The organism is Bradyrhizobium sp. 17, assembly GCF_023073515.1.
GTDB classification, from domain to species: domain Bacteria; phylum Pseudomonadota; class Alphaproteobacteria; order Rhizobiales; family Xanthobacteraceae; genus Bradyrhizobium; species Bradyrhizobium canariense_D.
The window spans coordinates 629571-685524 of sequence record NZ_JADPJQ010000124.1 but is presented as its reverse complement, the minus strand read 5'-3'; the positions used below and the strand labels follow the sequence as shown (position 1 = coordinate 685524).

Below are 55954 nucleotides of genomic sequence, written 5' to 3'. Positions count from 1 at the left end.
CCCTTTTGGATTCGATCTTGTCGCCCATCGCCGCGATCGCGCCCGGGTTGGGGCCGATGAAGACGATGCCCGCCGCCTCCAGCGCGCGCGGAAACGCCTCGCGCTCGGACAGGAAGCCGTAACCGGGATGCACGGCCTCGGCGCCGGTCTTGCGGCAGGCCTCCACGATCTTCTCGATCACCAGATAACTCTCGGCCGCAGCCGGCGGGCCGATCAGCACGGCCTCGTCGGCCATCTCGACATGGAGAGCGTCGCGGTCGGCCTCGGAGTAGACCGCGACCGTCTGAACTCCCATGCGGCGAGCGGTCTTGATGACCCGGCAGGCGATTTCGCCGCGATTGGCGATCAGAATGCGTTTGAACATGCTTTTCTTGAGTCTCGACCTTGGGCGGGACCCTTCCCTGGCCGTTGGAGCCTATGGGAGGGGCCGTGTGGCTCCCGTGGTACATCAAAATAGGCTGGAGGCAACGGTCAAAATCCGGCCCCTCTGGCGTACCAGCGCAAGACCGAAGCAAGACCGAAACGGGCCTGACAGGCCCCGGACGGCCTACGGCTTCCCGGCCTTGCCCACGTTCCGGACCAAGCCGTGAATGAAGCCGAGCTTGTCGACAACGACCGGCGAGAGGATGAACGGATAGAGATCGCGCATGCCCATGGCGCGGTTGACGCTGTTCATGGCGAAGGTGAAGGGCAGCCATGCGTTGACGATGGCCTCGACGTCCCTCGCTTCGTACGGGTTGAAGCGGATGCGCGCCGTCAACTCCCCGTCGCGGTCCACCTTGGGCCGCACCTCCATGCCGAACTCGCTAGCCATCTCCAGAGTGTCGACGATGTGAAGATAGTGCGCCCAGGTCTCGGCGAAATCTTCCCAGGGATGCGTGGTCGCGTAGGCAGAAACGTAGTTCTGCTGCCAGTCCGGCGGGGCGCCTTCGGCATAGTGGCGCTGCAAGGCCTGACCGTAATCGGCGGAATCGTCGCCGAACACAGCGCGGCATTCGTCCAGCATGCCGCCGTCGCGCACCAGCACGTCCCAGAAATAGTGCCCGACCTCGTGGCGGAAATGCCCGAGCAGCGTCCGGTAGGGCTCGCCCATCTCCAGCCTGCGCCGCTCGCGCTCGATGTCGTCGGCCTCGGTCAGCGCGATCGTGATCAGGCCGTTGTCGTGGCCGGTCAGGACCTTCTGCCCGCTCTGCGGATCGTCGGCGAGGAAATTGAAGATCAGGCCATGTTCGGGATTGTCCTGCCGGGTCTGGAGCGGCAGCTTCCAGCGGATCAGGGAATAGAACAGCCGGTGCTTCGCCATCTCCAGCTCGCGCCAGCCGGCGAGTTGCGCCTGATCCGACAGATCCGGCACGACGCCGTTATGCCGGCAGGCGCGGCAATAGCCGGTGGTATCACCTGCATCCGTCAGCCAGTTGCAGGAATCATATTCGGCATTACGGCACGGCATGCGTCCGCTGCCCTTGTCGGCGAGCGTGGCCCAGACCTCTCCGTCGGGCTCGATCGCCGACATCGTCTCCTTCTCCGGCAGGAACGCGACCCGATGGCCGCAGCGTTCACAGGTGCGGTTCTCGAAATAGAGGACGTTGCCGCAGGCCTGGCAGACAAAAAGCTTCAAGATTTAGCCTCTTCGGAAAGGGAGCTTTTGGGAATGACAGTTGTGGCGCCTCGCGGATACGCGCGCGGCGGGCTCATCGTTCCAATGTTCGGAACAAATAGCCAGACCTTGGCGTTCGCTCATGCCCACCATACTGCATCCGGCGACGCCTTTCTTTCCATATTCCCTCTGAGCAATGGCCATCGCGCTACGTCTGTGTGAATATCGGTCCGCCACGTGCGCTCTCGCATCACAACGGCCAACGCCTTGAACGATCCTTTGCCCGAGACCATCGCCGCCGAAAAGCTGCGCCAGCACCTGGAAGATGTTGCGCGCGAGCGCGACAACGCCTATCGCGCGCTCCAGGAGCGCGAAGCCGAACTTGCGCGCATCCAGCGCATCGGCAAGGTCGGCGGTCTCGAAGTCGATTTCCGCGAAGGCTTCAAGAACCGCCGTTCGCCGGAATATCTGATGCTTCACGGCCTGCCGCCGGAAGCTGCCGACGAGTCGCACGAGGACTGGATCAATCGCATTCATCCCGGCGACCGGGACGCTACGGTGAAGCACTTCATCGAAGCGCTGTCCGGCACCAGTGAGGACTATACCGCAGAATACCGCATCATCCGCCCCAGCGACGGCGAGACCCGCTGGATCCGCGTCGTCGCCAAGATCGAGCGGGACGGTGGCGGCCGCGCCCTTCGCCTCGTCGGCGCCCATATCGACGTCACCGACCAGATGCTGGTGCGTGAGACCCTGCGCGAGAGCGAAGAGCGCTTCCGGCTGATCGCCGACAGCGCCCCGGTGCCGATCTGGGTCACCAAACTCGACCGCACACGGTCCTTCGCCAACCAGGCCTATGTCGATTTCGTCGGCCTGCCCTACGACCAGGCCATTGCCTTCGACTGGCGCAAGGTGCTGCATCCGGACGACCTGCCCCACGTGCTACAGCAATCCGTTCAGGGCGAAGCATCACTCAAACCGTTCGTGCTGGAAGCCCGCTACAAGAACGCCGCCGGCGAATGGCGCTGGCTGCGTTCGGAATCGCAGCCGCGCTGGGACCCGACCGGCAGGCATATCGGCTTCATCGGCGTTGCCCATGACATCACGGTGGCCAAACAGGCCGAGATCGAGCTCCGGCAGCTCAACGAGACGCTGGAAGAACGCATCGTCCAGCGCACCGCCGAACTCGAATCCAACGAGGCGCGGCTGCGCGCCATCCTGGAGACCAGCAACCAGTATCAGGGCCTCGTCAATCTCAGTGGCGAGCTGCTTTACGCCAACACGACCGTGCTCGACGCCATCAAGGCGAGCCCTGCGGATGTGATCGGAAAGCCGTTGTGGCAGACGCCCTGGTTCAGCACGACGGAGGGCATGGGCGCACGAGTGCGCGAGGCCTTCGACACCGTGCTCAAGGGCGAAGCCGTGCGGATGGAGATGCGCCTGCGCCTTCCCATCGGGGAGCGCGATTTCGAGTTCGGCATGCGCCCGGTGCTCGACCGCCACGGCAACATCACCGGCGCGGTGCCTGAGGCTGTGGACATCACCGAGCGTCGCCGCGGCGAGGAAGCGTTGCGGCAATCGCAGAAGATGGAGGCGATCGGCCAGCTCACTGGCGGCGTCGCGCACGACTTCAACAATCTGCTCACCATCATCCGCTCGGCCACCGATTTCCTGCGCCGCCGCGAGCTGCCGGAGGAGCGCCGTCGCCGCTATGTCGATGCTATCTCGGACACCGTCGAGCGTGCCTCCAAGCTGACCGCCCAGCTGCTGGCGTTTGCGCGCCGGCAGCCGCTGAAACCGCAGATCTTCAACGTCGGCAGCCAGGTTGAAGGCGTGGCGCAACTGGTCCGGCCGCTGGTCGGCGGCCGCATCGAAATCGCGGTGGAGGTTCACGATGGCGACTGCTTCACGGTCGCCGATATCGCGCAATTCGAGACCGCGCTAATCAACCTCGCCATCAACGCCCGCGACGCCATGGACGGCGAAGGCCGTCTCACCATAGCGGTCCGGAAAGTTCAGGGAATCCCCGACCTCCGCACGCAACCGGCGCGCGGCGGCGACTATGTCGCGATCTCCGTTGCCGACACCGGCAGCGGCATCGCGCCCGAAAACATCGAAGCCATCTTCGAGCCGTTCTTCACCACCAAGGAGGTCGGCAAGGGCACCGGCCTCGGCCTGAGCCAGGCCTTCGGCTTCGCAAAGCAGTCCGAGGGCGACATTGCCGTGACGAGCACGCATGGTGAAGGCGCGACCTTCACCATCTATCTGCCGCGGGCGCACAGCCCCGCGACAGATCAGGAAGCCGCGGCGCTGACCTATGAGGCCGCGGCCACCGGGCGCGGCTATCGCGTGCTCGTGGTGGAAGACGACGACGAGGTCGGCCGGTTCTCCACCGAGCTGCTGGAAGACCTCGGCTATGTCGTCCGCCGCGCCGCCAACGCCAATGCGGCGCTCGCCATTCTCGGCGAGAACGAGTTCGCCGTCGATCTCGTTTTCTCCGACGTCATCATGCCCGGCATGAACGGCGTCGAGCTCGCCGGCATCATCCGCGAACGCTATCCGGGCCTGCCCGTCGTGCTCACCTCTGGTTACAGCAACGTTCTCGCCGAGAACGCCGATCGCGGTTTCGAGCTGATCCAGAAGCCGTATTCGGTCGAAGCGCTGTCGCGCATCTTGCGCAAGGCAATCACGGCAAAGCCGTCGATGGCGCGATGAGTGTTATGGTCGCACGAAGCTGCCACAAACTCCGTAGTTGCGAGCGCAGCGAAACAATCCAAAATCTTTCCGCGGAAACAGTCTGGATTGCTTCGTCGCTGCGCTCCTCGCAATGACGGCGCTATCGTGCCGCTCCAACCCAACGGGCTTTTGAACAACATTGTGGACTGAAACTCGGGCCGAGACGCGGCAATCGCAGATAGCCGTCCGCGCTCGCGGGGGGAAGACATCGACATCGGCTTCCGCTATCGCTGCCGAATGAACCGACACATCTCAAGGATCGAACGTGCCGTCTAACGCCATCTGGGCCTGGAGCATCATCGTCGTCGCGACCGCAGGCGTCATCATCCGGCCCTTTCGCCTGCCGGAGGCGATCTGGGCCATCATCGGCGCCAGTGCGCTCGTGCTGTTCGGTCTGCTGCCCTGGCGGGATGCGCTCACCGGCATCGAGAAAGGCGTGGATGTCTATCTTTTCCTGATCGGCATGATGCTGATCGCCGAGCTGGCGCGGCTCGAAGGCCTGTTCGACTATCTCGCAGCGCTCGCCGTGGAACATGCCGGCGGCTCGCCGCAGCGGCTGTTCCTGCTGATCTACATTGTCGGCACGCTCGTCACCGTCCTGCTCTCGAACGACGCCACCGCGATCGTGCTGACCCCCGCCGTCTATGCCGCGACGCGTGCGGCCGGCGCCAAGCCGCTGCCTTATCTCTTCGTCTGCGCCTTCATCGCCAATGCCGCGAGCTTCGTGCTGCCGATCTCCAACCCCGCCAATCTCGTCGTGTTCGGCGCCCACATGCCTGCGCTCACCGAATGGCTGCGGCTGTTCGCCCTGCCCTCGGCGGCCTCGATCCTGCTGACTTATGTCGTGCTGCGCCTGACCCAGCACCGCGCCCTGAAGGAAGAGACGATCGCGCGCAGAGTGCCGCATCCCAAGCTCGGCCGCGGCGGCAAGCTGACGGCCATCGGCATCGTGGCGATCGGCGTCGTGCTGGTCACGGCCTCCGCGTTGGACAAGCAATTGGGCCTGCCGACCTTCGTTTGCGGCGTGGTGACAGCCGCAATCGTGCTGCTGCTCAACCGGCAATCGCCGCTCCCCGTGCTGCGCGGCGTCTCCTGGAGCGTGCTGCCGCTGGTCGGCGGATTGTTCGTGATGGTGGAAGCGCTGATCAAGACCGGCGTGATCGGGCAGCTCAGCGCGCTGCTGCATGAAGCTGTCGGACAATCCGTGACGAAGGCGGCCTGGAGCGTCGGCATCGCCACCGCGGTCGCCGACAACATCGCCAATAATCTTCCCGTCGGTCTCGTTGCCGGCTCGGTCGCCGCCAGCGATCACTTGCCCGCGCCGGTCGTGAGCGCCATCCTGATCGGCGTCGATCTCGGTCCCAATCTGTCGGTGACCGGTTCGCTCGCCACCATCCTGTGGCTGGTGGCGCTGCGGCGGGAGAAGATCGAAGTCGGCGCCTGGCCGTTCCTCAAGCTCGGACTGCTCGTGACGCCGCCGGCCCTGATCGCGGCCTTGGCGGCCGCGATCAGGTAACTTGCGAGATCAGTCGTTCTCGTAGCCGTAGACTTCCGGCAGGATGAAGATTGCGGCAAGCAATCCGATCAGCGGGAAGATCGCGACGAACAGCGTGGCATTCGCCTGCCCAATCGCCGCGAACAACGACGGGAACAGGAAGATCGCGAGGAACGACGGCAGCTTCACGAACATGTAGGCGAAGCCGCTCGCGGTGCCGCGATATTTCGGCTTGGCGACCATGGTCGGGATCGTCATGCAGTTGGAGGCATCCCAATAATGGCCCCACAGCATCGCGGCAGCCGCGAACGGCAGCAGGATCTTGTTGTCGGTGTAGAGCGCGAAGGCCGCGACCAGCAGCGAGACCAGCACGATCGAGAAGCCCGTGATCGAGATGCCGCGGTGGCCGATTTTCGGGGTCAGCAGCGGACCGACCCAGCCCGACACGGCAGCGAAGGAGAACAGCGCCATCGTCACCAGATTGATGCCGAGCACGCTCGACACGCCGACCATCACGAAGAGCACCGGCAGGTAGAACGCGAAGGTCGAGAACTCGCTGGCCTGCGCGAAGCAGGCGATCCAGCCGTAGATCGTGGCGCGCCAGCGGATCGGATCCTTCTTGAGGTCGGCGAGGAAGTCGCGGGTGGACACCTTGGGCACCTCCACGTCATGGTCCGGCAGCATGGCGAGGTCGTCGTTGAACATCTCGCGCGCGACCTGCTTGGCCTCGCGGTAGCGTCCCTTCTGCACCAGCCAGACCGCCGTCTCCGGCACGTCGTGCCGCATGATCAGGATGATCAGCGCCGGCAGCGCGCCGAGGCCGAGCGTCACCCGCCATAGCGTTTCGTGGTTGATGTCGAGCAGCAGGAAGATCACGATGACGCCGATCGTCAGGACCTCACCGACCGCGAACATGAATTGCCAGCGGTTGCCCATGACTTCGCGCTCACCCTTGGCCATGGATTCCATGATGTAGGTGTAGCCGGTCGAGATGTCCGAACCGAGCGGAACGCCGAGCAAGAAGCGGATCACGACGAGCCAGAACACATTGGGCACGAAGGCCTGCGCCAGCGCCAGCACGATGAACAGCACCATCGTCACCAGGAACATGACGCGGCGGCCGATCTTGTCGGAGAGCCAGCCGCCGAGCAGCGCACCGATCAGGGCGCCGCCTTGCGTACCGGCCGCGGCCAGGCCCAGCATCAGCGGATCGGGATTGAACTGCTCCTTGATGAAGATCAGCACGAAGGCGATCGAATAAAGATCCCAGGCTTCGACCAGGATCGAGGCCATCATCAGCCAGCCGACCTTGTTGCCCTTGGGACTGTAGTTCGTGATGAGGTAGCGGACCGCGGCTTCGCTCGCGGTCGGTTGTGGCATCGCCATCGTCGACATCTTTGGTCCTCTCTTCAAAACTTTCTTACGTGCCAAGCAGCGGCTCGATGCTGCAATCGAGCAGGCGCGGGTCGATCCCGACCTCCATGCCGGTGAACATCTCGCCCATGTAGTCGATCAGTGCATCGCTCGCCTTCACCGCGTCCTCGACGCGGCGGCCGGCGACCGCGGCGAGAATGGCGAGGTGACGATCGATCGTGCCTGACAGTTCGGCCTGTCCCGGCATGAACCGGTGGTGGATGTAGCCGATGCGCCGGTACAGCGTGTGTAACGGCCGTAGCGTGTGCACCAGAAACGGCTCGCCTGCCGCCTCCAGCACCAGCGCGTCGATGCGGCGGTCAATACTGTTGAACTCGTCGAGGGTCAGAGTGGCGCGGCGCTCGCGCAAAAGGCGCTCGATATGCAGCGCCTGATTGCGGTGCGAGAGGCTGGCGCGATCGGCCGCAAGCCGGATCACGAAGCGCTCCATGTCGCGGCGCAAGGCCAGCAGCATGCGCTCGCGTGCCAGATCGATCGGCGCAATGCGCAGACCGTGGCGCGGTCGGATGATGATCAACGTATCGGCGGAGAGACGATTGACGGCGTGATGAACCGGCGTACGGCCGAAGCCGGTGATGTGCTGCAATTCCAGCATCGTCATGAACTGGCCTGGCTTGAGCTCGCAATGGACGAGCAGCTCTTCGATCCTCTGGTAGGCGAGCTCGAAGAAGTTGAGACGGTTGCGTCGGAAGGGCTTGCCCTCGCCGTCGTCGTTCCTCACCACCTCGAGCGCGCGCTTGCGCGTTGCCATGCCGTCTCTCCCTCAGCCCGCGCCGTCGTTGCTGGATGGCGCCTTGTTGGTGATATCCCTAAAACATGTTGTGATATATTACAAGCGAGCGTAAGACTTCGCATGCGCCCGCACCATGTTGCGGTGCGGAATGACAACAAGACGGCGCTGCGCGCGCCTGCGACGGGAGGAGTATTGCCGTGAAGATCACGTCGATAGAGACGCTGCGCACCGAAGAATTCTCCAACGTCATCTGGGTGCGCGTCCACACCGACACGGGCATGATCGGCCTCGGTGAAACCTTTTATGGCGCCGGCGCAGTCGAGGCGCAGATCCACGACACCTTTGCCGGCCGCCTGCTCGGCCGCAATCCGCTGCACATCGAGGCGATCCATCGCGACATGCTGAACCTGCCGATGGCGCAGTCGTCCACCGGCGTCGAATATCGCGCGGCTTCGGCAATCGACATTGCGCTGTGGGACCTGTTCGGCAAAGTCTGCAATCAGCCGGTCCACCAGATGCTCGGCGGCCTCTGCCGCGACAAGCAGCGCATCTACAACACCTGCGCCGGCACCCAATATGTCCGCTCCACCAATATCAGCCCGGTCGCGAACTGGAATCTTGGCGCTGCCAAAAGTCCCTACGAAGACCTCGACGGCTTCATGCACCGCGCCGACGCGCTTGCCGAAAACCTGCTGGAGAGCGGCATCTCCGCGATGAAGATCTGGCCGTTCGATCCGGCGGCGCAGGAGAACAAGGGTCTCTACATCTCCGCCGCGCAGATGAAGCAGGCGATCGAGCCGTTCGAGAAGATCCGAAAGACGGTCGGCGACAAGATGGAGATCATGGTCGAGCTTCACTCGCTGTGGAACCTGCCAACCGCAAAACAGATCGCGCGCGCGCTCGAGCCCTACAAGCCGACCTGGTACGAAGACCCGATCCGTATGAACTCGCCGCAGGCGCTGGCCGAATATGCCCGCTGCACCGACGTCTGGGTCTGCGCCAGCGAGACGCTGGGCTCGCGCTTCCCCTACAAGGACATGCTCGACCGCGACGCTATGCATGTGGTGATGGCGGATCTGTGCTGGACCGGCGGCCTCACCGAGGGCCGCAAGATCGCGGCGATGGCCGAGACCTATCACCGGCCCTTCGCACCGCACGACTGCATCGGCCCGATCGGCTTCATCGCTGCCATCCACATGTCGTTCAGCCAGCCCAACACATTGATCCAGGAATCCGTGCGCGCCTTCTACAAGGGCTGGTACAATGAGCTCGTGACCACCATGCCCACGATCAAGGATGGTTTTGTCTATCCAATGGAAGGCCCCGGCCTCGGCGTCGACCTTCTGCCTGCCGTCTTCGACCGCTCCGATCTGACCGTGCGCCGTTCCAACGTCTGAGGATTCTTGAGATGAGCACCGCCCTCTTCGATCTTTCCGGCCGCACCGCGCTCGTGACCGGCTCCTCCCGCGGCCTCGGCCGCGCCATTGCCGAGGGCATGGCCAAGGCCGGCGCCAAGCTGATCATCAACGGCGTCGATCCCAAGCGTGTCGAGCAGGCCGTCGCCGAGTTTCGCGCCGCCGGCCACCAGGCCGAAGGCGCCGCTTTCAACGTCACCGACGAGCCTGCGATCGTCGCCGCCTTCAACGACTTCGACAAGAGGGGCATCGCGGTCGACATCCTCGTCAACAATGCCGGCATCCAGCACCGCAAGCCGCTGGTGGAGTTCACCACCGACGAGTGGCGCAAGGTGATCGAGACCAACCTCACCAGCGCCTTCGTGATCGGCCGCGAGGCGGCCAAGCGCATGATCCCGCGCAAGTACGGCAAAATCATCAATATCGGCTCGCTCGGCAGCGAGCTCGCGCGTCCCACGATTGCGCCCTACACCGCTGCCAAGGGCGGCATCAAGAACCTGACCCGCTCGATGGCGGTGGAATGGGCCCAGCACGGCATCCAGGCCAACGCGATCGGCCCCGGCTACATGCTGACCGACATGAACGAGGCGCTGGTCAACAACACCGACTTCAACAACTGGCTGATGGGCCGCGTTCCCTCCAAGCGCTGGGGCCGACCGGACGAGCTGGTGGGCGCTGCGATCTTCCTGGCCTCGGATGCCTCGACCTATGTCAACGGCCAGATCATCTATGTCGATGGCGGCATGATCGCTGCGATGTGAGCCGCGAAACGCTGAGGGAGCTAACCATGCGCGCCGTCGTCATTCACGCACCGAAAGATCTGCGGATCGATAGCTACCCCGATGCAGCGCCCGGTCCGGGCGAAGTCCGCGTCAAGATCGCGAACGGCGGCATCTGCGGCTCCGATCTGCACTACTATCATCACGGCGGCTTCGGTGTCGTGCGCATCCAGCAACCGATGGCGCTGGGGCACGAGATCGCCGGCGTGGTCGCAGCCATCGGTGACGGCGTCACGAACGTGAAGCCGGGCACTCGGGTCGCGGTCAATCCGAGCAAGCCGTGCGGCCGGTGCCTGCATTGCCAGGAAGGCATGCGCAACCAGTGCCTCGACATGCGCTTCCTCGGCAGCGCGATGCGCTTTCCCCATGTGCAGGGCGGCTTTCGCGAATTCATCACGGTCGATGCGGCGCAGGCCGTTCCGATCGCCGACGAGCTATCGCTGGCGGAAGCCGCGGTCGCCGAGCCGCTCGCGGTGTGCCTGCATGCCGGCAAGCAGGCCGGGCCCCTGCTCGGCAAGCGCGTGCTGATCACCGGCTGCGGCCCGATCGGCGCGCTGATGATTTTGGTCTCGCGCTTCGGCGGCGCGGCCGAGATCGTGGTCACCGATGTCGCGGAGGCGCCGCTTGCGGTCGCCAAAAAGCTCGGCGCCACTTACGCCATCAATGTCGCGGCCGGCGCGACGGCGCTCGATCCGTGGCGCACCGGCAAGGGTGTGTTCGACACGCTGTTCGAAGCCTCGGGCAACCAGGCCGCACTCCGCACCGCGCTCGACGTGCTCAGGCCCAGGGCCACGTTGGTGCAGCTCGGCCTGGGCGGCGAAATGACGCTGCCGATCAACTCCATCGTCGCCAAGGAATTGCAGCTCCGCGGCACCTTCCGCTTCGATCCCGAATTCGAGCTGGCGGTGCGGCTGATGGGCGAAGGCCTGATCGACGTCAAGCCGCTGATCACGGCGACCATGCCGTTCGAGAACGCGGTCGCAGCGTTCGAGCTCGCCAGCGACCGCTCGCAGTCGATGAAGGTGCAATTGACGTTCTGATCGATGAGCGCTGCTATTGGTTCTCGATCAGCCGGTCGCTGACCAGCCGCACGGCGCCCCGTTTCCAGGAATAGTCCGCGCCCAGGCGCAGGCCGCTGTCGCCGCGTGCCAGCACCGCGCCGGTCCTGGCATCGCGCACCTGGAAGCCGAGCGTGTATTCGGTGCGGCTGACCCGCCGCACCACCCCGATCAGAGACTGATCCGCACCGAGCCCTTGCGCCATCGCCGCTTCGCAGCCGCCGCAGTCGCGTAAAGCGCGTGCCTTTACCGCCTCCTCGTTCGCGCTGCCGACATCGACGAGGCGGTAGCGGCCGGATTGGCCAAGGGCATCGCGCACACTGCCGGTCACTTCGGCCAGATAGGATGCATCTGCGGCCGCGAGACCGGCGGCCGGCGCCGCGGTGTTGTCCTCGAGCTCGAATTCGAACACCGCCAGCGCGATCGGCGCGGGTGCGCCGAGCGCGGCCATGATCTCGCGGGACACGAAGATCTCGGCACGCTCCCATGATTCATCATTGTCGCCGCGGAAGGTGTAGAGCTTGTCCATCACGACCTTCCTGGCGCCAACGTCGATCACGGCGACCTTGGCCCATTGCACCAGTGTGCTCGTCTTCTGGATGCCGCCGATCACCTTGAACGCCGCGCCGTCCTGGGCCGAGGGCACCAGCCGGTAGCGCCGGTCTCCGCCGATATCTTGCCGGAGCGCAGCCATGAAGGCCGCCAGCCGTCGCTCGTGGGCGGCGGTCTGGTTGGCAGGCTCCGCTGACGTATCGGTATAACTGAAATCGTCCATGGCGACGCCGACGGCAGTCTCGGCACCAAGCGCATAAGCCGGCGGAAGGACGACAAGGAGACAGACTGAGAGGATCAACCGGCGCAGGTGCATAAATGTGCCTCGTATGACGGAGCGGCGCACAATCTGGACGGCGTAATCAGGGCTCGCAGCAGCGCCGGTCCCGGCGATGACCGGGAAAATTTCACGACGGTGGACCGCACTCACGCCTGACGGCTTTGCGCTAGGTGCGTTCTGCCGTTTAATGCGGGCGCGACAACCCGTTCGCACCAGGTGCCCGCCGATGTGGAACCGCCCGAGGTTCGATCTCAAAGTCCGTCTGACGTTGCGCGTGGCCGCGATATCGGCCGCCTGCTTCGCCGTTATCTCCGCCTATTTCCTGATTACGGCCGACCGCGCGGCGCATGCGCGCCTCGACGACATCGCCGCCATCGTCGCCAAGACGCTGGAGCTACAGCAGGGCAAGATCCAGTGGGTCGCCAGCCCGCGCTCGGACTTTCCCAACCTCGACCCCGTTTCGGCCTATGTGATGACGCCCGGCCTGTGCCTGGCATTCCGCGGCACGAGCGGCGACATCCTCCAGCGCTTCTGCAGCGGCGCGCCCGCCCCGGCAAACCCACCGCCGCAAGCCTTCACGGCCTTCTATCGCAGCCTGTTCGACCCCGGCCGCGAAGCGGCACGGCCTGTGATCGTGCGCGGAGCGAAGCTTGGCGACGCCGTGGTCTCGGTCGAGCCGGCCGTGCAGACGGCGGAGGCCTGGCACGAGGCCGGCCGCCTGATGCTGGCGCTGGCGATCGCGCTGCCGCTGCTCTGCGCCCTGGTCTACGCCGCGCTGGCACGCGCGCTGCGCCCCACCCGCATGATCCGCACCGGCCTGGAGCGGATTGCCGCCAACGACCTCACCACGCGGCTGCCGCCGTTCGACCTTGCCGAGCTCTCCGCGATCCGCGACGGCTTCAACCATCTCGCCGAAAGCCTCGAGACCGCACTTGCCGAACGCAGCGAGCTGACGCGGAAGCTGATCGCGCTCCAGGACGAGGAGCGCCGCCATCTCGCGCGCGAGCTGCATGACGAGTTCGGCCAGTCGCTCGCCGCCATCCGGGCGCTCGCCTCCTCCGCCCGCCAGACCGCCGCGCAGGACTGCCCTTCCTTGCTTGGCGAATGCGACGGCATCGCGCGGACCGCAACCGGCATGATGGAGACGTTGCGCGGCACACTGTTCCGGCTGCGGCCGCCGGATGTCGAGGAGCTCGGGCTCGTCGCCAGCCTCGAAGGCCTGGTCGCGGGCTGGAACGGGCGCAGCCGCGGCGAGACGCGCTTCTCGATCCGGTTCGACGGCGCATTCGAGACCCTGCCGGCCACGATCAGCGCCAGCCTCTACCGGATCGTGCAGGAGGCGCTCACCAATGCCGCCAAGCATGCCGTCGCCACGCGGGTCAGCCTGGAATTGACGATGGGGGCGAGCGAGATCGCGCTTGCGATCGACGATGACGGACGCGCGACCGATCCCGTCGCGAAATCCGGAATGGGCCTGCTCGGCATGCGCGAGCGCGTCGCGGCCTTGCGCGGCCAATTGAGCTTCGAGGCCAAGCCGAACGGCGGCTCCGCACTGCGCGTCGTCATTCCGCTCGCAGCCGCCGATCGGCCGCCGCTGGAGCACGCCGCATGAGCGCGGCCGGCGCGACCATTCTGCTGGTCGACGACCATTCCGTCGTCCGCGAGGGCTATCGCTCCGTGCTCCAGAAGCAGCCGGGACTTCGCGTCATCGCCGAAGCCGCCGACGGCGCCGAGGCCTATCGTCTCTACAAATCGGAGGCGCCCGACCTCGTCATCATGGATCTGAGCATGCCCGGCATCGGCGGCATCGAGGCGGTCAGGCGCATCAGGCAGTGGGACAAGGGCGCGAGGATCCTCGTCTTCACCATGCACGAGAATGCCGGCTTTGCCGTGCAGGCGATCCGCGCCGGCGCCAGGGGCTACGTCACGAAGACCAGTCCGCCGGAGACGCTGGTGCGCGCCGTGATGGACGTGCTTGCCGGCAAGATTGCGATCAGCCCCGACATCGACCATGAGCTCGCGCTGAGCCGGCTGGCCGGGGAAAGCTCTGCCGCCGACGTCCTCACGCCGCGCGAGTTCGAGGTGCTGCGGCTACTGCTCGCCGAGAATACGACAGAGGAGATCGCCGAGACGCTCCATGTCAGCCCGAAGACGGTGGCGAACCTGCATTCCCTGATCAAGGACAAGCTCGGCGTCGGATCCGACATCGAGCTGGTCCGGCTGGCGCTGCGCCAGGGCATCTTGACGGAGGTCGATCTCGGCGAGGCCTGATTGCTCAAGCCAGATAGCGCGTGAGATAGCCTTCCATCGCGTAGAGCGCACAAAGCGCAAGGCTCGACCACACGGCGGCGGTGAAATACAGGAACATCCAGGTCAGCTCGCCCTTCCAGTGCGCGATGTCGTGGGTCACGACCCAGCGCGTCGAGACGTCATGCAGGCCTTCGAGGAAGCCGAGCAACCGGTTGCCCTCTTCATACCCTGCCCGCCAGCGGCTGAGATACATCGGCACGTCGACGGTGACGAGGAAGGCCAGGAAGCAGGCGATGCCGACGATGCCGGCAATCAGCGCCCAGCGCACCGGCCCCTGGAATTCCGGCCTCAGCCGGCACAGCGCGATGCCCGCGAGGAAGAATGTCACCGCCCACAGCGAGTTCTCGATCGCGTTGAAAAGGAAGTTTGTCGTCACCACCGCATACCAGGAGAAGCACTCCGCGATGATGATGATGGGCACGATCACCCACGCGATGTTCACAACCGTCTCGGCGCCCGTCATGGTCCCGAGTTGATGCAGGATGACCGCCCATTGCGCCGCGAAGCACAGTTCGGCCACGGTCGCGACCGTGCGGCCGACGAAGACGCTGGAGAGCCAGGTGTCGAACAGACAGATGCGCTGCACGTCGGCGCGCGGCAGGAACGAGCGGAAGGCGCAGCCGAAGACATAGCCGGCGCAGAGCAGGAACATCAGTCCGATGTCGGAGCCGCCACTGATGCTGCCGGCGGACGTGGGATAGAACGCGCGGTACAGCATGAACCAGGCGAGAATGTTGGCAGCACTGACCAGCGTCAGGGACCCCCACCACCACGCGAGGGGATTTGTCCGCGCCTGCCACTGCAACATGAATCGCTCCGCTGTAATCGATATGACATTCAGTCGTAATAATCCTGTCACAACAACCCACGGAATCACGACGAGAATCTGTGTGCGGCGGAGCTCGTCGCGCACATTTTATCCGCACGGGCAACGCCGCCGCGTGTCCGGATAGTGGACACAAAATACAATTTTATGAATCTATTGGACAACCGCCCCGACCGGGTTCATTAATCCTGGATGGCCAAAACCGCGTCCAAACCGATCCGCGCCTCCTCGTCCGCTGCCGCCGTGCTGGCGGACAGCATCGACGACGCCGCGTTCGCGACGACGCTGGCAAAGGGTCTCGTGGTGCTCGAAGCGTTCAAGGCGGGAGCGACGCAGCTCGGCAACATGGAGCTGTCGACGCTGACCGGGATTCCGCGTCCAACGGTGGCGCGGCTGACGCATACGCTCGCCGAGCTCGGCTACCTCCGCTACGATTCCGAACGCGCCAAATATCGCGTCGGCGCGCGCGCCCTTCGCATGGCGCATCCGCTGCTCGCCGACATGCAGTTCCGCCAGGTCGCGCGGCCCATGATGCAGGAGCTCGCGCAAAGCGTGCGCGGCACGGTCTCGATCGGCCTGCTCGATGCGACCTCCATGATCTATGTCGAGACCGCGCGCTCCGGCGACGTCGGCCCGCACGTCCCCGACATCGGCATGCCCATTTCCGTGGTGATGACGGCGATGGGCCGTGCCGCGGCGGCGACCTTGCCGCAGGCCGATGCCGCGCTGCTCGAAGAGCGCATTGCAAGCGAGGACACCGAGCTGTGGTCGGCCTTCCGCGAGACATACCGCGCCGGCCTCGCACAATGCATCAGCCGTGGCTTCTGCACCTGCTTCGGCGAGTACATCGCCTCGATCCATGCCGTCGCCGCGCCGCTGTTTCATGCGCGTGAGGCGAAGCAGGCCTTTTCGATCAATTGCGGCATCCCCGCATTCCGGCTCCAGCCCGGCCAGCTGGAGGGCGAGATCGGCCCGCGCATTGCCGCTCTTGCCGACAGCATCCGCACCATGATTGGGGCGGCACCGACGACCGAAACACAAAAGCAGAACAAGAAGAGCGCCAGGCGATGAACAAGACAATCGGCGCTCCGCCATCGGGAGGCCACCATGACCATCACACGGCGAACATTTTTGGGCACCCTCGCTCTTTCGATATCCGGACTTCCATTCGCCGCACGCGCTGAGGACGCCTGGCCGTCGCGTATGGTGCGGCTGATCTCGCCTTACGGGCCCGGCGGCTCCAACGACATCTCGCTGCGGCTGCTGGCCGAAGAGTTCGGCCGCAACCTGCACCAGCAGTTCATCGTAGAGAACAAGCCGGGCGCCGGCACCCGCATCGCCAACGACACGGTCGCGCATGCGCCGGGCGACGGCTATACCCTCCTCTATGTCGCGGCGCCCTACGCGACCGCCGAAGCGCTGTTCGGCAAGCTGACCTATGAGCGCAAGGATCTGCAGCCCGTCGCGATGGCTGTGATCGCGCCGCTGTTCCTGATCATCAGCGCGGATGCGCCGTTCAAGACGCTTCCCGAATTGATCGCCTACGGCAAATCGAAGCCGGATGGCCTGACCTTCGCCTCGCCCGGCGCCGGCTCGCAGCCGCATCTTGCCGGCGAACTCCTGTTCAGGGATGCCGGCGTCAAGGGTCTCAACATTCCCTTCCGTGGCGATGCCGCGTCCTACACCGAACTGCTCGCCGGCCGCGTCGATGCCACGCTGACGGCGCTGCCGACCGCACTGCCCTACATCCAGAGCGGAAAGTTCATCGTGCTCGGCGTCGCCTCGGCCGAACGCAGCGCGCTCTATCCGCAAGCGCCGACCCTGCGCGAGCAGGGTTTTCCCAACGTGGCCGCGGCCGGCTGGTACGGTTTCATGGCGCCTTCGACGACGCCGCGGGCCATCGTCGACAAGCTGCAGGCCGAAGTCTTGCGCGCGCTGGCCGAGCCGGTGGTCATGGACAAGCTGACCGCCCAGGGCCTCGAAGTGCGCGCCGGCACCGCGGCCGAGTTCGGTCAGTTCATCGACAACGAAACAAAAAAGTGGACCGGGCTGATCCGCGAGGCCGGTCTCAAGGGCGAGTGACGGTCACGAACAGGGAATGGAAATGAAAAACGTACTTCTCAACCGTGTCCCGGCAGTCGCGATCGTTCTCGCGCTATCGATCCCGGCGGCACAGGCCCAGAAGAAATACGATCCCGGCGCATCCGACACCGAGATCAAGGTCGGCCAGACCGTCCCGCTCAGCGGGCCGGCCTCGGCCTATGCCGTCATCGGCAAGACCCAGGCCGCCTACATGAAGATGATCAACGACCAGGGCGGCGTCAACGGCCGCAAGGTCAATCTGATCCAGTATGACGATGCCTATTCGCCTCCGAAGACGGTTGAGCAGACCCGCAAGCTTGTCGAAAGCGACGAGGTGCTGCTGACCTTCCAGATCATTGGCACGGCGCCCAATGTCGCCGTGCAAAAATATCTCAACGCCAAGAAGGTCCCGCAGCTCTTCGCGGCAACGGGCGCGGCGCGTTTCACCGATCCGAAGAACTTCCCCTGGACCATGGGCTTCAATCCGTCCTACCTCGTCGAGGGCCGGATCTACGCGCAATATCTTCTGAAGAACCATCCGAACGCCAGGATCGGCGTGCTCTATCAGAACGACGATCTCGGCAAGGATTACCTCGCCGGCTTCAAGGCAGGTCTCGGTGACAAAGCGAAGATGATCGTCGCCGAGACGTCCTACGAGATCACCGAGCCGACCATCGACTCGCAGATCCTGCGGTTGAAGGATGCCGGTGCCGACGTGCTGTTCAGCGCCACCACGCCGAAACAGGCCGCGCAGGCGATCAAGAAGGTGGCCGAGATCGGCTGGAAGCCGCTGCACATCATCGACATCAACGCCTCCTCGGTCAGCGCGGTGCTGAAACCTGCCGGACTCGACAACGCCAAGGGCGTCGTCAGCGTCGGTTATGTCAAGGATTCAGCCGATCCCGAATGGAAGGACGATCCCGGCATGAAGCGATATCTCGCCTTCATGGCCAAGTACTACCCGGAGGGCGACAAGGATTCGAACCTGAACGTCTACGGCTATATCACCGCGCAGCTGCTGGTGCAGGTGCTGAAGCAATGCGGCGACGATCTCACGCGCGAGAACGTGATGCGCCAGGCCGCCAGCCTGAACAACATCGCACTCGACCTGACGCTGCCGGGCATCTCGGTGACGACGACGCCGACGGACTACCGCGTCAACAAGCAGTTCCAGATGGTGCAGTTCGACGGCCAGCGCTGGCAGAAACTCGGCGACATCGTCACGGACGACGCGAAGGAATGAAGCGCCCCTCATCCCGAGGGGCGCGCGCCTTGAAGAATGAAGGCTTCACCAATGGTCCTCGTGCTTCGAGGCGGCCGCTCCGCGGCCTCCTCCGCATGAGAGAGGAAGTGGCTGCTCGCCCTACCTCTTCATCCCACTCACATAGGCCGCGAGCTTGTCGAGTGTCTGGTAGCCGTATTCGACGGCACCGAAGTTGATCATGCCGTCGCGCTGCGCCGCGCTCGACGCCAGCTGCCGCATCATCAGAACCGTCTTGCCGTTGCTCTGCTCGGCGAAGGTGACGGTGAAACGGAACATTCCGGGATCCTCGTCCTGGTCGGTACCGTGATCCATCTCCATCAGCGACGGCCGTTCGATGCGGCGAAAGCGCATGCGGTTCGGGTAGACCGTGCCGTCCGGGCCGATCATGTTGAAGCGCCAGACGCCGCCGACCCGCACGTCGATCTCGAAGGTCTCGAGCTTGAAGCCCTTCGGGCCGAACCATTGCGGCAGATGCTTCGGGTCGGACCACGCTTCGAACACCAGATCGCGCGGCGCGTCGATCACGCGCGACATCACGATCTCACGGTCGAGCGACCATTGCGACAGAGCGGGATTGGCAGAATTCGTCATCGTCAGGAACCTTTCCGTCTGGTTGTCTTGTCGGTTGTCTTGTCGATCGGCTTGTTACTTGTCTTGGTCGCCCGTTTGGCAGCCGCCCGCTCTTTCTTCAGCTTCATTACATAGGTTTCGAAGCGATCGAGCCGCGCCTCCCAGATCGCACGCTGGTGCTGGAACCAGTCCTCCGCAGTGAGGAGCGCGTCAGGACTGAGGCGGCAGGTGCGCACGCGGCCGGATTTCGCCGACAGGACGAGACCGCTCGTCTCCAGCACATGGATGTGCTTCATGAAGCTCGGCAGCGCCATCGCGAAGGGATCGGCGAGTTCGCCGACCGACGCCTCGCCGGCGCAGAGCCGCATCACGATCGCCCGCCGGGTGGGATCGGCAAGGGCCGCGAAAACCTGATCGAGCCGGGATAGTTGGTTAGCCATGGGGCTAACTATAGGGCTGCCATGATCTCGCGTCAACAATTGTTAGCCAATTAGCTAAGTTAAATTCGCCGACTGGTAGCCTGGATGAAGGGAAGCGAATCGGGGCCGCTAGCTCGGCTGCGGCACTTTCCGGATTGCGCTTCGCTCCATCCGGGCTACCGACCACTCGCGCGGAACCCACCACGCGCAATCGTGAATAGGGAGGATCGGCCCTTCCCACTACAAGAGACTGGGGGCGCATCGAATCTTGCGCCAGAGCCGTGTCGTCTGTTGTCACCTCATCGTATCTCACCCGACGGGCGCTCGCCCGGGCCGCGCTCGTTCCCCTTGCGCTTGCATGGCCGCGCGGGGCCGCCGCGGATTCCGACATGATCGCGCAGATGCGCGACATTGTTGCGAACGAACTGACGCCGACCGCGACGCCGGACCAGCCGGGCGGTCTCGCCGCTGCACTTTATGCCGGCAGCCATGTCGAGTTCTTCAATTACGGCTTTGCCGACAGCGCCACGCGAAGGCCGGTCACGCCGGACACGCTGTTCAACCTCGGTTCCCTGCGCAAGCCGTTTGAGGCGACGCTGGTTGCGCTCGGCGCCCTCCGCGGCGAACTGCGGCTCGACGATCGTCTGGCGAAATATCTGCCGGAGCTCACCGGCGACTATGTTCGCCGCATCACTGTCGGCGAACTCGTCACGCACACCTCAGGCATGCTGCTGCCGACCGATCATCCGCCGTGGCCGAGCGACACGTTTTCCCGCGCGCAGCTCATCGACATGTTCAACAGCTGGAGACCGCAAGGCGGCGAAGCGCCCGGCAAGCAGCGCGTCTACAGCCACGCCGGCTACGTGCTGCTTCAACTCGTGCTCGAGCGCTGTTACGGCGCTCCGATCGCAACCCTGTTTGAACAACACATCCTCAAGCCGATCGGCATGAATGCGACCTCCGTGCCCGAACGCGGCGAGGACAGCCGTGCCGTCATGGACGACGCCTGGATGCAGTTCGCGGTCCAGGGCTACTCGGATCAGGGCATGGCAATCGGCCCCATCGGCAACCAGCAGAGTTATTTTGATTTCCCCGGCACCGGCCAGATGTTTTCTTCGCCGCGGGATCTCGCCGCATTCGTTGCGGCCTGCGTCGATGGGCGGTCGACCGAGCCTCACTTGCGCGAGGCCCTGCGGATGACGCAGCACGAGATTTTCCGCGTCGACGACAAGTTCGGACAGGGAATGGCCTGGGAGACGGTGCGTCTTCCAGGCGTCACTGTCGTCGACAAGCCGGGTGGGCTCAACAACGCCTCCGGCTATATCGGCCTGGTGCCGGCGCAGCGGATCGGGATCGTCCTGCTCGCCAATCGGGGCGAATATCCGCACGAGATCGCGCGCTACAGGATCCTGCCAGCATTGGCGCATCTGGTGGCATCGCACTGAATCCGCCTAGCGAAAAACAGAAAGCCCCGGCTAAGCCGGGGCTTTCCACGCCAGGTCGGAACGGGAATGCTCAGTACCTGGCAACGACGGGTCCGCCGAACTTATAGTTCACGCCGACGCGCACGATGTTCGATTTGAGATCGACCGAGTGGGTGAAGACGTTGGTCGGAAACGCGCCGCCAAGCAGATTGGTGCTGGTCACGGTGCTGCGTCCGAGGTCGACGTAGAGATATTCCGCCTTGAGCGACCAGCCGCCGCCGAAGGCATATTCGGTGCCGACACCTGCGGTCCAGCCGAGGCGTGTGTCGCGGAACGCGGCCGACTCCGTCGCCGCAGCGAACGTGTCCACGAAGTTGAAATTGCCCTTCACCTCGGCGATCGCCGCACCGCCGGTGGCGTAGAGCAGCCAGGTCGGAGCCGCGAGGAAGCCGATGCGGCCGCGGATGGTGGCGAGCCAGTCGGCCGAGACCTGCGAGGACACGGTGAAGCCGGTCGGGGCGCAGCAGGGATAGAGCGCCGAGCCGGATGCACTGCCCTTCAAGCCGAAATAGTTGATATCGCCTTCCAGGCCGAGCACGGCGTTGTTGAGTTGCCAGTTATAGCCGGCGGTAAGACCGCCGGTGACGCTGGAGCTGTTGACACGCTGGGCGCCGACTGCAGCAATCGCGGTAACACTGGTGTCCGCGAAATAGCCGGCAGGATCGAACGCGGTCGAGGTGGCCGGATCGGCGCTGCCCCATTGCCCGCCGACATTGCCGCCGACGTAAAAGCCGGTCCAGCTGTAGGCCGTCGCCATCATCGGCGCCTTGGTGTAGTGCGCCGCGAGGTCGGCCGCCTGCACGGATGCGGAGCTCAAAACAACCGCGGCAACCGCCAGCAAAAACTTCTTCATTCCAGTCTCCTTGCCCCGCGCGATTGATCTCGCGTTTCGAATGCGCGGGCGGAAGTTGTCCGGCGCAGATTGGGCATAGGCTGCCGGTCCCTCGCCGTCTTGGGCTGCGGCGAAGTTCATAGGGACTGTGACGTAGCGTGAGCCGTGCGGCACGCGAACGCGTGACGGGTGTGACTGGAGGGCCACGCGTCATCCCTCCTCCGTGACGCGCGACGCACACCACTGTCGCATCGCGACAACCCGCGCGCGATCCGACGCTCCGCGTCTCAGACCGAACGCGTCAGTCCGCCGTCGACGCGGATGTTCTGTCCCGTGATATAGGCCGCGCCGTCGGACGCCAGGAACGAGATCGTCGCGGCGATCTCCTCGACCTTGCCGTAGCGCCGCATCGGCACGCTGTCGCGGCGTGCATCCAGCTGCGGCAGGCTGTCGATCCAGCCCGGCAGCACATTGTTCATCCGGATGTTGTCGGCGGCATGGGTGTCGGTGAAGATCTTCGTGAAGGCGGCGAGGCCAGCGCGGAACACCGCAGAGGTCGGAAACATCGCGCTCGGCTCGAACGCCCAGGCGGTCGAGATGTTGATGATGGCGCCGCCCTTCTGCGTCTGCATGATCGGCATCACCAGCCGGGTCGGACGGATCACGTTGAGCAGATAGGTGTCGAGGCCGGTGTGCCACTGCTCGTCGGTGATCTCGGTGATCGCCGCCCGGGGCCCATGGCCCGCGCTGTTGACGAGCACGTCGATGCGTCCCCATCGGGCAAGCGCCCCGTCCACAAGCCGCTTCAGATCGTCGTTCGACTTGTTGGAACCGGTGATCCCTAACCCACCGAGCTCGGCTGCCAGCGCCTCGCCCTTGCCGGAAGAAGACAGGATGGCGATGCGAAAGCCGTCGGCTGCGAGCCGGCGCGCAGCCCCTGCCCCCATGCCGCTGCCGCCGGCGGTCACGAGTGCGACCTTCTCTGCTGCCATCTCTGCTGCCATGAGCGATCATCCTTTGTGATATCGTGGAGGCGAGCCGTGGGCCCGGCCTATCATGAGGCCTTCTACCGCCGGACCGGCCGGAAGGTCCACCGTCGAAGGCGACTTGAAAGATGAGCGATTTGGAGATCCGCAATTTGCGCCCCGAGGAGATCGCCATCGCCGTCGACTGGGCCGCGGCCGAGGGCTGGAATCCGGGCCTCTCCGACGCCGCCTGTTTCGCGATCCCGGACGCGAAGGGCTTCTTCGTCGGCGAGATCGACGGCGAGCCGGTCGCGACCGTCTCCTGCGTCAACTACGACGATCGCTTCGCGTTTCTCGGCTTCTACATCGTGCGATCGGGTTTTCGCGACAGAGGCCACGGCCTGCGCATGTGGAACGCGGCGATCGCGCATGCGGGCGCTCGCGTGATCGGCCTCGACGGCGTCGTGGCACAGCAGGACAATTACAGAAAGTCCGGCTTCCAGCTTGCTCACGCCAATATCCGCTATGGCGGCTTCGTCGCCGCGCCATCGAGGCCGCCCGCCGATGTCGTTGCGCTCGACACGATCCCGCTCGCGCTCGTTGAAGCCGACGATGCAACGGTGTTCCCGGCTCCGCGCAGCGCTTTCCTGCGTGCCTGGATCGGTACCTCAGGACATGTCGGTCGCGCGCTGCTGCGCGACGGCAAGCTCGCCGCATGGGGCGTGATCCGGCCGTGCCGGACCGGCCGCAAGATCGGCCCGCTCGTCGCCGACGACCGCACGGCGGCGGACGCGATCGTGCAGGCCTTGCTGGCGAGCGCAAACGGCGGCGAAATCGTCCTCGACGTTCCCGCCGTCAATCGCGAGGCGATTGCACTCGCGGAATCGCTCGGGCTGAAGCCGGTGTTTGAGACGGCGCGGATGTACACGGGGCCGATCGCGCCGCTGCGGATCGACCGCGTATTCGGCGTGACCAGTTTTGAGCTGGGCTAGCTGAGCCGAACGCGCTGCTCAGTAGCAGCGCATGATGTTGACGGTGTGCTCGCCGCCGCCGCGGCCGGGCACAGTCACCTGCTCCGTCGGACAGCTCGGCACGTAGGGCCGGTCGGACGGCACCACGTTCGGCGGGAAGCGATGCGTCCAATCCCAGGGAACGTCGTACGTATAGGTGTAGCGCACGTCGTTGGAGACGGGTTGTGGGGTCTCGGCGAAAGGCTGGCCGTAGCCTGCATTGTCATAGTAGAACCCGCCGCCGCCCGGCCAGTACACCCAAGGCGTGTTGCGGCCACGGAACCTGGCGCCCGGCGCAATGGGCGGACGCGCCGCCGGACCGGAAGGCGTGGCGGCATGTGCGACGGTGCCGCCGGGCCTGGCAAAACCGGCGCTGGGGGCAAGGAGCAGCGCGGCTGCGCTGAGCGAGGCGAGCAACGCCCCAAATGATCTCGACTTCATGATACGCACCAACTCGTTTGGCTTCGCGAATAGCGGCTCCCCACCGCACGCTAGGCCGGGCTGTCGCCCACCCGCAAACGTATAATTAATTATTGGTTAAGGCACGGGATGAACAGGGAACAAGCTGCGGCAAGACGCCCGGGATTCCGGCTGATGTCGCTCGTGTTCCCGGGAAACGGACGTCATAACCAGTTGATCGGAGTTGATCGCTTCGGCCGACAACACCCGGAACGCTCCCGCACTGCGGTCGTTGGCTCCCGACACCAGCAAGGAGCATCTCCAATGCAGAACAAATCGAAACTCCTCTGCCTGATCACGGCTTCCCTCGTCGCGGGCACGACGGCCGCCTCGGCCCAGGGCTATGATTGGAACGGATCCCGCGCGGGTTGGGATCGCACCGCCCCCGCTTACCAACCGGTTCAGCCACGCGCGTACTATCCTGATGTGGCCGGACCTTACAGTGCGCTCAACGGCACCAACCATCCCGCGCCGAGCTCGACGCAGGGCGATGTCGGCCCGGAGGGCAACAACAACGGCACCCTGACCGGCGTCTATCGCAGCTGGTAACGCCCGCTCACGATGAGGCCCATCGTCCATCACGGACGATGGGCCTTCGTGCGTCAGCGGCCCTGCTGCTTGCGTAGCCAGTCCAGCATGTCCTGTGGATTTCCGGTGCCCTGCGTCACAATGGCGGTGTTGCCGCCGCTGCGACGATAGACCGTCGTGCGCCCAGGCTCCTTCTCGATCTTGACCTCAGCCTGCGCCGGATCGCCGCTCTGGGTGATGACGGATGTGCCATTCTCGTCCTGAACCATTGTGGTATGGCCGTCACCTGACTCGCCGGCTCCGGCCGGCCCGGCTGTCATCGCCGTCATGATGCTCATTCCTGCTGCAAGTACGATGAACCTCATGTTGCACCTCACCTTCTGATCACCGGCTGAACTGAAATATCGACAGCCAGTTGAAGCGCCCGAATTGTCGCACCGTTCCCGTGTTCATATCGCCGATCTGGAGCAGGAGGGCATTGGTGGAATTGCCGACCTGAGTGATATCGGCGATGTTGCTCACGCCCGACTGACCGATCGCCAAATTGGTGGTGCCACCCACCTGGATCACATCGACATAATTTCGCGTGCCGTTCTGGATGATCGTCGCATCGACCGTTCCCATGCCACCGATCTGGATGACACGCGCAATATTGATGCTGCTGTTCTCCTCGATCGTGACCGGCTGGACGTCGTTGCCGAATCGCACGATCGTTTCGATGCTCACGTTGCGGTTCGTCACGCCGCGCTGGACGGATCCGGCGGATGCCTCGGACGGCGGCGAGCAATGCCGCCAATGCCAGGAGCAGTCTACCGCATATCATTGCCTTGCCCCCATTGCATTTCTGACGACGCTGAGGTCGCGCCCAACTCAATGGCTATTCTGGACAACAGTCGCCGAGTTGAACGCACCGAACTGGGACAGGAAACTGCTGGTCGACTGGCCGGCCTGGCCGACAAACGCGACATTGTTCACGCCCGCCTGCCCGACCGATGCCGACGTCGTCCCGCCGAATTGCAGAATTCCGGTCGCGTTGTTCGTGCCGTTTTGAGTGACGGTCGCGCTGGTGCTGCCGCCTATCATGAACACGCCGGCCATGTTGAGTTGACTGTTCTGGTTCAGCACGACCGGCGGGCCGCCGAGCGACACGATGGTCTTGATGTCGGCGGTCTGGGCACCGGCCGATCCGGCGCCTATGCAACACAAGGTGAGAAACGCGCCGCAGGCGGCGCCGGAAAAATGTCTCATGACATGCCTCGCGACTGAAAATGGATTTGCGATCAAGGAGTCTGCTGCAAAATCGTCGAGCCGTTCAGGATTCCGAGCTGTCCGACGGCCGCCGCGTTGTTCGCGCCGATCTGGCCGATCAGGCTCGAATTGGAGCCACCGGCCTGGCCGAGTAACGCGGTGTTGGACGCCGTCGCGGTGGTGCCGCCCTGCCCGATCACTGAGGTGTTGACGGTCAGGAGCGAGCCCGTCTGCAGGGTGGTCGCAGTATTGGTGGCGCCGAATTGCATCGTGGTGGCGCTGTTGTTGGTGCCGCCACTCTGCGAGATGAAGGAGTTGTTGGTGGTGCCGAATTGCAGCACGCTGGCCGAGTTTCCGGCCTGGGCATCGACAGCGGTCAGCAAGCCGAACGCGACGATCGTGGCAACGAGATATTTTTGATGCATGACATTTCCTCCGCGAAAGTCGGCGGACAAGCTCTCACCGAGTCGTCCCGCCCGAGGCGGTGCTTTCAAGGATGGCGCGGACGCGCCGCAGATGACGCGTCCGGCCAAACGGGGCTGGCTTAGTGCGCCGTCTGCGAGACGGTGCTGCTGTTGACGCCGAACACGCTGAGTTGTCCGACGGCGGCGGCGTTGTTCTGAAGCGCGGCAGGCCCGAACGAGTTCTGGGTAATCGCGCTGCCGTTGTTGCCGAACGCCACCTGGCCGGTCGTCGCCGAGTTCTGCACGCCGACCTGGTTGACCGTGCTGCCGTTGTTGAGGGAGGCCGCGCTGGTGCCCTGCATCGTGGTCGCGCTGTTGATGATGCCGAGCTGGCTGGTTGACGAGCTGTCGTTGGTGAGGCCCTGCTGCGAGACGCTGGAACCATTCACGACGCCCACTTGCACCGTGGTCGCAGTGTTGGCGGCCTGCGCGGCGGAGGAGAGGGCGAGCACGGCAACGGAAGCAAAAAACAATTTGCGCATGGAATATCCTTTCTGGCTAAGATCTCTGACTGGGTTCGGATGCCGTCTTGGAGGAGGCCGACATCGCAGGACCGACTTTGAACCGATCGTGCTGCGTGCGACAGACTGCAGTTCATGCTAATCGGTACGGACTAGACGTTGCGCGGCGCCTTGGTGTGCCTGCGGCACTAGCTGTACGGTTGTCCCGTGCCGGTTCGTGTCGTCTCTTCTTCGCGTCCCATGCTGTCGACCAACCGCACCACCTCGATCGGCGAGCGAAGCTCCAGCTTTCGCATCATCCTGGTGCGATGGACCTTGGCCGTCACTTCGCTCACCCCGAGCCTCGCCGCGATCTGCTTGGCGACGAGACCTTCGGCCATCAACAGCATGATCTCCCGCTCCCTCGCCGTCAGCGTCTCGACGCGCTGGCGCGCTTCGCGCACGCTATCTTCGCGTTCGAGCCGCCTGCGGTCGCGCTCGATGCCGTGCCTGATCGCGTCGAGGATCTCCTGTTCGCGAAAGGGTTTTGGAAGAAACTCGACTGCGCCGCGCTTCATGGCCTCGACCGAGACGCGGACGTCGGAATGGCCGCTGATGAAGACGATCGGGATAAGCACGCCCGTCTCGGCGAGCCGGCGCTGAAGCTCAAGGCCGGTCGGCGCCGTGCCGGGAAAGCGGACGTCGAGCACAAGGCATGAAGGCCCGCCGGAAATAGTCTCCCCGAGAAACTCGTCGGTCGACGCAAACAATTTCACCTGATGCCCGGTCTCCTCACAGAGACTTCCTATCGCGGTTCGAATCTGGATCTCGTCGTCAATGACATAAACTGTGGCTTGACCTGAACTCATGGAAACGCGCTCCCCGGATTGGGGCTCGATGAACAAGCAACGAGCCATCCATTCTTCTTGCAAGCGAGATCAAGGTGCTTGGATGAATTCGCGGGGATCGAGCGAGTCGCTCCGATCCGCCGCTTCGACGTCTTAGGCCCAACACCCGTTCAAGACGAGTGAAGGTGTTCACACATCGGGTTTCGTGATTGCGGGGATGCGCCCTCGCGACCTGCGGCATCATGGCGAGGCGCGATATCGGCAATGCTGCGATTGGGAATGCGACGACCGGAAACGCGACGATCTGGCGTGGGAACTTCGGTATCGCCGAGTGCGTCATGGCGTCGCCACCCACGTGCCGACTTGAACGCCGGGCGCTGGCCGCTTCGGCCAGAGCAGACGAGACGTTCAGTCAGCTTGTCGAGTTCGATACCGCGCGCGTCATATCGATACGCTCCGTATGCATTTCGGGCAAGTCGTGAAAAATAGCACCCGCGGACTTTACTTCTGGATCATCAAGCGCACCCGACCGTCGCCCCGGCAGCGGCGACACACTGACGATCGCCTGCGTTTTTCAAGATTTACAACCATAGCCGGTTTACAACCATAGCGCGATCTCTGCGTTTGCCGCCAACGATGCCATTTCAAGAGGCGGGTTTTTGATATGCGATTTGTGCCAGTTATTGCCTTGCTCGGAACTGCATGTGGCCTCGCCGCGGTCTACGCCGCGGGGCCGGCCGTCATCACCGACGCGGCCGGGGCCGCGGCGCAGAAGGCGGCCCTCGCCTACGCATCGAGCCAACGGCTGCTCAGACCCGTGGGGCTGGAAGCACGGAGCTTCGGATCGGACGCCCCCGTATTCCGCTTTGCCTCAATCCAGCGCGGCAGCATCGAGCAGACCATCACCGTCACCGGAGCCCTGCAGCCGGTCAAGACGATCGAGGTGGGTTCCCAGCTGTCCGGGCAGCTCGCCCGGGTCTATGTCGATTTCAACGACACGGTCAGCAAGGATCAGCCGCTCGCCCTGATCGATCCGCGCAGCTTTGCGGCCAAGGTCGACGAAGCCCGGGCCTCTCTGGCCGTTGCCAATTCTCTGGTCGACGTCGCACGGGCCAAGCTCGATCGCACCAGGATCGATCTGCAAAACGCAAGGGGTAGCCGGGACGTGCTCGCTGCCAAGCTCGAGAGCGCCCAGGCGGTCAAGAGCTCGGCGCAAAAGACCTTGCAGCGGAAGCAAGCGCTCCAGTCGCAAAACGTGGTGGCCACGACGACGGTCGACGACGCGCAGACGGAGTTCACCGCACGTCTGGCCCAGGAACGCGAGGCCGAGGTTCTGATGTCCCTCAACTCCTATGCGGTGGATGGGGCGCAGGCCGACGTCCGCCGGATCGAGGCGGAATTGCAGCAGGCACGCATGGCCGTGCCGGAAAAGGCGGCCGTTCTCGCTGCGGCCCAGGCCGATCTCGACCGCACCGTGATCCGCTCGCCGATCGATGGCGTCGTCGTCGGCAGGTTCGTCAACGAGGGCCAGACCCTCGCGGTCGGACTGGAATCGCGCACCACGTTTGTGGTCGCGCATCGACTGGAGGACATGGAAATCCACGCGCAGGTCGACGAAGCCGATATCGGGCGCATCGCCCCCGACCAGCGCGCGCATTTCACGGTGGATGCCTACCCGGACCGTCGCTTCGAGGCGGTGGTGCGGCAGGTGCGCAAGGCACCGCAGAACCAGCAGCACGTCGTGACCTACACCGTCGTCCTGGCCACCTCCAATCTCGACGGCGCGTTGCTGCCCGGCATGACGGCGCTGGTGAAAATCGTGATCGAGCGGCAGGACGACGTGCTGAAAGTGCCGCTTGCCGCGTTGCGCTTCCAGCCCTCCGGCACGCGGCCGGACGCCGCGGCGCGCAGCGCCGTGTGGGCGCGCACCGCCAGCGGCTCACTCCGGCGTATTCCGGTAACCGTCGGCGCGGCCGGCACCGAACAGGTCGCACTCAGGAGCGGAGACCTCGTCGAGGGCAGCCAGGTCGCCGTGGGTCAGGCCATCCGGCCGGCCGGCATGGAATTTCTCGGCATCAGGTTCGGATCATGACGGCCCTCCCGCCCCTCATCAGCCTGCAGTCGGTCTCCAGGACCTATCGCGCCGACGGAGTAGCGGTGACTGCGGTGCGCAATGTCAGCTTCGACATCGAACGAGGCGAGATCGTCGCCGTGATGGGACCCTCGGGCTCCGGAAAATCGACGCTGATGAACATGATCGGGCTGCTCGACCTGCCGAGCGAGGGCGCGCTCTATCTCGAGGGAGCCGACGTCGCCGATCTCTCAGAAGACCACCGGTCGTCCCTGCGCGCCCGCAGCATCGGCTTCGTGTTCCAGTCCTACAATCTGCTCGCTCGCCACAATGCGATTGAGAACGTCGCGCTGCCGCTGGTCTATTGCGGCATCAGCCGCAAGGAGCGTCTGGCCCGCGCCGAGCAGAGCCTGGAGGCCGTCGGCATGGTGCACCGGGCCCACCACTTCCCGCGACAGCTTTCGGGCGGTGAGCAGCAGCGCGTCGCGATCGCGCGCGCCCTGATCGCCTCCCCGCTGATCGTGCTCGCCGACGAGCCGACTGGCGCGCTCGACAGCCGTACCGGCGCCGAGATACTGGCCCTGTTCGCCGCGCTGAACCGGACCGGCCAGACCATCGTGATGATCACGCATGACCCCGGCATCGCGACCCAGTGCCGGCGCACGATCCGCCTGCACGACGGCGAGCTCGTCGCGGACGAAACGCTGGTCCCGATCCTGCCGAAACGGAACGCTGCGCCATGACCATGCTCCAGGGCTTTCAGATCGCTTTGCACGCCTTGCGCCTGAATCCGTTGCGCAGCATCCTCACCATGCTCGGCATCGTGATCGGCGTCGCCTCGATCGTGACGGTGTTTGCGATCGGATCCGGCGCGCAGCTTCGCCTGCAGGAGCAGATCCGGTCAATCGGCGCCAACGTGCTGATGATCAACCCCGGCGCGGTCTACCAGGGCGGCGTGCGTCTCAAGGATGGCAGCAAGCTGACCATGACCGAGAGCGACGTGCAGGCGATCCTCGAGCAGATCCCCGAGATCCAGGCAGCGGCCGGTTCGATTGCAGGAACGGCCCAGGTCATTCACGAGAGCAAGAACTGGAACACGACCATCAACGGGACGACGACCGGGCACTTCATGGTGCGCGACTGGCAGCTTGCGACCGGCCGCTATTTTTCCGGCAGCGAGGAGGCAGCAGCCGGCAAGGTCGTGATCCTCGGCAGCACGGTGGCGCATGAGCTGTTCGCGCCCGGCGAAGACCCGATCGGCGCACAGATCAGGATCATGAAGGTGCCGCTCGAAGTGGTCGGCGTTCTCGATCGCAAGGGACCGGCGCAGGACGACGTCGCCTTCGTGCCGCTCACCACGGCCAAGCTGCGCTTCCTCGGCAGCGCAAGCAACATCAACCGGGATTCGGTCGCCTATATCATCGCCAAGGTGGCCGCGGACGGACAGATGGCGGGGGCGCGAACGGAGATCGAAAACCTGCTGCGGCAGCGCCACCGTATTCCCGCAGGCCAGGAGGACGACTTCAAGGTCCAGGATCCGGCCGCCGCCATGGAAGCGCAGCAGGGAGCGATCCGCACCGTCGCGCTCCTGCTCGTCGCCATCGCCTCGGTCTCGCTGCTCGTTGGCGGCATCAGCATCATGAACGTCATGATCGTTTCGGTCACCGAGCGCACGCGCGAGATCGGAATCCGCCGCGCGCTTGGCGGGCGGATGCGGGACATCCGTCTTCAGTTTCTCTGCGAGGCCCTCGTGCTCTGCCTGCTCGGCGGCGCGATCGGCGTCGGTGCCGGCGTCACGCTCTCGATGACGGTCGCTCGCATGGCAGGATGGATCACCTCGATCGACGGTCAGGCGATCGGCCTTGCCCTCGCCTTCTCGATCGCGACCGGCCTGATCTTCGGTTTTTATCCCGCCCACAAGGCATCCAAGCTCAGTCCGATCGAGGCACTCAAGACGGAGTGAGAACATTCTGGGGTGTTCGCATCGACCAAAGGCCACGAAGGAGCAGTTATGAGTCGGGATCCGAAACATTCGATCACACCAACGCCGCGCGAGCGGGACCTGATGATGCTGATCGCACGCGGAATGCAGAACAAGAACATCGCGCACGAGCTCAAGATCTCGGAGAACACGGTGCGGGCGCATATCGGCAATATCATGCGCAAATACCGCCTTCAGAACCGGACCCAGATCGCGATCATCTTTGCCCTGCAGGCGGCGCCGCCATCGCTTCGCCGCAACCTGGCCAATGGCGGCCGCAATTTCACGACGGCCGCGCCGGCCAAGGCGGTCGCTGAGAATACGCCGGTGCCGACGGCACCGGATTGACCGCTCGGCCACAATCCCTTGCGTCATTTCGAGCGAAACACCCAAGTCCGGGGTCAACGCAACGGCGACAAAATATTTCTCTTTATTAGAATTCGGATTTTTGTTAGGAATTTCTCAACCCGGCCCAAGGAAGAGGGGCGTATCGCGATCGTCACGAACGCGGGCCGGACGGCGGTGGACGTTAGTCACATCGGCGCGAATGGCTTCGCAGGGCGGCTAACCGTGAGCGAAGGCGTCGCGCACACGACCGGTGCGATCGGCGTACGGCAAAATCGTGTGGTCCTGACGCCCGGGGTCTGTGCGTCAAGCGTTGCGGTGATGTGGGTTGCCCAACCGGGCACACGCATCAGCCATCCGCAAGGCGACGGGGGCAATAGTGCATCGCTCCCCGGGGAGAGCACGACATAAGCCGTAAAGCCACTGCGCAGGGAAGGCCGGATGTTGGGCTTCACCTGTATGCCGCTGTGCATTGTTCTTACGACAATCTCGCACAGTGGACCGCGGGTGCCAGCCGGCACCCGGTCTTCCCTGCGCCCTCTTTCATTTTGAGGGTGAGGCGACCAAGCAAAGCTCGGGCGAAATGCGCCGCGAGAGGGCGAAGGTGTGTCTGCCGCTCGGAATGCGAATCGAAGCGCGACGCTGCCAGCCACTCACTCCGTCATTGCGAGCGCAGCGAAGCAATCCAGTCTGCCGCCGGGGAAAGATTCTGGATTGCTTCGCTGCGCTCGCAATAACGATGCTGAAGCAGCGCGTGCCGACACCGCGATCTCGTGCCGCCGGACGCCGCGCAGAGCGGGGCCCCTGTCCTTCTTTACATGGCGCTCCGCTCTTGTAACAAAACCGTCATGCAGCGAAACTAAATTAAGCCGGGGGCCGCGGTTGGCGGCCAAGCCGCCTCGCAGGGAGAGATTTTGATGCGCCGTTCGCTGGTGTTGCTGTCAGCCGGACTGACAGTGTTGTCCGCAGGATTTTCGACCGGACCTGCCTCCGCAGAGAACAACACGCCCCGTAACCTGATCCTGTTCATTCCGGACGGTCTGCGGGCGCTGAAGGTCACGCCTGAGACCGCCCCCGCAATGGCCGAAATCCGCGACAAGGGCGTCAACTTCAAGAATTCGCATTCGCTGTTCCCGACCTTCACCATGGCCAACGGCTCGGCGATGTCGACCGGCCATTATCTCGGCGATACCGGCGTGTTCTCCAATACGATCTGGACCAACTACACCTCGGTACCCGCCGGCGACACCGTGGTCCCCTTCATCGAGAACGACGCCGTGCTTGGCGACATCGACGAGCATTTCAAGGGCGACTACCTCAACGAGGACACGATCCTGAAATTGGCCCGCGACAAGGGCTACAGCACCGCCGCGCTCGGCAAGCATGGTCCGACCTATCAGTTCGACCACACCGACAAGCCCGAAAAGGCCGGCCTGCATTCGGTCGTGTTCGACGATGCGACCGGCGGCAAGAACGGCGTGGCGCTGTCGGACGAGGTCAAGGCCGCTCTCACCAAGGCCGGCCTGCCCCTCGCCACGCCGCCGCGCGGCGACAACTCCAAGGCGGGCGATGCCAAGACGCCCGGCACCACGGCGGCCAACGTCGCGCAGCAGGCCTATTTCGCCGACGTCGCGGCCAAGGTCGTGCTGCCGATGTTCAAGGCGCGCAACAAGCCGTTCGTGCTGGTGTTCTGGTCGCGCGACCCCGATGGCAGTCAGCACAACACCGGCGACAGCCTCAACCAGATCATGCCCGGCATCAACGGGCCGACCTCGATGGCCGGCATCAAGAATGCCGACAACAACCTCGCCCAGCTCCGCAAGGCGCTGGACGAGCTCGGCCTTGCCGCCACCACCAACATCATGGTCCAGGCCGACCACGGCTTCTCGACCATCTCCAAGGAAAGCAAGACCAGCCCCTCGGCCAAGGTCAGTTATGACGACACGCCGAAGGACTTTTTGCCGATGGGTTTTCTGGCGCTCGATCTGGCGAAGGCGCTCGACCTGCCGCTGTTCGATCCCAACGACAAGAACGCCAGGGTCGAGGGCAACAAGCACCCCAAGGCCGGCAACGGCGTGCTCGGCAAGGATCCGGAAAAGCCCGATCTCGTCGTCGCCACCAATGGCGGCTCTGACCTGATCTATTTGCCGACCAAAGACAAGAAGCTGGCGGCCAGGACCGTCAAGGTGCTGCTCGAGCAGGACTACGTCTCCGGCCTGTTCGTCGACGACTCGCTCGGCCGCCTCCCCGGTACGCTGCCGCTGTCGAGCGTCAACCTGCGCGGCAAGGCGGCGACGCCGACGCCGGCGATCGTGGTCAACTTCCGCTCCTATGCCAGCGATTGCGGCGAGGCGCCGACCAACTGCTCGGTGCAGGTCGCCGACACCGTGCTGCGCCAGGGCCAGGGCATGCATGGCAGCTTCAGCCGCGGCGACACCATGAACTTCATGGCCGCGATCGGTCCGGACTTCAAAGCCGGCTATGTCAGCGAGATCCCGGTCAGCAATGCCGACGTCGGCATGACGGCCGCCCAGCTCCTCGGCCTGCGCGCTTCGCAGAACGGCGGCTTGGTCGGCCGCGTGATGTCGGAGGCGTTGCCCAACGGCGTCGTGCCGAAGGCGTACAAGGGGGTCGAGAAGTCGAAGAAGTCCGAGAACGGCCTGCAGACCGTGCTGAACTTCCAGCGCGTCGGCAGCCAACGCTATTTCGACGCCGCCGGTTTCCCGGGTCGCACCCTCGGGCTGGAGCCGGACGCCGGCAAACAAAAAACGGCGGGGAAGTAACCCCGCCGTTCAAATGCGTCCTTCGTGACGGGCGCAGAATTTTACATGCCCAAAATCTTACATGCCGATGTCGAACACGTTCGGCAATTGGCCCGCCAGGGGCAGCGCGGTGGCGCCCAGGAAGGTCGCCACCATCGCCATCAGGCGACGGTTGTTGTGGCGCTTGCCGCGCATCTGGCCGGCGATCCACTCCAGCATTTCGCTGTTGACCTTGGAGGCATAGGACGGCGCCCAGCCCTCGATATCGGATTCGGCCGACAGCGCGACGCTGCGCGGCGGCACCTTCAGGCCGGAGGCGCTCGCCGCATAATGGGCCACCGCCTTGGCGAGCAGGTCGTCGAACCGGCCGCCATCGGTGCGTTCGGTCGCTGCTTCGTTGATCTCGAACAGCACTTCGGCCTCAGTGCGGCTGACGGGCTGGTCGTTGACGGCCGTGGCGGTCAGAATGCGGGCGCACCAAGCGGTGTCATCGGCATCGAGCGAGCGGGAGAAGTGCACCCTTCCCTTGGTGGTCGGGCCTTCGCCCGTGATCACGCCGTCGCGCACGATGGTCAGTGCATGGGCCGAGGTATCGCGGCAGGATGGTTCGAGGGACGGTGACTCAACAGACTTATGCGCAGCGGCAGACATAGTTCACTTCCAGATTTCTTCTGATCGGCCAGCATTTTCATGCCGGCGTAAAGGGGTGGTTAATGATTCGGTACCGGGATCGCGACTCTTTGAGATAGTTGCCAATTGGTCGCTGTCAGGACCATTTTGGTTCTGGCAAGCGCCGGGCGAGCGTGATGGAAGTCATAAAAGGCTTTCTCGGGGCAATCACGCCCGTATAGCCCCGGTGGAGATGTTTCGCCGCGGGCGCGGCTGTAACAAAAAGGTGCTAGGAAATCAGGCCTTCAAAGAAGGAATTCACATTTTACTTGAAGCAGTTCAGTTAGCGTTCACTTGGGATCGCGGAGACCCTATAATGCCCGCGACGGTCAAAGATGAATTCGCAAGTAAATTCAATAACATGAGGTAGAACCATGACACTTCCGATTGGCACCACCGCCCCCGACTTCGAAGCCGAGACCACCGAAGGGAAGATCAAGTTCCACGACTGGATCGGCAATAGCTGGGCGCTGCTGTTCTCGCACCCGAAGGACTTCACACCGGTTTGCACGACCGAGCTCGGCGCGCTGGCCAAGCTGAAGCCGGAATTCGACAAGCGCGGCGTCAAGCTGATGGGCCTCTCGGTTGATCCGGTCGACCGCCATTCCAAATGGTCGGAGGACATCAAGGAGACGCAAGGCGCGGCCCCGAACTATCCGATGATCGGCGACACCGATTACAACGTCTCCAAGCTCTACGGCATGCTGCCGGCCGCGATTTCGGGCGATCCCCTCACCCGCACGGCCGCCGACAACCAGACGGTCCGCAACGTCTTCATCATCGGGCCGGACAAGAAGATCAAGCTGGTGCTGGTCTATCCGATGACGACGGGTCGGAACTTCCAGGAGATCCTCCGCGTGATCGACTCGCTCCAGCTCACCGCCAAGCACCGCGTCGCGACCCCGGCCGACTGGTCGCAGGGTGACGACGTCATCATCGCGGGCTCGGTCTCCAACGACGAGGCCAAGACGATCTACCCGCAAGGCTGGAAGGAGCCGAAGCCCTACATCCGGATCGTGCCGCAGCCGAAATAACGGAACTGTCATTCCGGGCGATGCGTCAGCGCCGCCCGGGACGACGATGTTAGCTCTTACGCCGCGCGCACGCGCTCGAGGAAGCCCTCGACCTCGGCCTTCAGGTGCAGGCTCTCGCCCGACAACGCCTGGGCGGAGGCAAACATCCGGCTGGACGTCTCACCGGTCTCGTTCGCACCCTCGGCGGCCTGACGGACGTTGACGGCGACATCGGCCGTGCCCGATACCGCCGCGCGAACGCTGACGACGATGTTTTGGGTCGCGCTCTTCTGCTGCTCGACCGCCGCCGAGATCGAGCCCGCGATGCCGCTGATGCGCTCGATGGTCTGGCTGATCGCCTTGATGGCGACAACCGATTCCTCGGTCGCAAGCTGCATGCTGGCGATCTGGTTCGAGATCTCGTCGGTCGCCTTGGCAGTCTGGCCGGCGAGCGTCTTGACCTCCTGGGCCACCACCGCAAAACCGCGGCCGGCATCGCCCGCGCGCGCGGCCTCGATGGTCGCGTTCAGTGCCAGCAGGTTGGTCTGCTCGGCGATCGAGGTGATCAGCTTGACGACATCGCCGATGCGCGCGCCCGCCTCGGAGAGCTGCGCGATGCGCTGATCGGTCGCCTCGGCCTGCCGCACGGCCTCAGCGGAAATGACGTTCGATTCCTGCACCCGCCGGGTGATTTCGGAGATCGATTGAGACAGCTCGTCCGAGGCCGACGCCGCCGAACGCACGTGCTCGGAGGCGCTTTCGGAAGCTCCGGCCGACCGCGCCGACAGATCGGCGGTGGAGCGCGCAGTGTCGGTGAGCTGCCGCGCCGTCCGCTCGAATTCGCCTGACGATGTCAGCACCTTGTCGAGAATGCCGCCGACACCGCCCCGGAACTCCTCGACGAAATTGCGCAGCTCGGATTTGCGCTGCTCGGCGGCCGCAGCCGAAGCGGCCGCCTGCTCGCTGCGCATCCGCGCCCGCTCCTGCGAATTGCTCCTGAACACCGCGACCGTGCGGGCGATCTCGCCGATCTCGTCGGCGCGATTCTCGCAATCGATCTCGACGTCGCTCTGGCCTTCGGCGAGCGCGGTCAGCGAGCGCGTCACTGAGGTGAGCGGCTTGGTGACGCGGCGGACGACCAGCAAGGTCAGAACCAGCACCAGCAGCGCCGCGAGCCCGGCGGCGATCGCCATGCTTTCGATGGTGTGGGCCAGCATGCTCTCGAATTGGGCCATCGGGATGCCGACATAGAGGATGCCGGCGACCTTGCCGCTGGCGTCGGCGATCGGGAAATAGGCGGTCATGAAGGACTTGCCGAACAGGGTGGCCGGGCCCTTGTAGGCCTCCCCACGACGCAGCAGCGCCTGCGCCGGATGATCGGCGGCAAGCTGGGTCCCGACGGCGCGGTCGCCATTTTCCTTCTTCACGTTGGTCGACCGCCGCACGAACTGCCCGCTCGCATCGTCGAACACGAACAGGGTCGCGTTGCCGCCGACATAGGACACCGCGCGATCGACGATGGCGTGATCCCTGAAGTCCGGCATCTTGGGAATCTCGGCGCGCGCCACCGCGCCATCCCGCATCGTGATCTTCGCATCGGGAACGATTTCGGCAAAGGCCAGGGCCAGCGTCCGCAGGCTAACCTCGATGTCGCGGAGCGCACGATCGTTGAAAGCGGAGCTGAGCGACCAATAGCCGGCGCCAACCACGAGCGCCGTATTCATGGCGATCAGCAACACCGCGCACAGGAGCGCCTTGGTGCCAAGTTTGAATTGCGGCAGAAACTTCGCCGTTGCTCGTCCGTACATGAATGAAATCACCTCCGTAATTCCTGCATACTCGTGCAATCGGCTTACGGTCGCATTAATGACGGTTCCATCGCAGCACGCGACATGCTTTCCAAATCGTTAATGAGGCCACCCTGACCACGCCCAGAACTACGCTAAGCACTACGCCAAGCGCTCCGCCTATCATCGTCTGGCTTCGCGACGACCTCCGCCTGTCCGACCACCCCGCCCTCCACGCTGCCGCCAAGGCGGCTGCGCAGACCGGCGCGCCGGTGATCTGCCTCTATGTGCTGGACGATTCGGCCGGGCGAGCGCCGGGCGCCGCGGCGCGCTGGTGGCTGGCGCAGTCGCTGCGGGCGCTCGGCGCCGACATTGCCACGCGCGGCGGATCGCTGATCCTGCGCAAGGGGCCGGCAGCCAGGGTGATCGCGGAGGTGGCGCGTGAGAGCGGAGCCCGCACGGTCCACTGGAACGGGATCGCACAGGCGCCGCATCAGGCGATTGAGCGGCAGCTCGAATCCGCGCTGGCAAAGATCGGCGTGGACTCGCAATGTTTCCCCGGCGACCTGCTCGTTCCGCCCGCGGTAATCCGCAACAAGGAAGGCCGCGGCTTTCGCGTGTTCACGCCATTCTGGCGGCGCGTGCTGGCGCTCGGCGATCCGCCAAAGCCCCTGCCGGCGCCGAAGGACCTGCGTCCTGCGCCGACGGTCGCCAGTGACACGCTGGAGACCTGGAAGCTCGAGCCTGGCAAACCAGATTGGGCCGGCGGCCTGCGCGAGACATGGACCCCGGGCGAAGCTTCCGCCCGCGCTCGCCTGCGCGACTTCCTCAAGCACACCGCACAAAGCTATGTCGGCGATCGCGACCGCCCGGACCGAGAGGGCACCTCACGCCTGTCACCGCATTTGAGGTTCGGCGAGCTCAGCCCGCGCCAGGTCTGGCACGCCGCGCGGTTCGCCGCGGCGGAAAATCCCGCGATCGGACCCGGCGTCGACAAGTTCCTGAGCGAGCTCGGCTGGCGTGAGTTCTGCCGGCACCTGCTGCACGACCACCCCAATCTTGCAACCGAAAACCTGCAAGCGAATTTCGACGGCTTCTCATGGAAGCCCGATGCCAAGGCGCTCTCCGCCTGGCAGCGCGGCCGCACCGGCTATCCCATCGTCGACGCCGGCCTGCGCGAGCTCTGGCACACTGGCGTGATGCACAACCGGGTGCGAATGGTCGTCGCCTCGTTCCTGGTCAAGCACCTCCTGATCGACTGGCGCGACGGCGAAAGCTGGTTCTGGGACACGCTGGTCGATGCGGATGCCGGCAGCAATCCCGCCAACTGGCAGTGGGTCGCCGGCTGCGGCGCCGACGCGGCGCCCTATTTCCGCGTGTTCAATCCGGTGCTCCAGGGCGAGAGGTTCGACCCGGATGGAGCCTATGTGCGACGCTGGGTGCCCGAGTTGAAGGATGTGCCACCCGAGCTGATCCATCAGCCCTGGCAGGCGACACCGATCGAGCTTGCGAGCGCCGGCGTCACGCTCGGCAAGAGCTATCCGCATCCGATCGTCGATCATGCCAAGGGACGAGAGCGCGCGCTCGCCGCCTACGCAAAGATCCGCAAAGGTTGAGCGTTGCTTTGACACAATCATGAAACGCGCTATCGTCGCCGCTCCATGCAAACCGTGGGGGACGATATGGACGACGACAAGCCGATCACCGAACAGGCGATGGACACGATCACCACCGCCGTGGAAGCGACCAAGGACGCCGCTATCACTGCGGTGAAGCAGGTCAGGAAAGCCGCCAAGAAGGCTGCGAAGAAGGTAGCGCCGAAGAAGGCGTCCAAGAAGAAAGCCAAGAAGGCTCCGAAGAAAGCTTCGAAGGCCACCAAGAAGACTTCGAAGAAAGCTGCAAAGAAGTCGTCGAAGAAGGCGGCCAAGAAAACAGCAAAGAAGGCCACCAAGAAAGCTGCCAAGTCGAAAAAGAAGGCCACGAAGGCCAAGCGCTGATCGCAACGCTCAAGTCTCCGGGGGCGGACGCGCCCGGAGACGGCTCCAGCGATACCCTACCCTCACCGCTTGGCTGCGCGTCGACCCGGGTGATGCTCGCCTTGCGGATCGCGAAATTCGCTGCGATGGCCGCGCCGGTCCTCGGCGTTGAAGCGCCGGCGCTTCTCAGGCGAGCCGAACTGCTTGATCAATCTCCTGCCGTTCACCTTTTTGATGACGTAGCCGCCCTCGGTCATCGAGAACGGCTCCTTGAGCAATCCCATGTGGTCGAACTTCGTGCCGCGGGGATGCTTGAAGGGTTCGAACCAGGACGGATAAACGAAGTTCGACATCGGGAGATCGTTGACGACGAAGGCGTCCTCTTCCACTGCATCGCAGACCTCGTAGGCATATTGGGTGTGCCGGGTCTTGTCGGCCCACAGATTGGCCATAGGGTCGAGCACCATCTCGAACAGCTCATGCGAGGCTGCCAGACTGACCGGATCGTCGTTGGACAGCGCCTTGAGGAAGATCTTCGAGATCGGTTGTCCCCGATGCGTCAATTCATGCCGCCCGAGAAAATTCTTGTGGGTCGCATCGTCGAAATAGACCAACTGCCAGTCGGTGGGCTTCGGCTTGCGGGTAACGTCGAGATCGACGGGGTAGCCCCAGACCGGCAGGAAGTGCTCGTCATAGCATTTCTGCAGCGCGGCAGTGAGCCGCGCCATCATCTGCTCGCTCATCATCTCCTCTGCATAATTAATGCAGGCAATCCGGACTGGCTTCAGGGACCTGCCAAGCAATGCGCGTCTCGCCTTCTTCATGCAAAATCACCTGTGAAAGAGGCACTGAAATGCGCGGACCGTAGCACGATCTTGCCGCGCACATCAGGGATGTATTCGAGCGGCTTGGCCCGCCAACCCTAGAAGCGTCGGTTGACCACGAACACCGCGGCCGCGCACATCACCATGCCCGCGATCGCCAGCGCATCGAGCTTTTCTCCGAACAGCAGATAAGCCATCAGCGCCGTCACGGCGGGCACCAGATAGAACAGGCTTGCAACCGACGTGGCGGCGGCGTGGCGGATCAGCCAGTACAGCAGTCCGATCGAACCGATCGAAAGCGCCACGGCGAGCCAGGCCAGCGCGAACATGAACTCGCGCGTCCAGTGCACCACGCGGTCCTCGAACAGGAACGCACCGATCGCGAAGAAGATCGTGACGGACACGTACTGCACGAGATTGCCGGCGCGCCAGTCGATGTGATTGCAGTAGCGGCGCTGATAGAGCGTGCCGAGCGTGATGCTGATCAGCGAGACGACGGAGGCGAGCCAGCCGAGCCCGGCTTCGCCGGTCATGGGGCGGCCGTGCAGGATCAGCACGACGCCACCGAGGCCAAGGACGAGCCCCGCCCATTGCACCGGCGTCACCTTCTCCCCGAGCCAGCGGTTGGCGATGGTCGAGGTCAGGATCGGCTGAAGGCCCGGAATGAGCGCGGAGAGCCCGGCCGGAATCGAGTGCGCGATCGCGATTGCGGTGCCGCCGAGATAGAAGCCATGGACGAGAATGCCGGCGACGGCGCTGTGCGCGATGCCGATCCGGTCCGGCCATTTCGGTCGCGCGATCGCGACGATGATCGCCATCAGACCGACCACGAACGCCATGCGGATGGCGAGGTAGGTCAAAGGATCGGCATTGTTGACGACGTATTTGGTGCCGATGAAGCCCGTGCTCCAGAGCAGGACGAACAGGACCGGCGCGGCGCGGGCGGCCAGGGCTTCTTGATTGTGGTTCATTGCCGCCCTCATTGCCTCACAGGGGCCAATGCGGCAATGCGAATTTCGGCCAATTTCGTCCGGGCGATGCTGCGCTGCGACGGACCGGACGGCTCAGCGGCTCACCATTCGTCCGGACAGGGATCGATGATCTTCCAGAGCTCGACGCCGTTCTTGATCTTTTTCATGTCGGTGGTGAGCCCGCCATTGCGGCGAATCCAGTCCTTCACCGTGTCGGGGTAGTAGGCCATCAGGTCGGACGTCCCCTCCGCGCTGGTGACCTTGATGCCGAAAGTGAAGGCCTTGTCGTAGTAAGCCTGGTGGAAGCCGAGGCTGGCTCGCGGCGTCACGCAGATCTTGTTCATCGGCACGATGCCGAGCACCAGGGTGCAGGCCGAGTTGCAGATGCCGTCGATGATGACGCGTTCGCCCTTCTCGCGGACGCGCTTGTACTTGGCCTTGTACTCCTCGACATAGCCGCCGTGGTCGCGGGTAATATGCAGCTCGGCCCGCGCCGGCGTGGCGGCAACGACCGAGAGCAACAGCAGGCTCAGAAGCGTGATGCGCATGGCGAGGTGACGGCGAAAGCCTTCAGGAATGGACCGGTCTATGGACCCCAAGAAGCCGGCAACAGGAGTCTTGAGCTAATTCTCTTTGGTCATACTTGTGTGGGGAATTCGTTAAGCATCTCGAAAAGGCCAAATATGGGCAAGTCCGGACCACAGAACCGGCAATTCTGTCACACCCACCCGGGAATCTGCGGGATTGGCGTCGATTTCCTGGCTGCAGACGGGTGTTCCGGCCGCCCGAACTGGCTATAAACAGCCGACCTATTCGTGCGGGTTCCGGAGATTCGAGATGAGCAAGTTGAAGCTTGTAGCCGCGATTGCAGCCCTGTCGGCCGCAATCCTTGCCCCTGGCCTCGCAGAGGCGCGGGGATACCACCGGTACCATCGCCACTACCCGAACCCGCTGCCCTACCCGATCAGCTATCTGCACAATTACGGGCCCGGCATCACGCCCGGGACGTTCGCCTTTTACGACGGCCCGTCGACCAACCATTGCTACCAGAGCGCAGCCGCCTATGTCGGCCAGGACCGCCGTCGGCACCCCTGCTTCTGAGGGGTGCAGGCGCGTCCTCTGCGGGGGCCGCTATTTGGCGGCGCGGACAGCAGTAATTGCTTCTCGATCTCGTAGACCGGCAGTTTGACGAGGTCCTTGCCGACCTCGCCCTGGAGTGCCTTGCGCACCACATCCGAATAATCGGCGCGAATCATCCCAAGCGCACGCGGCGAGGCCACCATGGTCAAGGCCGAGGTCTCGCCTGAGCTGACGGCGGCATCGAGCCGTCCGGCCAGGCCGCGCAGGAAGGCGCGCTCGGCCTCGTCGTGCCAATCAGTCTGCTCCACCGAGCTGCGCGTGCTACCGGCCGCGCCGTGAAGCCTGCCCGGCGCGTCGGTCCCTTGCGCACCGGTCGAGGGATTTGGGCTGTTCGTGCACCTCCCTGGTGTGGAGGTTCGGAAACATCTCGTCGCCGAGGTTTTCCAGAATATGCGCCTTGCGCCCGTCGCACACGACCAGCCAGTCACCCTTGTCGATTCTCATTTTGTCCATTGCACAGCTCCAAAGCCACCTCGCTAGCCAGCTCATCGAAATGCTCGAAAGCTGGCCACGACGCCAAGCTTAGGGACGAAGCTGCACCAACGAATTGCGCGGGATCAAGGATGGCGGCGATGTCCTGCGGAGCGCAAAGCAAGCGCAGCATTGGTCAAGAGCGCGAACCTGGGATAGTCTGGCGGAGCTAAAGGTCAGGCCTGCGGCGGGCTGGGCTGAAGACCTGTTCATCAGCATTACATTTCGGTCCCGCCACAATTTGATCAGAACAAACTTCGATATCCCTGTATTGCGTAAGCGGAGAAAGACATCATGAAGCTTAGAATTGGCCTCGTCGCCGCGTCCGTGTTGGGTGCGTTGGTCGCATCATCGGCGGCGTCCGCCATGCCCATCGCGCCTGCTCCTGCGACGCCGCAGGTCTCCGACGTCGAGCAGGTCCGCATGGTCTGTGACGCCTGGGGACGCTGCTTCTGGCGCCCGAACTACTATGGATACTACGCCCCGCGGCCCTATTACGGTCCCCGATATGCACCGCGCTTTTACGGTGGCCCTCGCTATTACGGACCACGCTATCGCCGCTGGTGATTCTAAAGGGGCCCTTCGGGGCCCCTTCGCTTTTGCGAGATCAAGGATGTTGGTCTGGAGTCATTCCAAAACTGATCTAGATCAAAGACGCAATCCGGCACGCCGTCATTCTCCGACGATGGTCGATTTGATCGTTTTTCGATGTCCCCAGACGGGCATGAATGTGCAGACACATCTGGAGAAGCAACTGAGACAGGAGGCACAGAGCTTTGCCTCCTTCGCCTGTCCCGCCTGCACGCGGCTGCATTTCATCGACCTCGCCTCCGGCCAGCCGATGACTCGAGATCGTTGACGACGACACCGATCCGCCAAGCTTCATGCCATGATGTCCGCAATACTACGGCCCGGAATCCGGTTTACTGAAGCGCGATGTTTCGCCATTGATGGCGATGTTCCGACGTTCATTTGATTGTCATATTGCAGCAGCCGGTCGCACGCATGTTGTTCGACGCCCTCGCCCCATCCTCGGCGCTTCAATTGATCGGCTTTGCCGACGTCGATGCGTTTCGGCCGATCGAGTCGATGGAAGATGCGAGAAGCATTCCGCTCGACGTTCGGAATTTCGCGGCGGCTCGTGCTGTCGTCTCCCTGCCCGGCTGCCGCATCGTCATGATGCGCTCGTTCGCGCGCATCCTCGACGCCGCCTATCGGATGCCCGGGGGGATGGTGATCCTGCCCATGACGGACGACCTTCAGGTCAATTCCAAGGGCATGGATCTGGACGCGCGTTTCTTCATCGCGCTCCGCGGCAGCGATGAATGCCATTTCGTCGAGCGCCGGACCAATCATCATGCGATGATCATCTTCTCACCCGGCATGAGCGACCGGGGCTGGTTCGATCAGGCGGACGACTTGCGGGCCTATGTCGCGAACCGCCCCGCTTTGCTCCACATTCGGCAGCTCCTGCTCGACATTCTGCGAACCGCGTCGGTGCAGCCGGCCCTGTTCGAAACGACCGAGGTCGCCGCCCATCTCCAGGAAGGCCTGCTGCTCGCGCTCGACGATCTGTTTCGCATTGATTCGCTCTCGGACCGGAGTGCCTCCGTCCAGGGCGAGCGGTCGATCAAACTCGTGCAGCGGATCGACGATTACGTCGCAGCACATCCGACTGCTCCGATCTATACCGCCGATCTCGCCGGCGAGTTTGGCGTCTCGATCCGGACGCTCGGCGGCGCCGTCAGCAAGGTGCGTGGCATGAGCCTGCATCAATACATTCGCCTGAAAAAATTGTGGGCGACGCGGTCTCGCCTTCTCAAAGGCGGGGGTGCCAACGTCGCCACATGCGCGCGCGCCCAAGGCTTTCACCATTTGGGGGAGTTTGCCGCAGCTTACCGCGCGACCTTCCACGAAGCGCCGTCCGACACGCTGGCACGGGGCCGGCAAGCCGGTCCGACGGCGCGCTGACCAGATAGGCTCCGGCCTTCCGACGCGGCGCGCGCCTCAAGGGAACCAGTTCCTTCGAACCGAATTATCCAAGCAGTGCGCCGGCGGCGCACTGAAGCACCCCGCGCCCCACACGCGGGTTTTTTCTCGCCGTCAACCAAGTGGTTCAGGAAAAAAATGTCTATCAGCCGCAACGTATTGTTTCTGATCATCGGTGCTCTGGTCGTCACGGCGGCCGTGCTCGGCTACAATCTCTACCAGACGAAGAAGCAGCCCGATGGCCTGCAAATCAATGTCGGTCCCAACGGGCTGAAGATCCAAGGCAAATAGAGGCGGCTCACGGCCTCGCGCCAGATCCGAGAAAACTCTGGCCCTGCAAGTGGCGCGCTCGGAGAGATTCGAACTCCCGACCCTCGGAATCGAAATCCGATGCTCTATCCAGCTGAGCTACGAGCGCCCTGGCCCAGATCTTGGACCGTAACCGAGACGCCCCAGATAGCTGCTGGCGAGCCAGCAGGCCGGGCGACGTTCGGATGGGTTCGAATTAGCAGAGAGGCCGGCCAATAAAAAGCCCTTCCGGCCTCGATTCGGGACGGGTCAGACCCGCCCTCACCAGGTGCTGTTGAAGAAGCCGAAATGCGGCTGCTGCGCCATCACCATCATCGGCCGCCCTTGCTGCGGCACCGGATGCGTTCTGGCGACCTTGCGCTTGGGCTGCTGCGCCGGGGTCTGAGGAGGCTGGGCCTGCGCCTGAACTTGCGGCTGAATTTGCGTCTTGGCCTCGGTCTTCTTGACCGCAGCGGTATCGGCCTTCGCGGCCGGCGTGAATTGGGCGAACGTCTCGCGGACCCGCGCCTTGGCTGATATCTCGGCCAAAGCGGGTGACATGCTCTCCACGGGCGGCTGGGGAGCCGCGACGGCGGCGATCTTCGCCGCAGGGGCGGCAAGCGTCGGCTGACTGGTGTCGAGTACGACACGCTCCGGCAGGTGGCGATCGGACCGGATCCGAATCAACGGCTGTTCGTTGCTTGCGGTTGCGATAGCCTGCGTCACAGGCGAAGTCGGCAGAACGTAGTTCGCCGCGAACAGCAGTGCGAGCAAGGCTCCACCGACGAAGAAGAAATACCGAAAGATGGGCATTGGCCACGCTCCGCCCGCCGCATCCCCGCGTGGGCTCTCCGCCTTAACAGGCGATCATTTAATTAGTTCCTGGCCCAGCCGTTCGGTTCAAATGGCGACGCCAAGTTTTTCGGCCAACCCCCAGGACAGTAACTTTTCCGCTACCCGGCACTGCCGGCCTTAGGTCCGGCGTGCTGCCACAAGCGAACACTTCGCCTGATCGGCATTCACGTTGACGAAGCCGACAGGAATGCGCGCAAAAGTCTTGCGGCTCTTCATGCTGACCGGATCCGCCAGAACGCGGGTGCGGTCGGTGAGATGACTGCCATCACGCCGCGCAAAAGCGCAGACGATCTCGACATCCTTTACGGCATAGTCGTTGTCGTTGCGCAGCGTGAGCGTCACCAGCGCCTTCGATCCAAGGCCGCCGCGGCGCCAGGTCTGAGATGAAATCCTGATCCGGCCGAGTTCTGCCATTGTCGGAATCTGAGCTTCGGAGGCCGGCGACACGGCGACCGCATCGCGCGAAGGCGCCGTCTCGACGGCTGCCACGTCAGACCTCACCGGTTCGGCACTGTTGACTCTGGAGACGGGGAGCAGCATCCAGATGCCGCAACCGACGATGATGGCCGCCAACAGCCACAGCAGGCCTCGCCCAAATGAAACGCTCGCGATCGTCACCGCCCGCGCCAGTCGTTCGCCGGTCCCGGCGAAACGCCCTAACCCGATGCGGTCAAACCCAGCGCTCATGGTTGCCTCACCGATCGCAGCGGAAGCACGTTTCGACAACGGATTCGGCCACTGCTTACTTAATCCGGAAGGCGAACTAAGGTTCCCGCGCAGCTGCCGAGTCGGCAAGAGCGGTGGCGGTCACGGGCCGAGCCCGCTAACATGCGCTGCAACATCAAGATCCGTCGGGAGAACACGAAATGCCAGTCGTCACTTGGGATCACGTCCATCTGCGCAGCCCCGATCCGGAGGCCACGGCGGCCTGGTTGCGGGACATCCTCGGTGGCGAGATCGTGCAAGCGCCCGGACGGATCGACGTGAATCTCGGCGGCGCAAGGATCTTCATTGCGCCCCTCGAGGGCGACAATGCGGTCAACCCGCCGCCGCCGCACCCGCATCAAGGCCTCGACCATTTCGGTCTCACGGTGAAGGACATCGACGCCGTCGCCGCCGAGCTCAAGGCCAAGGGCGTCACTTTCACGCGCGAACCGACCACGATCCGCCCCGGCGTGCGCATCTGCTTCATCCGCGGCCCCGAAGGCATCTCCATCGAGCTGCTCGAGCGCGACAAGAAATATACCTGACACGGCGCGCGCCGCTCACCGGGCGACGTTGCCTCCCGGCGTGCCTCAAGTCATGCTGCCGGGCATGAAGCAGCGGACGGCGACGCCCATGTAGCCATAGATCGGCCAGACCATGGTGCGCCCCACCCGGCTCGGCTCCGAGATCACGGCCTCCTCGGGCACCTCGACCCAGACGAGCTCCTGCGGTCGGCCGTCGATCACGTAGCCATAACGCGGGACGCGGACCCGATAGTGCCCGTCCTTGCTGTCCCAGTCGGTGTCCGAGAGCGCCGAGCCGTCGGCATCGGAGCAACAAGGCCCCTTGCCGCTTCGCAGTCCGTCGAACCAGGCCTTCAATTCGGCATTGGCGTTGACGAACTGGCCGCGGTCGCGCGCGTGGCCGAAGGGGGCCGCGAGTGCGATCAGGGCCAGGACGCATGCTAGGCTCGCCACGGTTCGCCAGCATGCCGCGCCGCCGATCCGCCGTTGTCGTGTTTCGCAAATCGTGGGACGCACACTGTACAGACGCGGCTTCTCGCCGCCGGAATCGATCCAGTTGCTCACGTTTGTCTTGCTCCAGCCCCCCGCGGCCAGTGCAACAATGGTTATGCATTTCGCGGGCCAACTTGATTCGCAACGACTGGCCTCGCTTCATGATCAGACCGTCATGGCGGTGTCATAGACAAGCCGGGACAATTACGGCTCACGGGCAAGCTCGCAAGGTCGGCGGCCAAACTGCCGCGTTGCGTGGCCGCATGCCCTTTGGCATAAATGCCCTACCGGTTACGCCATTGGGCGATGGCGGCCGGCCTCGGGACGTTATGAAGAACGGCCTCTATTCGATTCACGTGAACCTGCTCGATGGTCGGGTCGGCAAGGGCAGCGGCGTGATTCTTTTTCGCGACGGCAAGATTCTTGGCGGCGATGCGTACCTCTACTACACCGGCAGCTACACGGTGAAGGACAACACCTTCAAGGGTGAGGTGCTGGTCCAGCGTCACACCTCGCCGCGGGGCGACGACAATCCGCTGTTCGGCGGGCCTGCCGCGGTCGGCATCGGCGTCAGCGGCACGTTCACGGAGACGCGCGGGGACATGACGGGCACCGCGCTGGTCGGCAAGGCCAGCCAGATTTTCGGCGCGACGCTGCACAAGCTTGCGGAGGTCGACTAGGACTTCGGTTCTGATTGAATCAACCAAAGCTCTCAATTGTTGATTCGACGCGTTTTCATCACGCGAACGGCATCCACTTCGCTCGAAAACCGCTAGCTATTCGGCGGCCTGCTCGAGCGGCGCCACGCGCGGCAGGATGATCTGGATACGTGTGCCGCTGCCCGGTTCGGAATCCAGATCGAGCCGTCCGCCGAGCCTGTTCGTGACGATGCTGTAGACGATGTGCAGCCCGAGGCCGGTGCCGCCCTGATCGCGCCGCGTCGTGAAGAACGGATCGAAGGCACGGCGGCGGACGTCGAGCGACATGCCGCAGCCATTGTCGGAGAAGATGATCTCGACATTGTCCTTGCCGGACTCGCGCACCTGGATGTCGATGGTCCCCGGCCGGCCGTCCGGGAAGGCGTGCGCCACCGCGTTGAGAAACAGATTGGTCAGCACCTGGCCGTAGGGTCCGGGATAGCTGTTCATGGTCAGATCAGGCTGGCACTCGACGTTGAGCGTCAGATTGTGCTTGCGAAGGCCGGGCCGCAGACTCATCACCACCTGCTCGGTGAGGTCACCGAGATCGAAGCTGCGCTGGTCCGAATAGTTGCGGTCGGCGGCGACCTGCTTGAACGACTGGATCAGCTCGGCGGCGCGATTGAGATTGGCGACGAGCTGCGAGGACGCGTCGCGGCTGGTATGGAGAAAGTCGTTGAGCGTGGAGCGGCGCAGCTCGCCGCGTTCGACTTCGGCGGTGAACATCGCGGTCTTGCGCTCCAGCGCGGAGGCGACCGTGAGGCTGATGCCGACGGGATTGTTGACCTCGTGCGCGACGCCGGCGACGAGGCGCCCGAGCGCCGCCAGCTTCTCCGCCTCGATCAGCGAGGCCTGGGTCTCGCGCAGATTGCGCAGCGCGGTCTCGGCGGATTCCTTGGCTTTCCGCATCTCCTGCTCGCCGCGCTTGCGCTCGCCGATGTCGAGCGCCACGGTGACGATCCGCTCGATCTCGCCTTCGGCATCGAGCAACGGCAGCTTGTTGACGAGCCATTGCCGCATGTGGCCGGAAGAATCAATGTACTCCTCTTCGTAGAAGCCGAGGCCCTTTCGCAGCGTCAGCACGCGCTTGTCGCTCTCGTCGGACTTGGCCGCGCCGTAGCGCGACATCAGGTCGGCCGTGGTGCGGCCGAGCGCATCGCCGGGCTCGATTCCGAAGATGCCGGCCATGTAACGGTTCATCAGCACGTAGCGCAGGTCGCGGTCCTTGACGTTGATGACCGCTGGCACGGTGTCGATGACCTGCTGGAGCAGGCGCCGTCCTTCGGCAATGGCGTCTTCCGCGCGCTTCTGGTCGGTAATGTCGCGCAGCGTGCCCTCATAGCGGACGATGTTGCCCGCCTCGTCGCGGACGCCGGTGGCACTGTCGGACAGCCACAGGATGTCGCCGCCGCGCTGGCGCACCTGGTATTCGAACTCGCGCACCATTCCGTCGCGTGCCATCAGCCGCTGATATTCGACGCGAGCCTCGGGATTGACGTAGATGGTGTGGGCGATGTCGTTGATGCTGTCGATGAGGTCTTTGGGGCTGTCATAGCCCATCATCCGCGCCAGCGCCGGATTGGCGTTGAGGAGGTCGCCGGCCGGCGTCGTGACATAGATGCCGTCGACCGAGCCCTCGAACAGTTTCCGGTAGCTCTCTTCGGCAAGGCGTTGCTCGGTCAGTGCGCGCACCGCCGCCTCGCGTGCCGTGTCGGCCTCCTCCAGCGCACGGCGGAACACTTCGGCCGCCCGCGCGATGTCGCCGATCTCGTTGTCGAGGTCGGCGGACGGGATCGAGGTGTTCTTCTCGCCGGCTGCGAGCGCGCGGATCGACCGCGCGATCTGGGCGAGCGGACGGACCGTCCGCCGCACCACGAAGCCGGCCGCGAGAATGCCGATCAGCACACCGATGGTACCGAGCACGATGCTCTGCCAGCGCGCCTCCGTCAGCGTGCGGGCAAAGTCGCGCGACAGCACGTGACCGCGCCGGGCGCTGACCTCGCGCAGCAATTCGGTGACACGGCCGATCAGCCGACCCTCGGTTCCCAGCACCTCGCGGTCGATGTCGGCGATCTGCCGTTCACGGACCGCGACCGCGATGATCGCCTCGGCGTACTCGTTGACCGCCGATCTGAGCTTGGGATCAGTGACGCCCATCGCCCGCATGCTCTGCGCCGCCTGCTCGGCCGCGGACGGGTTGCGCGCAAGCAACCCAAGCGCGATCCGGCTCTGCGCTTCCGACAGGCGGGACGCCAGCTCTCGGTCCGCAGTGCCGGAGACAGCTGCGTCGAACTGGTCGCGGAGCGGCGGCAGCCCGGCAAGCAGCTGGGCGCGGCGGTCGATCAAGGTCGAGATCCGCTCCAGGCCGCTGCGATAGGTCGCAAGCCGCTCGCTGACGCCGTCGATCATATCCTGCTGCTCGGGCACGAGCTCGATGCGGGTCTTCTTCAGGATGTCACTGAGCGTCGAAGCCGCCTCGCCCACCTGCTTGAACTGGATGCCGGCGCCAGGGTCGGTGACGAAGTCGCGCGCGGCGAGCCGCAGCTCGTTCATGCGGCGGTCGATGTCCTCGGCGAGGTCGCCGACGCTCTGCAGCCGCTGCAGCTCGGCGAAGGTCGTGTCGATGTGCCGGATCGCAATCACGCTCGCGGTCGAGGTGACGATGATCACCGCCAGCACCAGAAGGAAGCTGCCGAACGTGAGCTGGCCGATGGAGAGCGAGAAAGTTCGCTTTTTCTCAGGGGTCGGCGTCAATTCGGCGGACATTGGTGATGTGTGGACCGGGCCATTGGAGCTCCAATATACGACGTATTGCAGTCCCGGGGGAACATGCGTCTGGCCGCCGAATATCCTTAATGTTGAAGCCCTGCCGGCCTCCTTGGCCCCGGTTTTATGACGTTTTGACGCCGGCCGGCCGTCGGGCCGGGATAGTCATGGCGGCGACGCCGAGGACGACGCAGGCAAGGCCGATCCAGGCGGTCCGGCTCAGGCTCTCGCCGAGGAAGGCGACGCTGATGGCAACCCCGATCGGCACGCGGAGATAGGCCTGCGCGGTGGTGCCGACCGAGCCCAGGGTCTGGATCAGGCGGAAATAGATCACGAAGGCCGCGGCCGTCGAGAAGGTCGCCAGCGCGAGCAGCGCCAGCACGGAACTCAGCGAGGGCGACAGCGTCCAGGGCTGCTCGACGATGAGCGAGGCCGGGAGCAGCGCCGCCGCCCCCGCCAGCAACGAGCCGGCCGCGGGCGCCATGGGATCGAGGCCCTTGAAGCCGCGACCGAAGATCGCGGCGCAGGCGTAGCAGATGGTGGCGGCAACGATCGCGGCCTCCGCGACGAGGCCGCTTCCAACATTATGGAAGGCATCGACGCCGACGATCAGCAGGATGCCGGCCATACCAGCGACCACCCCGACCAGCTTTCGCGGTGTCGTCGCCTCGTGACGCGTCACAACGGCCGTGAGCAGGAAGGTGAAGATCGGGCCGGCCGAGTTGAGGATGGTCGCAAGCGCGGCATCGACGTGGCGCTCGCCCCAGGCGATCAATGTCCAGGGGATCACGCTATTGAGCACGGCCTGGAAGGCGAAGCGTCGCCAGGTCGCGGCATCCGTCGGCAGCCTGATGCCCCGCGCCCACATGATCGCGAGCAGCAGCAGGCCCGCAATCGTTGTGCGCGCCGCGATCAGCGTGATCGGCGGAATGGTGGCGACGCCGATCTTGATGAAGGTGTAGGAGCCACCCCAGAGCGTCGCGAGCGCGAGGAGCAGCGCCAGCTCGACGGCGATATTGTTGTCCTGCCGATTGTTCTGCCGGTTGTCCATATTGCGCGCCCGTCCGGTTGTCAGGGACGGAACCTAGCGCGCCTGCCATCGCAGATACCTCGCTTTGTGTCGAAGTGTCCTAGCCGATCGCCCCGGCTTCGAACACCTCGCCGTCATAGCCGGCCTCGCGGGGAATGCGGAGCTGACGGCCGGTTTCGGTCTTGGTCATGACAGGCATCACCGTCACGACGGACATGCCGCGGGCGTGCTCGAGCGCGGCGCTCACGCTGCCCTGCTTGGCGAGCCGGATCAAATTGCGCGTTGTCGGGAACGGCAGCTTAAAGCGGCCGCTCTCGCCGCCCTCCACCGCCTCGCGCGGCGAGACCCAGATCGAGTCGGTCGACTCCCGGCCATCATGCGCGCCGAGCTGGTCGGGCGGTGCTGCCGCAAGGAAGAACCAGGTGTCGAAACGTTTTGGCATGCCCTCCGGCGTGATCCAGTGCGCGTAAGGCACGAGCGTATCGAGCGCGAGCTGGAGGCCGTTGTCGGCCAGAATGCTCAGGAAGCTGATCTTGTGCTCGTTGAGCGCGACGCGATGCGCATCGGCGATCTCGCCAGCGCGCCTGGCGTCAACAGGCGTGCCCGAATCCTTCGAGCGCGCCAGCAGGATGCCGCTTTCCTCAAAGGTCTCACGGATCGCGGCGATCCGAAAGCCGCGATCCGCTTCGCTCAGGCCCTCGCCGCCTGAATACAAGTCGGAGCGCTTGACGATCTCCTGATCGCCGGCATCGACGCTGCCACCAGGAAACACCAGCGCGCCCGAATTGAACTCGATCTGATGATGGCGGACCATCATGAAGACTTCGATTTCGTCGCGGCTCTTGCCGTCGACCTTCGCGCCGTCGCGCAGCAGGAGGATCGTCGACGCAGGGCGTGATGCTGATGCCTCGGCCATTCGATTAACCTGCGGCGCTGGATTGCGGGCCGAGATTGGCGCGCTTGTCGACGCGGGCGACGCGCGACAGCAGGTACTCGACCTCTGCCTTCGCCGCCGGCGTGATGGTGGCGCCGGGCTTGCGCTGGGCGCTGGAGGCGATGATGCCGCGCTTCTGCAGCACGTATTTGCGCACGGCGAGGCCCGCGCCGGGCTGCTGCTCGTAGCGGATCAGCGGCAGATGTGCGTCGAACAGATCATGGGCGGCGTCGCGCTTGCCTTCCTTCGAAAGCCGCACGACGTCGATCAGGAGTTCGGGGAAGGCATAGCCGGTCATGGCGCCGTCGGCGCCGCGCTCCATCTCGAAGTCCAGAAAGAGCCCGCCATTGCCGCAGAGGATCGAAAGCGGCCGGAGCGAGCCGTCCTTCTGGAAATTGCGCAGCGTCGAGATCTTTTCCAGCCCCGGCCAGTCCTCGTGCTTGAGCATCACGCAGTTCGGATTGTCGGTGACGATCTTGCGGATCACGGCCGGGGTGAACACCACCGACAAGGTCAGCGGATAGTCCTGGAGCACCCAGGGCACGTCGGGGCCGATGGCCTCGGCCGCCTGCTTGTAATAGCCGACGATCTGGTCGTCGGTCCGCAACGACGGCGGCGGCGCGATCATGACGCCGGCCGCGCCCGCATCCATCGAGGCCTTCGCCAGCGAGCGCATGGTGGCAAAGCCCGGCGCGGAGACGCCGACGATCACCTGCATCTTCTTGGCGCGCTTGACGAAGCGTACCGCCACCTGTTCGGCCTCGGCGGCATCGAGCTTCGGGGCCTCACCGAGGATGCCCAGCACAGTGACGCCGTCGCAGCCGACCTCCTCGTAGAAATCGGTCAGGCGGTCGATCGAGCGCTCGTCGATCCGGCCGTCATCGTGGAACGGCGTCGGCGCGATTGCGAAGGTGCCCTTGGCGTCGGCGGTAAGTTTCATCGTTGTCCTTGTTTCTCTCTGTCGATGGCTAAAACCGCCGCGCCCCCATCTTGATCTGCTCTTCGGAGAAGAAGATCTCCTTGGCATGATCGGCGATGTCCTGGGCCTTCCAGCCCGTGTGCGGCGGCTTCCAGCCGTCCATTTCCATCATCCGCATTTCGCGCACGCCGCGGGGCCCGGACACGCCCAGCACCTTGCCGGTCTGGTCACCGGACAAGTCGCTGACCATGTATAGCACGGCCGGCGCGATGCCGTCCGGACCCAGCGCCGCGCCGGGGTTCTCCTTATAGCGGGGCAGGTCTGCGGTCATGCGGGTCAGCGCGCCCGGCGCAAGCGTCCAGATCCGGATGTTGTATTTGCGGCCCTCGATTGCCAGCACGTTGGACAGGCCCCAGATGCCGCCCTTGGCCGCGCCGTAATTGCTCTGGCCGAAATTGCCGATCAGGCCCGAGGTCGACGAGGTGTTGACGATGACGCCGCCGCCGTTTTCCCGCATCCAGCGAAATACCGGCATGGTGCAACAAAAGGTGCCCTTCAGATGCACCTTGATGACCTTGTCCCAGTCGGACTCAGACGCCTTGGCGAAGGTCTGGTCGCGCAGAATGCCGGCATTGTTGACGAGGATGTCGGCGCGGCCGAAATGCTTGATGGCGTCGTCGAACACCGACTGGCCGCCTTCCATGGTGGAGATGTCGGCGCCGTTGGCGACCGCCTTGCCGCCTTCGGCCTTGATCGCATCCACCACGAGCTGCGCCATCGATGTGTCGGCGCCGGAGCCGTCACGGGGCCCACCGAGGTCGTTGACGACGACGGAGGCCCCTTCCCGCGCGAACAGCTTTGCGTAGGCCTGACCGAGCCCCCCGCCCGCGCCGGTGATCAGCGCAACCTTGCCGTC

At 64.3% G+C, this 55954-nt stretch carries 57 protein-coding genes, 1 tRNA gene and 1 pseudogene; 27 read left to right on the top strand and 32 right to left on the bottom strand.

The genetic code is table 11. The annotated features are described in order from the left end of the window. The coding region (locus tag IVB13_RS33550) for a biotin carboxylase N-terminal domain-containing protein (protein ID WP_276578412.1) at window positions 1-364 on the bottom strand (364 nt) is incomplete at its 3' end. A gap of 183 nt (window positions 365-547) precedes the next feature. Continuing rightward, window positions 548-1618, bottom strand: a complete 1071-nt coding sequence (locus tag IVB13_RS33545; protein ID WP_018455236.1) for a putative zinc-binding peptidase — start codon at window positions 1616-1618, stop codon at window positions 548-550. A gap of 216 nt (window positions 1619-1834) precedes the next feature. Between IVB13_RS33545 and IVB13_RS33540 the strand changes: the two genes are divergently transcribed. Both IVB13_RS33540 and IVB13_RS33535 read left to right on the top strand, forming a co-directional pair. After that, window positions 1835-4312 (top strand): PAS domain S-box protein, encoded by a 2478-nt coding sequence (locus IVB13_RS33540; RefSeq protein ID WP_018455237.1) that lies wholly within the window; start codon window positions 1835-1837, stop codon window positions 4310-4312. A gap of 286 nt (window positions 4313-4598) precedes the next feature. Beyond that, window positions 4599-5849: an arsenic transporter gene (locus IVB13_RS33535; RefSeq protein WP_018455238.1), complete on the top strand. Its 1251-nt coding sequence runs from the start codon at window positions 4599-4601 to the stop codon at window positions 5847-5849. A 9-nt stretch (window positions 5850-5858) separates the two neighbouring features. Here the strand turns inward: IVB13_RS33535 and IVB13_RS33530 are convergent, their stop codons facing one another. Together IVB13_RS33530 and IVB13_RS33525 are read right to left on the bottom strand one after the other, a co-directional pair. Continuing rightward, window positions 5859-7223 (bottom strand): MFS transporter, encoded by a 1365-nt coding sequence (locus IVB13_RS33530; RefSeq protein ID WP_018455239.1) that lies wholly within the window; start codon window positions 7221-7223, stop codon window positions 5859-5861. A 25-nt stretch (window positions 7224-7248) separates the two neighbouring features. After that, on the bottom strand, window positions 7249-8013 hold the full coding sequence (locus IVB13_RS33525; protein WP_018455240.1) for a GntR family transcriptional regulator: 765 nt from the start codon (window positions 8011-8013) through the stop codon (window positions 7249-7251). A gap of 179 nt (window positions 8014-8192) precedes the next feature. Between IVB13_RS33525 and IVB13_RS33520 the strand changes: the two genes are divergently transcribed. The 3 genes from IVB13_RS33520 to IVB13_RS33510 are packed head-to-tail and all read left to right on the top strand — an operon-like array spanning window position 8193 to window position 11229. Further along, window positions 8193-9392: a mandelate racemase/muconate lactonizing enzyme family protein gene (locus IVB13_RS33520; RefSeq protein WP_085351339.1), complete on the top strand. Its 1200-nt coding sequence runs from the start codon at window positions 8193-8195 to the stop codon at window positions 9390-9392. Window positions 9393-9403: 11 nt separating this feature from the next. Beyond that, on the top strand, window positions 9404-10171 hold the full coding sequence (locus tag IVB13_RS33515; RefSeq protein WP_085384460.1) for an SDR family oxidoreductase: 768 nt from the start codon (window positions 9404-9406) through the stop codon (window positions 10169-10171). A gap of 26 nt (window positions 10172-10197) precedes the next feature. Further along, window positions 10198-11229 carry an L-idonate 5-dehydrogenase gene (locus tag IVB13_RS33510; RefSeq protein WP_085395601.1) on the top strand — a complete coding sequence of 344 codons (1032 nt, stop codon included), beginning with the start codon at window positions 10198-10200 and terminating at the stop codon, window positions 11227-11229. A 13-nt stretch (window positions 11230-11242) separates the two neighbouring features. On the opposite strand, the gene IVB13_RS33505 is transcribed toward IVB13_RS33510, so the two are convergent. Then, a complete protein-coding gene (locus tag IVB13_RS33505) occupies window positions 11243-12115 on the bottom strand; it encodes a DUF3280 domain-containing protein (RefSeq protein WP_018455244.1) in 873 nt (290 codons plus the stop codon). A gap of 190 nt (window positions 12116-12305) precedes the next feature. Here IVB13_RS33505 and IVB13_RS33500 point away from each other — a divergent pair, with 190 nt between their 5' ends. Together IVB13_RS33500 and IVB13_RS33495 are read left to right on the top strand one after the other, a co-directional pair. Next, window positions 12306-13691, top strand: a complete 1386-nt coding sequence (locus IVB13_RS33500) for a HAMP domain-containing sensor histidine kinase (protein WP_018455245.1) — start codon at window positions 12306-12308, stop codon at window positions 13689-13691. Beyond that, the gene (locus IVB13_RS33495) at window positions 13688-14350 is read left to right on the top strand and encodes a response regulator transcription factor (protein WP_018455246.1); all 663 of its coding nucleotides are present in this window, start codon (window positions 13688-13690) and stop codon (window positions 14348-14350) included. The genes IVB13_RS33500 and IVB13_RS33495 overlap by 4 nt, the downstream gene beginning before the upstream one ends. Before the next feature lie 4 nt (window positions 14351-14354). Here IVB13_RS33495 and IVB13_RS33490 read toward each other — a convergent pair whose 3' ends face one another. Next, window positions 14355-15197, bottom strand: coding sequence for a hypothetical protein (locus IVB13_RS33490; RefSeq protein ID WP_247443478.1), 843 nt, complete (start codon window positions 15195-15197; stop codon window positions 14355-14357). A gap of 210 nt (window positions 15198-15407) precedes the next feature. On the opposite strand from IVB13_RS33490, the gene IVB13_RS33485 reads away from it, so the two are divergent. From IVB13_RS33485 to IVB13_RS33475, 3 genes are read left to right on the top strand one after another with little or no spacing between them, the layout of a single operon-like run. Further along, window positions 15408-16286: an IclR family transcriptional regulator gene (locus tag IVB13_RS33485; RefSeq protein WP_018455248.1), complete on the top strand. Its 879-nt coding sequence runs from the start codon at window positions 15408-15410 to the stop codon at window positions 16284-16286. Between the two features lie 36 nt (window positions 16287-16322). Beyond that, the gene (locus IVB13_RS33480) at window positions 16323-17297 is read left to right on the top strand and encodes a tripartite tricarboxylate transporter substrate binding protein (protein ID WP_026232910.1); all 975 of its coding nucleotides are present in this window, start codon (window positions 16323-16325) and stop codon (window positions 17295-17297) included. Window positions 17298-17319: 22 nt separating this feature from the next. Next, window positions 17320-18540 carry an ABC transporter substrate-binding protein gene (locus tag IVB13_RS33475; RefSeq protein ID WP_204511431.1) on the top strand — a complete coding sequence of 407 codons (1221 nt, stop codon included), beginning with the start codon at window positions 17320-17322 and terminating at the stop codon, window positions 18538-18540. Between the two features lie 120 nt (window positions 18541-18660). Here IVB13_RS33475 and IVB13_RS33470 read toward each other — a convergent pair whose 3' ends face one another. Both IVB13_RS33470 and IVB13_RS33465 read right to left on the bottom strand, forming a co-directional pair. Beyond that, a complete protein-coding gene (locus tag IVB13_RS33470; RefSeq protein WP_018455251.1) occupies window positions 18661-19152 on the bottom strand; it encodes an SRPBCC family protein in 492 nt (163 codons plus the stop codon). Window positions 19153-19154: 2 nt separating this feature from the next. Continuing rightward, the gene (locus IVB13_RS33465; RefSeq protein WP_018455252.1) at window positions 19155-19571 is read right to left on the bottom strand and encodes a metalloregulator ArsR/SmtB family transcription factor; all 417 of its coding nucleotides are present in this window, start codon (window positions 19569-19571) and stop codon (window positions 19155-19157) included. Window positions 19572-19939: 368 nt separating this feature from the next. Between IVB13_RS33465 and IVB13_RS33460 the strand changes: the two genes are divergently transcribed. Beyond that, window positions 19940-20995 carry a serine hydrolase gene (locus IVB13_RS33460; protein ID WP_247394845.1) on the top strand — a complete coding sequence of 352 codons (1056 nt, stop codon included), beginning with the start codon at window positions 19940-19942 and terminating at the stop codon, window positions 20993-20995. A gap of 70 nt (window positions 20996-21065) precedes the next feature. Here the strand turns inward: IVB13_RS33460 and IVB13_RS33455 are convergent, their stop codons facing one another. Then, window positions 21066-21887: an outer membrane protein gene (locus IVB13_RS33455; RefSeq protein ID WP_247394842.1), complete on the bottom strand. Its 822-nt coding sequence runs from the start codon at window positions 21885-21887 to the stop codon at window positions 21066-21068. A 266-nt stretch (window positions 21888-22153) separates the two neighbouring features. Further along, window positions 22154-22858: an SDR family oxidoreductase gene (locus IVB13_RS33450; protein WP_085384467.1), complete on the bottom strand. Its 705-nt coding sequence runs from the start codon at window positions 22856-22858 to the stop codon at window positions 22154-22156. Between the two features lie 122 nt (window positions 22859-22980). On the opposite strand from IVB13_RS33450, the gene IVB13_RS33445 reads away from it, so the two are divergent. Continuing rightward, entirely contained in the window at window positions 22981-23823 is an 843-nt protein-coding gene (locus IVB13_RS33445; protein ID WP_247491396.1) for a GNAT family N-acetyltransferase, read from the top strand. Between the two features lie 18 nt (window positions 23824-23841). Here IVB13_RS33445 and IVB13_RS33440 read toward each other — a convergent pair whose 3' ends face one another. Then, a complete protein-coding gene (locus IVB13_RS33440; protein WP_247394821.1) occupies window positions 23842-24282 on the bottom strand; it encodes a hypothetical protein in 441 nt (146 codons plus the stop codon). A gap of 282 nt (window positions 24283-24564) precedes the next feature. Between IVB13_RS33440 and IVB13_RS33435 the strand changes: the two genes are divergently transcribed. Next, a complete protein-coding gene (locus IVB13_RS33435; RefSeq protein WP_018455258.1) occupies window positions 24565-24849 on the top strand; it encodes a hypothetical protein in 285 nt (94 codons plus the stop codon). A 53-nt stretch (window positions 24850-24902) separates the two neighbouring features. Here the strand turns inward: IVB13_RS33435 and IVB13_RS33430 are convergent, their stop codons facing one another. The 6 genes from IVB13_RS33430 to IVB13_RS33405 all read right to left on the bottom strand — a co-directional run bounded on the left by IVB13_RS33430 (window position 24903) and on the right by IVB13_RS33405 (window position 27849). Further along, window positions 24903-25193 carry a hypothetical protein gene (locus IVB13_RS33430; RefSeq protein ID WP_085384470.1) on the bottom strand — a complete coding sequence of 97 codons (291 nt, stop codon included), beginning with the start codon at window positions 25191-25193 and terminating at the stop codon, window positions 24903-24905. 19 nt (window positions 25194-25212) lie between these two features. Continuing rightward, entirely contained in the window at window positions 25213-25554 is a 342-nt protein-coding gene (locus tag IVB13_RS33425; RefSeq protein ID WP_247483056.1) for a curlin, read from the bottom strand. Window positions 25555-25698: 144 nt separating this feature from the next. Then, complete coding sequence (locus IVB13_RS33420; RefSeq protein WP_018455263.1) at window positions 25699-26076, bottom strand: curlin; 378 nt, start codon at window positions 26074-26076, stop codon at window positions 25699-25701. 32 nt (window positions 26077-26108) lie between these two features. Continuing rightward, the gene (locus IVB13_RS33415) at window positions 26109-26501 is read right to left on the bottom strand and encodes a curlin (protein ID WP_204511438.1); all 393 of its coding nucleotides are present in this window, start codon (window positions 26499-26501) and stop codon (window positions 26109-26111) included. 119 nt (window positions 26502-26620) lie between these two features. Next, window positions 26621-27022 (bottom strand): hypothetical protein, encoded by a 402-nt coding sequence (locus IVB13_RS33410; protein ID WP_018455265.1) that lies wholly within the window; start codon window positions 27020-27022, stop codon window positions 26621-26623. Between the two features lie 167 nt (window positions 27023-27189). Then, the gene (locus IVB13_RS33405; RefSeq protein WP_018455266.1) at window positions 27190-27849 is read right to left on the bottom strand and encodes a response regulator; all 660 of its coding nucleotides are present in this window, start codon (window positions 27847-27849) and stop codon (window positions 27190-27192) included. 643 nt (window positions 27850-28492) lie between these two features. Between IVB13_RS33405 and IVB13_RS33400 the strand changes: the two genes are divergently transcribed. From IVB13_RS33400 to IVB13_RS33380, 5 genes are all read left to right on the top strand, one after another. Further along, window positions 28493-29920: an efflux RND transporter periplasmic adaptor subunit gene (locus IVB13_RS33400; protein ID WP_085351325.1), complete on the top strand. Its 1428-nt coding sequence runs from the start codon at window positions 28493-28495 to the stop codon at window positions 29918-29920. After that, a complete protein-coding gene (locus IVB13_RS33395; RefSeq protein WP_247491394.1) occupies window positions 29917-30642 on the top strand; it encodes an ABC transporter ATP-binding protein in 726 nt (241 codons plus the stop codon). Before IVB13_RS33400 ends, IVB13_RS33395 begins: the two co-directional genes overlap by 4 nt. Beyond that, window positions 30639-31862, top strand: coding sequence for an ABC transporter permease (locus IVB13_RS33390; RefSeq protein ID WP_018455269.1), 1224 nt, complete (start codon window positions 30639-30641; stop codon window positions 31860-31862). The genes IVB13_RS33395 and IVB13_RS33390 overlap by 4 nt, the downstream gene beginning before the upstream one ends. 48 nt (window positions 31863-31910) lie before the next feature. After that, entirely contained in the window at window positions 31911-32228 is a 318-nt protein-coding gene (locus IVB13_RS33385) for a LuxR C-terminal-related transcriptional regulator (protein ID WP_247491392.1), read from the top strand. Window positions 32229-33142: 914 nt separating this feature from the next. Beyond that, window positions 33143-35008, top strand: a complete 1866-nt coding sequence (locus IVB13_RS33380) for an alkaline phosphatase family protein (protein ID WP_247491390.1) — start codon at window positions 33143-33145, stop codon at window positions 35006-35008. 57 nt (window positions 35009-35065) lie between these two features. On the opposite strand, the gene IVB13_RS33375 is transcribed toward IVB13_RS33380, so the two are convergent. Next, window positions 35066-35638 (bottom strand): hypothetical protein, encoded by a 573-nt coding sequence (locus IVB13_RS33375; protein WP_247491389.1) that lies wholly within the window; start codon window positions 35636-35638, stop codon window positions 35066-35068. Window positions 35639-36030: 392 nt separating this feature from the next. On the opposite strand from IVB13_RS33375, the gene IVB13_RS33370 reads away from it, so the two are divergent. Continuing rightward, a complete protein-coding gene (locus tag IVB13_RS33370; RefSeq protein WP_018455274.1) occupies window positions 36031-36690 on the top strand; it encodes a peroxiredoxin in 660 nt (219 codons plus the stop codon). 56 nt (window positions 36691-36746) lie between these two features. Here IVB13_RS33370 and IVB13_RS33365 read toward each other — a convergent pair whose 3' ends face one another. Then, window positions 36747-38477 carry a Cache 3/Cache 2 fusion domain-containing protein gene (locus IVB13_RS33365; protein WP_018455275.1) on the bottom strand — a complete coding sequence of 577 codons (1731 nt, stop codon included), beginning with the start codon at window positions 38475-38477 and terminating at the stop codon, window positions 36747-36749. 95 nt (window positions 38478-38572) lie between these two features. Between IVB13_RS33365 and IVB13_RS33360 the strand changes: the two genes are divergently transcribed. Together IVB13_RS33360 and IVB13_RS33355 are read left to right on the top strand one after the other, a co-directional pair. Next, on the top strand, window positions 38573-40072 hold the full coding sequence (locus tag IVB13_RS33360) for a deoxyribodipyrimidine photo-lyase (protein WP_346732291.1): 1500 nt from the start codon (window positions 38573-38575) through the stop codon (window positions 40070-40072). 66 nt (window positions 40073-40138) lie between these two features. Continuing rightward, window positions 40139-40453: a histone gene (locus IVB13_RS33355; RefSeq protein ID WP_247491388.1), complete on the top strand. Its 315-nt coding sequence runs from the start codon at window positions 40139-40141 to the stop codon at window positions 40451-40453. 62 nt (window positions 40454-40515) lie between these two features. Here the strand turns inward: IVB13_RS33355 and IVB13_RS33350 are convergent, their stop codons facing one another. The 3 genes from IVB13_RS33350 to IVB13_RS33340 all read right to left on the bottom strand — a co-directional run bounded on the left by IVB13_RS33350 (window position 40516) and on the right by IVB13_RS33340 (window position 42775). Then, a complete protein-coding gene (locus IVB13_RS33350; protein ID WP_247491387.1) occupies window positions 40516-41256 on the bottom strand; it encodes a hypothetical protein in 741 nt (246 codons plus the stop codon). A gap of 98 nt (window positions 41257-41354) precedes the next feature. Continuing rightward, window positions 41355-42227, bottom strand: coding sequence for a DMT family transporter (locus IVB13_RS33345; protein WP_247491384.1), 873 nt, complete (start codon window positions 42225-42227; stop codon window positions 41355-41357). A 101-nt stretch (window positions 42228-42328) separates the two neighbouring features. Further along, window positions 42329-42775, bottom strand: a complete 447-nt coding sequence (locus tag IVB13_RS33340; protein WP_007603109.1) for a hypothetical protein — start codon at window positions 42773-42775, stop codon at window positions 42329-42331. Window positions 42776-43064: 289 nt separating this feature from the next. On the opposite strand from IVB13_RS33340, the gene IVB13_RS33335 reads away from it, so the two are divergent. Then, window positions 43065-43328 carry a hypothetical protein gene (locus IVB13_RS33335; RefSeq protein ID WP_247362432.1) on the top strand — a complete coding sequence of 88 codons (264 nt, stop codon included), beginning with the start codon at window positions 43065-43067 and terminating at the stop codon, window positions 43326-43328. 50 nt (window positions 43329-43378) lie between these two features. On the opposite strand, the pseudogene IVB13_RS33330 reads toward IVB13_RS33335, so the two are convergent. Beyond that, window positions 43379-43820 (bottom strand): annotated as a pseudogene (locus IVB13_RS33330) (host attachment protein); the annotation flags it as partial. Window positions 43821-44132: 312 nt separating this feature from the next. Between IVB13_RS33330 and IVB13_RS33325 the strand changes: the two are divergent. The 3 genes from IVB13_RS33325 to IVB13_RS33315 all read left to right on the top strand — a co-directional run bounded on the left by IVB13_RS33325 (window position 44133) and on the right by IVB13_RS33315 (window position 46118). Further along, the gene (locus IVB13_RS33325) at window positions 44133-44405 is read left to right on the top strand and encodes a hypothetical protein (RefSeq protein WP_247491382.1); all 273 of its coding nucleotides are present in this window, start codon (window positions 44133-44135) and stop codon (window positions 44403-44405) included. 438 nt (window positions 44406-44843) lie between these two features. After that, on the top strand, window positions 44844-45809 hold the full coding sequence (locus IVB13_RS33320) for a helix-turn-helix domain-containing protein (RefSeq protein ID WP_026232916.1): 966 nt from the start codon (window positions 44844-44846) through the stop codon (window positions 45807-45809). Between the two features lie 156 nt (window positions 45810-45965). Next, window positions 45966-46118: a hypothetical protein gene (locus tag IVB13_RS33315; RefSeq protein ID WP_018455284.1), complete on the top strand. Its 153-nt coding sequence runs from the start codon at window positions 45966-45968 to the stop codon at window positions 46116-46118. Between the two features lie 50 nt (window positions 46119-46168). On the opposite strand, the gene IVB13_RS33310 is transcribed toward IVB13_RS33315, so the two are convergent. From IVB13_RS33310 to IVB13_RS33300, 3 genes are all read right to left on the bottom strand, one after another. Then, window positions 46169-46245, bottom strand: a tRNA-Arg gene (locus IVB13_RS33310). 152 nt (window positions 46246-46397) lie between these two features. Beyond that, window positions 46398-46928 carry a hypothetical protein gene (locus tag IVB13_RS33305; RefSeq protein ID WP_085384250.1) on the bottom strand — a complete coding sequence of 177 codons (531 nt, stop codon included), beginning with the start codon at window positions 46926-46928 and terminating at the stop codon, window positions 46398-46400. A gap of 159 nt (window positions 46929-47087) precedes the next feature. After that, complete coding sequence (locus IVB13_RS33300) at window positions 47088-47657, bottom strand: hypothetical protein (protein ID WP_247491380.1); 570 nt, start codon at window positions 47655-47657, stop codon at window positions 47088-47090. Between the two features lie 179 nt (window positions 47658-47836). On the opposite strand from IVB13_RS33300, the gene IVB13_RS33295 reads away from it, so the two are divergent. After that, a complete protein-coding gene (locus IVB13_RS33295) occupies window positions 47837-48220 on the top strand; it encodes a VOC family protein (RefSeq protein WP_018455287.1) in 384 nt (127 codons plus the stop codon). 45 nt (window positions 48221-48265) lie between these two features. Here the strand turns inward: IVB13_RS33295 and IVB13_RS33290 are convergent, their stop codons facing one another. After that, window positions 48266-48763: a hypothetical protein gene (locus IVB13_RS33290; RefSeq protein ID WP_018455288.1), complete on the bottom strand. Its 498-nt coding sequence runs from the start codon at window positions 48761-48763 to the stop codon at window positions 48266-48268. 257 nt (window positions 48764-49020) lie between these two features. On the opposite strand from IVB13_RS33290, the gene IVB13_RS33285 reads away from it, so the two are divergent. Then, complete coding sequence (locus tag IVB13_RS33285) at window positions 49021-49371, top strand: GrlR family regulatory protein (RefSeq protein ID WP_018455289.1); 351 nt, start codon at window positions 49021-49023, stop codon at window positions 49369-49371. A 96-nt stretch (window positions 49372-49467) separates the two neighbouring features. On the opposite strand, the gene IVB13_RS33280 is transcribed toward IVB13_RS33285, so the two are convergent. The 5 genes from IVB13_RS33280 to IVB13_RS33260 all read right to left on the bottom strand — a co-directional run. Then, window positions 49468-52155, bottom strand: coding sequence for a PAS domain S-box protein (locus IVB13_RS33280; protein WP_018455290.1), 2688 nt, complete (start codon window positions 52153-52155; stop codon window positions 49468-49470). A 124-nt stretch (window positions 52156-52279) separates the two neighbouring features. Beyond that, on the bottom strand, window positions 52280-53206 hold the full coding sequence (locus tag IVB13_RS33275) for a DMT family transporter (protein ID WP_247491377.1): 927 nt from the start codon (window positions 53204-53206) through the stop codon (window positions 52280-52282). Window positions 53207-53285: 79 nt separating this feature from the next. Then, a complete protein-coding gene (locus IVB13_RS33270; protein WP_247491375.1) occupies window positions 53286-54101 on the bottom strand; it encodes an NUDIX hydrolase in 816 nt (271 codons plus the stop codon). A 4-nt stretch (window positions 54102-54105) separates the two neighbouring features. Next, window positions 54106-55059 carry a dihydrodipicolinate synthase family protein gene (locus IVB13_RS33265; RefSeq protein ID WP_085384246.1) on the bottom strand — a complete coding sequence of 318 codons (954 nt, stop codon included), beginning with the start codon at window positions 55057-55059 and terminating at the stop codon, window positions 54106-54108. Between the two features lie 28 nt (window positions 55060-55087). Beyond that, on the bottom strand, window positions 55088-55954 hold an 867-nt coding region (locus tag IVB13_RS33260), incomplete at its 5' end, for an SDR family oxidoreductase (protein ID WP_247491373.1).

Coding starts and splice junctions, on each gene's coding strand:
- IVB13_RS33295 (WP_018455287.1), top strand. CDS start 47,837: ATGCCAGTCGTCACTTGGGATCACGTCCATCTGCGCAGCCCCGATCCG.
- IVB13_RS33315 (WP_018455284.1), top strand. CDS start 45,966: ATGTCTATCAGCCGCAACGTATTGTTTCTGATCATCGGTGCTCTGGTC.
- IVB13_RS33480 (WP_026232910.1), top strand. CDS start 16,323: ATGACCATCACACGGCGAACATTTTTGGGCACCCTCGCTCTTTCGATA.
- IVB13_RS33440 (WP_247394821.1), bottom strand. CDS start 24,282: ATGAAGTCGAGATCATTTGGGGCGTTGCTCGCCTCGCTCAGCGCAGCC.
- IVB13_RS33335 (WP_247362432.1), top strand. CDS start 43,065: ATGAGCAAGTTGAAGCTTGTAGCCGCGATTGCAGCCCTGTCGGCCGCA.
- IVB13_RS33380 (WP_247491390.1), top strand. CDS start 33,143: ATGCGCCGTTCGCTGGTGTTGCTGTCAGCCGGACTGACAGTGTTGTCC.
- IVB13_RS33355 (WP_247491388.1), top strand. CDS start 40,139: ATGGACGACGACAAGCCGATCACCGAACAGGCGATGGACACGATCACC.
- IVB13_RS33465 (WP_018455252.1), bottom strand. CDS start 19,571: ATGGCTAACCAACTATCCCGGCTCGATCAGGTTTTCGCGGCCCTTGCC.
- IVB13_RS33275 (WP_247491377.1), bottom strand. CDS start 53,206: ATGGACAACCGGCAGAACAATCGGCAGGACAACAATATCGCCGTCGAG.
- IVB13_RS33475 (WP_204511431.1), top strand. CDS start 17,320: ATGAAAAACGTACTTCTCAACCGTGTCCCGGCAGTCGCGATCGTTCTC.
- IVB13_RS33350 (WP_247491387.1), bottom strand. CDS start 41,256: ATGAAGAAGGCGAGACGCGCATTGCTTGGCAGGTCCCTGAAGCCAGTC.
- IVB13_RS33445 (WP_247491396.1), top strand. CDS start 22,981: ATGAGCGATTTGGAGATCCGCAATTTGCGCCCCGAGGAGATCGCCATC.
- IVB13_RS33345 (WP_247491384.1), bottom strand. CDS start 42,227: ATGAACCACAATCAAGAAGCCCTGGCCGCCCGCGCCGCGCCGGTCCTG.
- IVB13_RS33495 (WP_018455246.1), top strand. CDS start 13,688: ATGAGCGCGGCCGGCGCGACCATTCTGCTGGTCGACGACCATTCCGTC.
- IVB13_RS33280 (WP_018455290.1), bottom strand. CDS start 52,155: ATGTCCGCCGAATTGACGCCGACCCCTGAGAAAAAGCGAACTTTCTCG.
- IVB13_RS33385 (WP_247491392.1), top strand. CDS start 31,911: ATGAGTCGGGATCCGAAACATTCGATCACACCAACGCCGCGCGAGCGG.
- IVB13_RS33510 (WP_085395601.1), top strand. CDS start 10,198: ATGCGCGCCGTCGTCATTCACGCACCGAAAGATCTGCGGATCGATAGC.
- IVB13_RS33390 (WP_018455269.1), top strand. CDS start 30,639: ATGACCATGCTCCAGGGCTTTCAGATCGCTTTGCACGCCTTGCGCCTG.
- IVB13_RS33455 (WP_247394842.1), bottom strand. CDS start 21,887: ATGAAGAAGTTTTTGCTGGCGGTTGCCGCGGTTGTTTTGAGCTCCGCA.
- IVB13_RS33490 (WP_247443478.1), bottom strand. CDS start 15,197: ATGTTGCAGTGGCAGGCGCGGACAAATCCCCTCGCGTGGTGGTGGGGG.
- IVB13_RS33460 (WP_247394845.1), top strand. CDS start 19,940: ATGATCGCGCAGATGCGCGACATTGTTGCGAACGAACTGACGCCGACC.
- IVB13_RS33395 (WP_247491394.1), top strand. CDS start 29,917: ATGACGGCCCTCCCGCCCCTCATCAGCCTGCAGTCGGTCTCCAGGACC.
- IVB13_RS33300 (WP_247491380.1), bottom strand. CDS start 47,657: ATGAGCGCTGGGTTTGACCGCATCGGGTTAGGGCGTTTCGCCGGGACC.
- IVB13_RS33325 (WP_247491382.1), top strand. CDS start 44,133: ATGAAGCTTAGAATTGGCCTCGTCGCCGCGTCCGTGTTGGGTGCGTTG.
- IVB13_RS33530 (WP_018455239.1), bottom strand. CDS start 7,223: ATGTCGACGATGGCGATGCCACAACCGACCGCGAGCGAAGCCGCGGTC.
- IVB13_RS33340 (WP_007603109.1), bottom strand. CDS start 42,775: ATGCGCATCACGCTTCTGAGCCTGCTGTTGCTCTCGGTCGTTGCCGCC.
- IVB13_RS33515 (WP_085384460.1), top strand. CDS start 9,404: ATGAGCACCGCCCTCTTCGATCTTTCCGGCCGCACCGCGCTCGTGACC.
- IVB13_RS33270 (WP_247491375.1), bottom strand. CDS start 54,101: ATGGCCGAGGCATCAGCATCACGCCCTGCGTCGACGATCCTCCTGCTG.
- IVB13_RS33265 (WP_085384246.1), bottom strand. CDS start 55,059: ATGAAACTTACCGCCGACGCCAAGGGCACCTTCGCAATCGCGCCGACG.
- IVB13_RS33370 (WP_018455274.1), top strand. CDS start 36,031: ATGACACTTCCGATTGGCACCACCGCCCCCGACTTCGAAGCCGAGACC.
- IVB13_RS33320 (WP_026232916.1), top strand. CDS start 44,844: ATGTTGTTCGACGCCCTCGCCCCATCCTCGGCGCTTCAATTGATCGGC.
- IVB13_RS33500 (WP_018455245.1), top strand. CDS start 12,306: ATGTGGAACCGCCCGAGGTTCGATCTCAAAGTCCGTCTGACGTTGCGC.
- IVB13_RS33410 (WP_018455265.1), bottom strand. CDS start 27,022: ATGCGCAAATTGTTTTTTGCTTCCGTTGCCGTGCTCGCCCTCTCCTCC.
- IVB13_RS33470 (WP_018455251.1), bottom strand. CDS start 19,152: ATGACGAATTCTGCCAATCCCGCTCTGTCGCAATGGTCGCTCGACCGT.
- IVB13_RS33450 (WP_085384467.1), bottom strand. CDS start 22,858: ATGGCAGCAGAGAAGGTCGCACTCGTGACCGCCGGCGGCAGCGGCATG.
- IVB13_RS33400 (WP_085351325.1), top strand. CDS start 28,493: ATGCGATTTGTGCCAGTTATTGCCTTGCTCGGAACTGCATGTGGCCTC.
- IVB13_RS33430 (WP_085384470.1), bottom strand. CDS start 25,193: ATGAGGTTCATCGTACTTGCAGCAGGAATGAGCATCATGACGGCGATG.
- IVB13_RS33375 (WP_247491389.1), bottom strand. CDS start 35,638: ATGTCTGCCGCTGCGCATAAGTCTGTTGAGTCACCGTCCCTCGAACCA.
- IVB13_RS33405 (WP_018455266.1), bottom strand. CDS start 27,849: ATGAGTTCAGGTCAAGCCACAGTTTATGTCATTGACGACGAGATCCAG.
- IVB13_RS33415 (WP_204511438.1), bottom strand. CDS start 26,501: ATGCATCAAAAATATCTCGTTGCCACGATCGTCGCGTTCGGCTTGCTG.
- IVB13_RS33485 (WP_018455248.1), top strand. CDS start 15,408: ATGGCCAAAACCGCGTCCAAACCGATCCGCGCCTCCTCGTCCGCTGCC.
- IVB13_RS33420 (WP_018455263.1), bottom strand. CDS start 26,076: ATGAGACATTTTTCCGGCGCCGCCTGCGGCGCGTTTCTCACCTTGTGT.
- IVB13_RS33365 (WP_018455275.1), bottom strand. CDS start 38,477: ATGTACGGACGAGCAACGGCGAAGTTTCTGCCGCAATTCAAACTTGGC.
- IVB13_RS33525 (WP_018455240.1), bottom strand. CDS start 8,013: ATGGCAACGCGCAAGCGCGCGCTCGAGGTGGTGAGGAACGACGACGGC.
- IVB13_RS33305 (WP_085384250.1), bottom strand. CDS start 46,928: ATGCCCATCTTTCGGTATTTCTTCTTCGTCGGTGGAGCCTTGCTCGCA.
- IVB13_RS33505 (WP_018455244.1), bottom strand. CDS start 12,115: ATGCACCTGCGCCGGTTGATCCTCTCAGTCTGTCTCCTTGTCGTCCTT.
- IVB13_RS33285 (WP_018455289.1), top strand. CDS start 49,021: ATGAAGAACGGCCTCTATTCGATTCACGTGAACCTGCTCGATGGTCGG.
- IVB13_RS33435 (WP_018455258.1), top strand. CDS start 24,565: ATGCAGAACAAATCGAAACTCCTCTGCCTGATCACGGCTTCCCTCGTC.